Annotated in this window: 48 protein-coding genes and 1 pseudogene (1 of these 49 running past the window's edge); 24 read left to right on the forward strand and 25 right to left on the reverse strand. The window is 73.3% G+C overall.

Annotated elements, in window-relative coordinates:
* Positions 1-973: alpha-1,2-fucosyltransferase (locus tag AC6H2I_RS24335; protein WP_497503349.1), on the forward strand; the 973-nt coding region annotated here is incomplete at its 5' end.
* A 9-nt stretch (positions 974-982) separates the two neighbouring features.
* Here AC6H2I_RS24335 and AC6H2I_RS24340 read toward each other — a convergent pair.
* The gene (locus tag AC6H2I_RS24340) at positions 983-2,068 is read right to left on the reverse strand and encodes an FkbM family methyltransferase (protein ID WP_497503350.1); all 1,086 of its coding nucleotides are present in this window, start codon (positions 2,066-2,068) and stop codon (positions 983-985) included.
* A gap of 77 nt (positions 2,069-2,145) precedes the next feature.
* On the opposite strand from AC6H2I_RS24340, the gene AC6H2I_RS24345 reads away from it, so the two are divergent.
* The 5 genes from AC6H2I_RS24345 (at position 2,146) to hypF (ending at position 15,044) form a co-directional block, all read left to right on the forward strand.
* Entirely contained in the window at positions 2,146-4,122 is a 1,977-nt protein-coding gene (locus tag AC6H2I_RS24345; RefSeq protein ID WP_497503351.1) for a hypothetical protein, read from the forward strand.
* 26 nt (positions 4,123-4,148) lie between these two features.
* Positions 4,149-6,116: a tetratricopeptide repeat protein gene (locus tag AC6H2I_RS24350; RefSeq protein ID WP_497503352.1), complete on the forward strand. Its 1,968-nt coding sequence runs from the start codon at positions 4,149-4,151 to the stop codon at positions 6,114-6,116.
* Positions 6,117-6,501: 385 nt separating this feature from the next.
* Positions 6,502-10,311: an ammonium transporter gene (gene amt, locus AC6H2I_RS24355; protein ID WP_497503353.1), complete on the forward strand. Its 3,810-nt coding sequence runs from the start codon at positions 6,502-6,504 to the stop codon at positions 10,309-10,311.
* 166 nt (positions 10,312-10,477) lie between these two features.
* Positions 10,478-12,664 (forward strand): histidine kinase dimerization/phosphoacceptor domain -containing protein, encoded by a 2,187-nt coding sequence (locus AC6H2I_RS24360; protein ID WP_497503354.1) that lies wholly within the window; start codon positions 10,478-10,480, stop codon positions 12,662-12,664.
* 127 nt (positions 12,665-12,791) lie between these two features.
* The gene (gene hypF / locus AC6H2I_RS24365; RefSeq protein ID WP_497503355.1) at positions 12,792-15,044 is read left to right on the forward strand and encodes a carbamoyltransferase HypF; all 2,253 of its coding nucleotides are present in this window, start codon (positions 12,792-12,794) and stop codon (positions 15,042-15,044) included.
* Positions 15,045-15,143: 99 nt separating this feature from the next.
* Here the strand turns inward: hypF and AC6H2I_RS24370 are convergent, their stop codons facing one another.
* Positions 15,144-16,034, reverse strand: a complete 891-nt coding sequence (locus AC6H2I_RS24370) for a helix-turn-helix domain-containing protein (protein WP_497503356.1) — start codon at positions 16,032-16,034, stop codon at positions 15,144-15,146.
* A gap of 192 nt (positions 16,035-16,226) precedes the next feature.
* On the opposite strand from AC6H2I_RS24370, the gene AC6H2I_RS24375 reads away from it, so the two are divergent.
* The 4 genes from AC6H2I_RS24375 (at position 16,227) to AC6H2I_RS24390 (ending at position 22,108) form a co-directional block, all read left to right on the forward strand.
* The gene (locus AC6H2I_RS24375) at positions 16,227-17,420 is read left to right on the forward strand and encodes a cytochrome P450 (protein ID WP_497503357.1); all 1,194 of its coding nucleotides are present in this window, start codon (positions 16,227-16,229) and stop codon (positions 17,418-17,420) included.
* Positions 17,421-17,445: 25 nt separating this feature from the next.
* Positions 17,446-17,769 (forward strand): 2Fe-2S iron-sulfur cluster-binding protein, encoded by a 324-nt coding sequence (locus tag AC6H2I_RS24380; protein ID WP_497503358.1) that lies wholly within the window; start codon positions 17,446-17,448, stop codon positions 17,767-17,769.
* Positions 17,769-19,010: an NAD(P)/FAD-dependent oxidoreductase gene (locus tag AC6H2I_RS24385; RefSeq protein WP_497503359.1), complete on the forward strand. Its 1,242-nt coding sequence runs from the start codon at positions 17,769-17,771 to the stop codon at positions 19,008-19,010. The genes AC6H2I_RS24380 and AC6H2I_RS24385 overlap by 1 nt, the downstream gene beginning before the upstream one ends.
* A gap of 548 nt (positions 19,011-19,558) precedes the next feature.
* On the forward strand, positions 19,559-22,108 hold the full coding sequence (locus AC6H2I_RS24390; RefSeq protein WP_497503360.1) for a calcium-binding protein: 2,550 nt from the start codon (positions 19,559-19,561) through the stop codon (positions 22,106-22,108).
* 22 nt (positions 22,109-22,130) lie between these two features.
* Here the strand turns inward: AC6H2I_RS24390 and AC6H2I_RS24395 are convergent, their stop codons facing one another.
* The 7 genes from AC6H2I_RS24395 to AC6H2I_RS24425 all read right to left on the reverse strand — a co-directional run bounded on the left by AC6H2I_RS24395 (position 22,131) and on the right by AC6H2I_RS24425 (position 27,256).
* Positions 22,131-22,553, reverse strand: coding sequence for a GlcG/HbpS family heme-binding protein (locus AC6H2I_RS24395; RefSeq protein ID WP_497503361.1), 423 nt, complete (start codon positions 22,551-22,553; stop codon positions 22,131-22,133).
* A 67-nt stretch (positions 22,554-22,620) separates the two neighbouring features.
* Complete coding sequence (locus tag AC6H2I_RS24400) at positions 22,621-23,475, reverse strand: class III extradiol dioxygenase family protein (RefSeq protein WP_497503362.1); 855 nt, start codon at positions 23,473-23,475, stop codon at positions 22,621-22,623.
* Position 23,476: 1 nt separating this feature from the next.
* On the reverse strand, positions 23,477-23,839 hold the full coding sequence (locus tag AC6H2I_RS24405; RefSeq protein WP_497503363.1) for a protocatechuate 4,5-dioxygenase subunit alpha: 363 nt from the start codon (positions 23,837-23,839) through the stop codon (positions 23,477-23,479).
* 76 nt (positions 23,840-23,915) lie between these two features.
* Positions 23,916-24,785: an amidohydrolase family protein gene (locus AC6H2I_RS24410; protein ID WP_497503364.1), complete on the reverse strand. Its 870-nt coding sequence runs from the start codon at positions 24,783-24,785 to the stop codon at positions 23,916-23,918.
* A 20-nt stretch (positions 24,786-24,805) separates the two neighbouring features.
* The gene (locus AC6H2I_RS24415; RefSeq protein WP_497503365.1) at positions 24,806-25,861 is read right to left on the reverse strand and encodes a 4-oxalomesaconate tautomerase; all 1,056 of its coding nucleotides are present in this window, start codon (positions 25,859-25,861) and stop codon (positions 24,806-24,808) included.
* The gene (locus tag AC6H2I_RS24420; protein WP_497503366.1) at positions 25,854-26,525 is read right to left on the reverse strand and encodes a 4-carboxy-4-hydroxy-2-oxoadipate aldolase/oxaloacetate decarboxylase; all 672 of its coding nucleotides are present in this window, start codon (positions 26,523-26,525) and stop codon (positions 25,854-25,856) included. Before AC6H2I_RS24420 ends, AC6H2I_RS24415 begins: the two co-directional genes overlap by 8 nt.
* A complete protein-coding gene (locus AC6H2I_RS24425) occupies positions 26,525-27,256 on the reverse strand; it encodes a PIG-L deacetylase family protein (RefSeq protein WP_497503367.1) in 732 nt (243 codons plus the stop codon). Before AC6H2I_RS24425 ends, AC6H2I_RS24420 begins: the two co-directional genes overlap by 1 nt.
* Positions 27,257-27,458: 202 nt before the next feature.
* Between AC6H2I_RS24425 and AC6H2I_RS24430 the strand changes: the two genes are divergently transcribed.
* The 10 genes from AC6H2I_RS24430 (at position 27,459) to AC6H2I_RS24475 (ending at position 37,511) form a co-directional block, all read left to right on the forward strand.
* Complete coding sequence (locus tag AC6H2I_RS24430; protein WP_497503368.1) at positions 27,459-28,679, forward strand: LysR family transcriptional regulator; 1,221 nt, start codon at positions 27,459-27,461, stop codon at positions 28,677-28,679.
* 142 nt (positions 28,680-28,821) lie between these two features.
* Positions 28,822-30,135, forward strand: a complete 1,314-nt coding sequence (gene ligA, locus AC6H2I_RS24435) for a protocatechuate 4,5-dioxygenase subunit alpha (protein WP_497503369.1) — start codon at positions 28,822-28,824, stop codon at positions 30,133-30,135.
* The gene (locus tag AC6H2I_RS24440; protein ID WP_497503370.1) at positions 30,128-30,973 is read left to right on the forward strand and encodes a class III extradiol dioxygenase subunit beta; all 846 of its coding nucleotides are present in this window, start codon (positions 30,128-30,130) and stop codon (positions 30,971-30,973) included. Before ligA ends, AC6H2I_RS24440 begins: the two co-directional genes overlap by 8 nt.
* 12 nt (positions 30,974-30,985) lie before the next feature.
* Positions 30,986-31,939: a Gfo/Idh/MocA family oxidoreductase gene (locus tag AC6H2I_RS24445; RefSeq protein ID WP_497503371.1), complete on the forward strand. Its 954-nt coding sequence runs from the start codon at positions 30,986-30,988 to the stop codon at positions 31,937-31,939.
* Positions 31,932-32,957 (forward strand): aldo/keto reductase, encoded by a 1,026-nt coding sequence (locus tag AC6H2I_RS24450; protein ID WP_497503372.1) that lies wholly within the window; start codon positions 31,932-31,934, stop codon positions 32,955-32,957. Before AC6H2I_RS24445 ends, AC6H2I_RS24450 begins: the two co-directional genes overlap by 8 nt.
* 44 nt (positions 32,958-33,001) lie before the next feature.
* Entirely contained in the window at positions 33,002-34,024 is a 1,023-nt protein-coding gene (locus AC6H2I_RS24455) for a TRAP transporter substrate-binding protein (protein ID WP_497503373.1), read from the forward strand.
* Positions 34,025-34,052: 28 nt separating this feature from the next.
* Complete coding sequence (locus AC6H2I_RS24460) at positions 34,053-34,562, forward strand: TRAP transporter small permease (protein WP_497503374.1); 510 nt, start codon at positions 34,053-34,055, stop codon at positions 34,560-34,562.
* A complete protein-coding gene (locus tag AC6H2I_RS24465; protein WP_497503375.1) occupies positions 34,559-35,845 on the forward strand; it encodes a TRAP transporter large permease in 1,287 nt (428 codons plus the stop codon). The genes AC6H2I_RS24460 and AC6H2I_RS24465 overlap by 4 nt, the downstream gene beginning before the upstream one ends.
* 20 nt (positions 35,846-35,865) lie before the next feature.
* Complete coding sequence (locus AC6H2I_RS24470) at positions 35,866-36,279, forward strand: bacteriohemerythrin (protein WP_497503376.1); 414 nt, start codon at positions 35,866-35,868, stop codon at positions 36,277-36,279.
* The gene (locus tag AC6H2I_RS24475; RefSeq protein WP_497503377.1) at positions 36,276-37,511 is read left to right on the forward strand and encodes an MFS transporter; all 1,236 of its coding nucleotides are present in this window, start codon (positions 36,276-36,278) and stop codon (positions 37,509-37,511) included. The genes AC6H2I_RS24470 and AC6H2I_RS24475 overlap by 4 nt, the downstream gene beginning before the upstream one ends.
* Here the strand turns inward: AC6H2I_RS24475 and AC6H2I_RS24480 are convergent.
* The 7 genes and pseudogenes from AC6H2I_RS24480 to AC6H2I_RS24510 form a co-directional block, all read right to left on the reverse strand.
* Complete coding sequence (locus tag AC6H2I_RS24480; RefSeq protein WP_497503378.1) at positions 37,459-38,109, reverse strand: type II secretion system protein GspJ; 651 nt, start codon at positions 38,107-38,109, stop codon at positions 37,459-37,461. The genes AC6H2I_RS24475 and AC6H2I_RS24480 overlap by 53 nt on opposite strands.
* Positions 38,106-38,588: a prepilin-type N-terminal cleavage/methylation domain-containing protein gene (locus AC6H2I_RS24485; RefSeq protein WP_497503379.1), complete on the reverse strand. Its 483-nt coding sequence runs from the start codon at positions 38,586-38,588 to the stop codon at positions 38,106-38,108. The genes AC6H2I_RS24480 and AC6H2I_RS24485 overlap by 4 nt, the downstream gene beginning before the upstream one ends.
* On the reverse strand, positions 38,530-38,895 hold the full coding sequence (locus AC6H2I_RS24490) for a GspH/FimT family pseudopilin (RefSeq protein ID WP_497503380.1): 366 nt from the start codon (positions 38,893-38,895) through the stop codon (positions 38,530-38,532). Before AC6H2I_RS24490 ends, AC6H2I_RS24485 begins: the two co-directional genes overlap by 59 nt.
* A pseudogene (locus AC6H2I_RS24495) lies at positions 38,890-38,943 on the reverse strand (prepilin-type N-terminal cleavage/methylation domain-containing protein); the annotation flags it as partial. The gene AC6H2I_RS24490 and the pseudogene AC6H2I_RS24495, both read right to left, overlap by 6 nt.
* A 10-nt stretch (positions 38,944-38,953) precedes the next feature.
* Positions 38,954-39,385, reverse strand: coding sequence for a type II secretion system major pseudopilin GspG (gspG, locus tag AC6H2I_RS24500; RefSeq protein ID WP_497503381.1), 432 nt, complete (start codon positions 39,383-39,385; stop codon positions 38,954-38,956).
* 103 nt (positions 39,386-39,488) lie between these two features.
* On the reverse strand, positions 39,489-40,703 hold the full coding sequence (locus tag AC6H2I_RS24505) for a type II secretion system F family protein (RefSeq protein WP_497503382.1): 1,215 nt from the start codon (positions 40,701-40,703) through the stop codon (positions 39,489-39,491).
* A gap of 3 nt (positions 40,704-40,706) precedes the next feature.
* Positions 40,707-42,413: a GspE/PulE family protein gene (locus AC6H2I_RS24510; RefSeq protein WP_497503383.1), complete on the reverse strand. Its 1,707-nt coding sequence runs from the start codon at positions 42,411-42,413 to the stop codon at positions 40,707-40,709.
* Positions 42,414-43,350: 937 nt separating this feature from the next.
* Here AC6H2I_RS24510 and AC6H2I_RS24515 point away from each other — a divergent pair.
* Positions 43,351-44,751: a calcium-binding protein gene (locus tag AC6H2I_RS24515; protein WP_497503384.1), complete on the forward strand. Its 1,401-nt coding sequence runs from the start codon at positions 43,351-43,353 to the stop codon at positions 44,749-44,751.
* 158 nt (positions 44,752-44,909) lie between these two features.
* Here the strand turns inward: AC6H2I_RS24515 and AC6H2I_RS24520 are convergent, their stop codons facing one another.
* From AC6H2I_RS24520 to AC6H2I_RS24555, 8 genes are all read right to left on the reverse strand, one after another.
* Positions 44,910-45,836: an SRPBCC domain-containing protein gene (locus tag AC6H2I_RS24520; RefSeq protein ID WP_497503385.1), complete on the reverse strand. Its 927-nt coding sequence runs from the start codon at positions 45,834-45,836 to the stop codon at positions 44,910-44,912.
* Positions 45,833-46,174, reverse strand: a complete 342-nt coding sequence (locus AC6H2I_RS24525; protein ID WP_497503386.1) for an ArsR/SmtB family transcription factor — start codon at positions 46,172-46,174, stop codon at positions 45,833-45,835. Before AC6H2I_RS24525 ends, AC6H2I_RS24520 begins: the two co-directional genes overlap by 4 nt.
* A gap of 109 nt (positions 46,175-46,283) precedes the next feature.
* The gene (locus AC6H2I_RS24530; RefSeq protein WP_497503387.1) at positions 46,284-46,835 is read right to left on the reverse strand and encodes a prepilin peptidase; all 552 of its coding nucleotides are present in this window, start codon (positions 46,833-46,835) and stop codon (positions 46,284-46,286) included.
* The gene (locus AC6H2I_RS24535; RefSeq protein WP_497503388.1) at positions 46,832-47,656 is read right to left on the reverse strand and encodes a hypothetical protein; all 825 of its coding nucleotides are present in this window, start codon (positions 47,654-47,656) and stop codon (positions 46,832-46,834) included. The genes AC6H2I_RS24530 and AC6H2I_RS24535 overlap by 4 nt, the downstream gene beginning before the upstream one ends.
* Entirely contained in the window at positions 47,653-49,842 is a 2,190-nt protein-coding gene (gene gspD, locus AC6H2I_RS24540) for a type II secretion system secretin GspD (protein ID WP_497503389.1), read from the reverse strand. Before gspD ends, AC6H2I_RS24535 begins: the two co-directional genes overlap by 4 nt.
* Positions 49,843-49,895: 53 nt before the next feature.
* Complete coding sequence (locus AC6H2I_RS24545; RefSeq protein ID WP_497503390.1) at positions 49,896-50,384, reverse strand: hypothetical protein; 489 nt, start codon at positions 50,382-50,384, stop codon at positions 49,896-49,898.
* Entirely contained in the window at positions 50,381-50,941 is a 561-nt protein-coding gene (gspM, locus tag AC6H2I_RS24550) for a type II secretion system protein GspM (RefSeq protein WP_497503391.1), read from the reverse strand. The genes AC6H2I_RS24545 and gspM overlap by 4 nt, the downstream gene beginning before the upstream one ends.
* Positions 50,938-52,011, reverse strand: a complete 1,074-nt coding sequence (locus AC6H2I_RS24555) for a PilN domain-containing protein (protein ID WP_497503392.1) — start codon at positions 52,009-52,011, stop codon at positions 50,938-50,940. Before AC6H2I_RS24555 ends, gspM begins: the two co-directional genes overlap by 4 nt.
* Positions 52,012-52,265: 254 nt before the next feature.
* Here AC6H2I_RS24555 and AC6H2I_RS24560 point away from each other — a divergent pair, with 254 nt between their 5' ends.
* From AC6H2I_RS24560 to AC6H2I_RS24570, 3 genes are all read left to right on the forward strand, one after another.
* The gene (locus tag AC6H2I_RS24560) at positions 52,266-54,227 is read left to right on the forward strand and encodes a sulfatase-like hydrolase/transferase (protein WP_497503393.1); all 1,962 of its coding nucleotides are present in this window, start codon (positions 52,266-52,268) and stop codon (positions 54,225-54,227) included.
* Positions 54,228-54,357: 130 nt separating this feature from the next.
* The gene (locus tag AC6H2I_RS24565; protein WP_497503394.1) at positions 54,358-55,005 is read left to right on the forward strand and encodes a response regulator; all 648 of its coding nucleotides are present in this window, start codon (positions 54,358-54,360) and stop codon (positions 55,003-55,005) included.
* A 4-nt stretch (positions 55,006-55,009) separates the two neighbouring features.
* Complete coding sequence (locus AC6H2I_RS24570; RefSeq protein WP_497503395.1) at positions 55,010-56,977, forward strand: ATP-binding protein; 1,968 nt, start codon at positions 55,010-55,012, stop codon at positions 56,975-56,977.
* 58 nt (positions 56,978-57,035) lie between these two features.
* On the opposite strand, the gene AC6H2I_RS24575 is transcribed toward AC6H2I_RS24570, so the two are convergent.
* Positions 57,036-57,671, reverse strand: the 3' portion of a protein-coding gene (locus AC6H2I_RS24575; RefSeq protein ID WP_497503396.1) for a class I SAM-dependent methyltransferase. 66 nt of this gene lie beyond the right edge of the window; 636 of the gene's 702 nt are visible here — the last part of the coding sequence; its start codon lies beyond the right edge, outside the window; it ends in the stop codon at positions 57,036-57,038.

Below are 57,671 nucleotides of genomic sequence, written 5' to 3' on the forward strand. Positions count from 1 at the left end.
CCCCGGCTCGGCGGCGGCGCTGCTGGAGGGCGACGCGCTGGCGGCGCTGGGCCGCGAGGACGCGGCGCTCGACGCGTACGGCCGGGCGATCGCCGCGGCGCCCGGCGACGGCGCCGCGTTCTCGGGCCGTGCCCGGCTGCTGTTGCGGCGCGCCGCCGGGCCGCCGCCGCCGCCACGCCCGCCGCTCCGGCGGCCGCGCCTGCTGGCCGGCGAACTCGGCCGGATGGGACGCTTCGGCAACCAGCTCCTGCAGTACGCCTCGCTGCGGGCCCACGCGGAGCGCCACGGCCTGGACTTCGAGGCGCCGGACTGGGTCGGCCGCACCCTCTACGGGCTCGACGATCCCTACCCCGGGCCGCCGCTTCCGTTCCTGCGCCCCGACGGGGCGGCCTTCGCCGCCATGCTGACCGGGGCCGCGCCAGACCGCTGCGCCGGCCGCTCGGTGGTCGGCTATTTCTGCGGCGACACCACCCCCCTGGCCCCGCACCGCGACCGGGTGCGGGGGTGGCTGACCCCCGCCGGCGCGGCGGCGGCCCGGGTGGACGGTGCCGTCGCGGCGCTGGCGGCGCGCGGGCGCACCGTGGTGGCCCTGCACCTGCGCCGCGGCGATTACGGCGGCGACCGCTTCTGGATCGCCCCGGCCGCCTGGTACCTGGACTGGCTGGCCCGGCTGTGGCCCACCCTGGACCGTCCGGTGCTCTACGTCGCCACCGACGCCCCGCCGCTGGTGGCGCGTTTCGCCGCCTACGCGCCGCTGACGGCGGCCGAGGTGGCGGACCCGCTGCCGGGGGCGGAGTTCTTCGTCGACCACGGCGTGCTGGCGCGGGCTGACGTGGTGGCCGTGTCCAACAGCACGTTCTCGGTGACCGCGGCGATGCTCAACCCCTCGGCCGGCCCGTTCGTCCGCCCCGACCGCCGCGCCGCCCGGCTGGTGCCCTTCGATCCCTGGGGCGGCCCGGTGCTGTGGGACTGATCCGGCGGATCAGCGGTGGCGGACGTACAGGGCGTCGCCCCAGCTGTGGTGGTGCGGGCTGATCTCGGCCACCCGGGCGAAGCCGTGGCTGGCCAGCAGATCGTCGACGTCGGCGATCAGCCCGGCACCGCTGTACAGCTCGGCGTAGTTGCACTCGGCGATGACCGCGTCGATCCCGTCCAGCAGCGGCCGGGCGCCGGCGAGGACGCGCAGCTCCGCGCCCTGGGTGTCGATGGCCAGCACGTTGTACGCGTCCGGCGCGATGCCGTCGTCCGCGAGGACCGCCGGCAGGGTCCGCGTGGCGACCGCGATCGTGCCCGTGACGGTGATGTGGGGATAGACCTCGAGGTGCTCCTTGGGCGTCAGCAGGGAGCTGGACTGGCTGTTGCTCATCCGGGTGAAGGAGGCGGTGCCGGGGGTGTCGGACACGGCGGCCTCGAGGCAGGTCACGTCCGGGTTCTCGGCGAAGCGGCGGCGCAGCCGGGCGAAGGTGTCGGGATCGGCCTCGACGAACACGACACGGCGGCAGCCGGCCGCCACGTAGGTGTCGTACTCCTCGCCCTCGTGGGCCCCGACATGGACGATGCCGCGCGGCACCACGCCATGGCGCGGGAACAGCTCGGCGTAGCGGAACATCGCGCGGTCGCGGGCGAACAGGCGGCCCCAGTGGCGCGGCGCCACGGCGAGGTGGAGGCCGGGGTGGCCGTCGTCGGGCGGGGTGGGGTGGTGCGCGAGGTTGCGGTCGGCGAAGCGGAACAGGGAGTAGCCGTACCCCTGGAGCCGGGCGTAGAGGGCGGCCAGATGGCGGCCCGCCTCGCCCTGGTCGAACTGGACGTAGTCGATCCGGCGCGCCGCCAGCAGGCCGGCCGCGCCGTCCAGGGCGGCGACCGGGTCGGCGCAGCCGTCCAGCACCAGCCAGTCGATGTGGCGCACCCCCGCCCCGGCGCTCCAGCGGTCGAGCTGCGGGTCCGGGGTCACCAGCGCGCTGCCGGCGCCCTCCGGCACGGCCGCATCGCGCCCGGCGGCGACCAGGCGCGCCCGGGCCGGCAGGAACGCCTTCCTGAGCGCGCGCCCCGCCGCGGTTCCGTCGCTCATCACCCCGCTCCTTCCCGAGATTGCGCCACCGTGCGAAGTGTGCTGCCTTGGGCGGCACGAGTTGCGCGGGGCCACGCATGCTGCCGGTTCACTTCCTGACCATCGTCCTCAACGGGGAACCGTTCATCCGCCATCACCTGGAGGTGTTCCGCCGGCTGCCCTTTCCCTGGCGCTGGCACATCGTGGAAGGCGTCGCCGCATTGGTCAACGACTCCTCGTGGTGTGCCCGGCGCGGCGGCCGCGTTCCGGCCGACCGCCACCGCGACGGGCGCAGCAGCGACGGCACGACGGCGTATCTCGACCGCATCGCCGCCGAGGAGCCGGAGCGGGTCGCGCTGTACCGCAAGCCGCCGGGCGCGTTCTGGCAGGGCAAGGTGGAGATGGTCCGCGCCCCGCTGCCGGCGATGACCGAGGAGTGCCTGTTGTGGCAGGTCGACGCCGACGAGCTGTGGACCGCCGGCCAGATCGTGCGCGCCCACCGTCTGTTCCAGGAGCACCCCGGGCGCACCGCGGCGCTCTACTTCTGCCATTTCTTCGTCGGCCCCGGCCTGGTCACCGCCGGCGTCGACCAGTACGGCAACCACCGCGGCTACGAGTGGCTGCGCACCTGGCGCTACCGTCCGGGCGACGTCTGGCATTCCCACGTGCCGCCGCGCCTGCTGCGCCCGCAGCCCGCCGGCACCGCCATCGACGTCGGCGCCGCCGACCCCTTCTTCCAGGAGGAGACGGCCGCCGCCGGCCTGGTCTTCCAGCACTTCGCCTACGCCACCGCCGACCAGGTCGCGTTCAAGGAGAGCTACTACGGCTACGACGGCGCGGTGGAACGCTGGCGCGCGCTGCAGCAGGCGGGGCCGGGGCCGCACCGCCTCGGCGCCTTCTTCCCCTGGGTCGGCGACCAGGCCCTGGTCGAGCGGGCCGAGCAGGCGGGGATCGCGCCGCTGGCCCGGCCCGACGCCGCCGGAGCGTGGGGCTTCGTGCCGCCGGCCCGGCCCGCCACCATGGCGCCGGCGGCGCGGCTGCTGCGCGGCGCCGGCCCGGGGCCGCGCCGGCGGGTGCTGGCGGCCGGCGCCGCCCCGGAGATCGCGGCCGAGCTGGTGCGCCGCGTCGCCGTGGTCCGGCTGGACGGGCTGGCCGGCGTGCTGCGCACCTCCGCCCTGCTGCGGGAGCTGCGCCGCGCCCTTCCGCTGGCGCGGGTCACCGTGTTTGCGCCGGACGCGGAGGAGGCGCTGCGCGCCTGCCCGTACGTCAACCAGAGGGTGAATTTGCCGGCGCTCGACGGCCGGGCGCCCGACGACCCGCTGGTCGCCGGGCTGTGCGCGGAGGTGGCGCAACGCTTCGGCGGGGCCTTCGATCTGGCCATCGCGCCACGGCGCGGCGGCGACGGCGCAACCGCCAACCGGCTGATGCTGGCCACCGCCGCCCCGCTGCGCCTGGGCCACGCCACGGGCGACGCCGCCACTGACGCGCTGCTCACCCACCTCATGCCGGCCCCGGCCGGGGACCGCCCGGCGGGGAGCGCGGCGGCCGACCCGGCGGTGGCCACCGCCGAGGACGCGGCCGCCGCCCTCGCCCTGCTGGGTGCCCTGCACCCCGGGCCCCACGACCCGGCCACCGAGGTGTGGGCGACCGCGGAGGGCGAGGCGGCGGCGGCGGCGGCGCTGGCCGCGGGGCCGTCGGCGCGCTGGCGCTGCCTGGTCGGCGTGCCCGACGGCGGCGAGGCGGGCGAGCTGATCGACCTGTGCCGCCGCCTCGCCGCACCGGGCGACATGGCGCTGGTTCTGGCCGGCGGCGACGCCGCCCGGGCGACCGCGGCGCGGATTGCCGCCGCCGCCGGTCCGGCTGCCTGCGTCGAGCGGATCGGGGCGCTGTCGGTGGACGCGTTGTGCGCGCTGTCGCTGCGGTGCGACCTCTTCGTCGGCGCCGGGTCGCCGCCGCTGGACGTCGCCGCCGCGGCGCGCCTGCCCCTGGCCGCGATGGGGCCGGGCCACGGCAACCCGGGCGCCGCCGCGGCGGAGCGGGCGATCCGCGGCTGGCTGGCCCAGCGGGTCCGCTAGACAACCGGCGGAAAGGACGGAGCGGAATGGAACGGTTGGAGAGCATGGTCCGCGGCCCCGGCACCGCCCCGGTCCCCGCGGACGCCGGCGTCGCCGGTGCGGTCACGGTGCGCGACGCGCTGGCGGCCGCGGTGGGGCTGGAGCGGGCCGGGCGCGACGCCGAGGCCGAGCGGCTGTACCGCGCCGTGCTGGCGGCCGACGCGACGGCGACCGCGGTGTGGCAACGCCTTGGGGCGCTGGCGCTGCGCGGCGCCCGGCCGAAGGTGGCGGCGCGCTGTTTCGCACGGCTGATGCTGCTCGACCCGGGCCGGGCGTCGGCCATGCACAATCTGGGCGAGGCGCTGCGGCAGGCGAGGCGGCCGGGCCAGGCGGTGGTGGCGCTGGCCCGCGCCCTGCGGCTGCGACCCGATTACGCCCGGGCGATGGCGGCGGTCGGCACGGTCCACGAGTCCCAGGGCCGCGAGCGCCGCGCCCGGCGCTGCTACCTGCGGGCCCTCGCCCTGGATCCGGCGCTGCCGGCGGTGTGGCATGGCACGGGGCTGCATCTGGCGCGGATCAACCGCCACGAGGCGGCGATCCGCCTGCTCCGCCGGGCGGCCACGCTGGCGCCCGGCGACGCCGGGGTGGCGAGCGATCTCGGCTCGGTGCTGTGCGAGGCCGGGCACGCGGCGCAGAGCCGGCCCTGGCTGGAGCGGGCGGCGGCGTTGCTGCCGGCGGACGTCGCCGTCCTGACCCGGCTGGCCGGGCTGGCGATGCGGGAGACCGACCACGACACCGCGCGGCGCCAGTCGGCGCGGGCCCGGCGGCTCGGCCCGGACAGCGGGAACGCCGACCTCTGCGACGGCATCCTGGCCATGCTGCGCAGCGATTTCGACGCGGCGCTGCCGCTGTCGCTGCGGGCCCTGGTGCTGGCGCCCGACGGCGCCGCCGCCCTCATCAACGCCGGTCTGGTGCTGAGCACCGTGGGCCGGCGCGACCAGGCGCTGGCGTGGGGCCGGCGGCTGCTGCGCCTGGACCCGCGCAGCGCCGTCGGACGCTTCAACCTTTCGATGCTCCTCTTGGCGCAGGGCGCCTTCGCCGAGGGCTGGCCGCTCTACGAGGCCCGCTGGGAGATGCCGGGCACCCTGCGGCCGGCCAACGCCCCGTCGTGGGATGGCAGCCCGCCGGCCGGCCGCACCATCCTGCTGACCGCCGAGCAGGGCCACGGCGACACCCTCCAGTTCGTGCGGTACGCCACGCCCCTGGCGGCGCGCGGCGCGCGGGTGGAGCTGTACGTGCAGCCCGCCCTGACGCGGCTCCTGGCCGCCATGCCCGGGGTGGCCGCGGTGCACGGGTTCGGCGACCCGCTGCCGCCTTGCGACGCCGTGGCGCCCCTGCTGAGCCTGCCCGGGCTGATGGGCACCCGGCTCGACACCGTGCCGGCGGCGATTCCCTACCTGCGCGGCGCCGCGGCGGACCGCGCCGTGTGGCGGCACCGCCTGGCCGGCGAGTCGCGCCTCAAGGTCGGCCTGGTGTGGGCGGGCGAAGCCCACCGCGACGACTTCAAGGCCCATTCGGTCGACCGCCGGCGCAGCCTGCGGCTGGACGATCTGGCCCCCCTGGCCGCGGTGCCGGCGGTCGCCTTCTACAGCCTGCAGAAGGGAACCCCGGCGGAGCAGCTCCGCACCCCGCCGGCCGGCCTGCACCTGGTCGACTGGATGGACGCGGTCGGCGACTTCGCCGACACCGCCGCCCTGGTCGAGCAGCTCGACCTCGTCGTCACCGTGGACACCTCGGTGGCCCATCTCGCCGGGGCGGTGGGGCGGCCGGTGTGGGTGCTGTCCCGCTTCGACGCCTGCTGGCGCTGGCTGGACAACCGCGCCGACAGCCCGTGGTACCCGACGATGCGCCTGTTCTACCAGCGGACGCCGGGGGACTGGGCCCCGGTGGTCGCGGCGGTGGCCGACGCGCTGGCGGCGGTCGCGGCGGCGCGGTCGGCGCCGCCGCCGTGCTAAGCGGGGAGTCCGACCTCCGCCCACCCATGGGCAGGCTCGGAATCCCCGCACAATCACGGAGTCCGCAGGGTTCGCCGGGCCGCTGCCCCGTCCCACCGGCTTCCACCTTTCGACCCGGACGCGCCGTCCGGGACCACCATGCGTCCCCGGTGCTGGGGCCGGCGCCGGCGGGAGGCCCTTCCCGGCCGCCGGGACGGTGGTGCGCATTCGGTGAGCGGACTCTGTGCGCATTGCCGGAAAATTGGGCGATCGGGGGGCCGCCACCGCCGCCGCGGGGCGCCTGGGGGGCGTGGCCGCGGGATCGCGTGCATTTGGCCCGTTTGTTGCTATAAGCGGTGTCCGGGCCGGTTCCCAGCGGTGGTGACCGGCGCGCGGGAGTGCTGCGATGGAGTTGACCCTACCGGACCTGTTGTGGATCGCAACGGCGACCGGGCTCGTGCTGATCATGCAGGCCGGGTTCCTCTGCCTGGAAACCGGCCTGACGCGGTCGAAGAACTCCATCAACGTGGCGATGAAGAACGTCGTCGACTTCGTCGTCTCACTGCTGGCGTTCTGGGCGGTGGGCTACGGGGTCATGTTCGGGCTCAGCCACGCCGGGTGGATCGGCACCACCGGCTATTTCGTGGAGGCGGAGACCGCGGGCGACTCCATCTTCTTCCTGTTCCAGGCCATGTTCTGCGCCACCGCGGTCACCATCGTCTCGGGCGCGGTGGCCGAGCGCATGACCTTTTCCGGCTACATCGTCGTCTCGTTGCTGGTGGCCGGGTTGATCTACCCCCTGTTCGGCCACCTCGTGTGGAACGGGCTGGACGGACCGGCCCTGCACGGCCTGTTGGGCGCCGCCGGGTACGTCGACTGGGCGGGGTCGAGCGCGGTCCACCAGCTCGGCGGCTGGGTGGCGCTGGCGCTCCTGCTGGTGGTGGGGCCGCGGCTGGGGCGCTTCGACCCGGTGACCGGGCGGGCCCGGCCGGTCGCCATGTCGAACCTGCCGCTGGCCGCGCTGGGCGTGCTGCTGCTGTGCTTCGGCTGGATCGGCTTCAACGGCGGCACCACCCTGCGCCTCGACGACCGCATCGGCCGGATCATCGCCAACACCTGCCTGGCCGCGGCCAGCGGCGGCGTCGCGGCGATGGCGCTGGGCTGGATGATCGCCCGGCGGGCCGAGGTCACGGCGCTGCTCAACGGCCTGCTGGCCGGGCTGGTGGCGATCACCGCGAACTGCCACGCGGTGTCCTTCGGCTCGGCCCTGGTGATCGGGGCGGTGGCCGGGGTCATCGGCATCTGCGTCGAGCGCGGCCTGCTGTTCCTGCGCGTCGACGACGCGGTCGGCGCCGTGCCGGTGCATCTGGGCGCCGGCATCTGGGGCATCCTGGCGGTCGCCCTGTTCGGCCGGCCGGAGCTGCTGGGCACCGGGCTCGACTTCCGCCAGCAGCTCCTGATCCAGGCCGAGGGACTGCTGGTCTGCTTCGTCGTCGCCTTCGTCGTGCCCTATCTGGTGTTCCGGCTGATGGCCCGGGCGATGCGCCTGCGCGTGCTGCCCGAGCACGAGGAGATCGGCCTCAACGTCTCCGAGCACGGCGCCAAAACGGAGATGCACGACCTCTACGAGGTGCTGCAGGAGCAGGCGCGCACCGGCAACCTGTCGCTGCGGGTGCCCGTGGACCCCTTCACCGACGCCGGCCAGATCGCCGCCCGCTACAACCATGTGATGGACCGCCTGGAGGAGGCGGTGGCCAAGACCGAGGCCATCGTGCGGACCGCCAACGACGCCATCGTGATCTTTTCCGCCGGCGGCCGGGTGCTGTTCCACAACACCCTGGCCGAGCGCATGTTCGGCCGCAGCGCCGAGATCTTTCCCTTTCTCGGCGCCGCCGACCTGGCGTCGGGGCTGGAGGAGTGGGACGACGGCGAGCACACCCTGTTCGAGACCTCGGGACGCCACGCCGACGGCCACCGCTTTCCCATCGAGGTGACCTCGGCCACCGCCCACACCCAGTTCGGCCAGCTCCGCATCCTCACCTTCCGCGACATCGCCGAGCGCAAGCGCGCCGAGGAGGAGCTGCGCGAGAGCGAAGCGCGCTTCAAGACCGTGTTCAACGAGGCCGCCTTCGGCATGCTCATGCTGTCGGAGGGAGGGCTGGTGCTCGACGCCAACGCCACCTTCCTGCGCATGCTCGCCCATGGCCGGTCGGCGGCCGGCGCCGCGGCGCCGCACGCCCGGGTCGCCCGGGTCGTCGACATCGTGCACGACGACGATCTCACCGGGGTCGGCCGCGCCGTGGCCGAGGTGGCGTCGGGGCGCGCCCTCAAGGGCTCGGTCGAGGCGCGGCTGATCTGCGCCGACGACCACATCATATGGGCCCGCCTGTCGCTGACCCATGCCCGGCTGGCCGGCCACGTCGCCCCGGTGGCGCTGGCGGTGGCCGAGGACATCACCACGGCGCGGCGCGACGCCCGCGCGCTCAGCCTCGCCGCCTCGGTGTTCGCCAACACCAAGGAGGCGATCGCCATCTTCGACGCCCACGGCGCCATCGAGACGGTCAACGCCGCCTTCCGTCAGGTGCTCGGCTTCAGCGAGCGCGAAGCGCGCGGGCTGTCGCTGGCCCATCTCGGCAGCGCCCGCTACAGCCGGGAGGAATACGAGACGATCCTCGGCGCCGTCCGCGTCGACGGGGCGTGGCAGGGTGAACTGCTGATCCGCAGCAAGGACGAGGCGCTGCTGCCCATGTGGGTGTCGATCTCGGTGGTGCGCGACCCCACCGGCGAGGTCACCCACCGCGTCGCCCTGTTCACCGACCTCAGCGAGCGCAAGCAGCAGGAGGAGGCGATCTGGCGCCACGCCAACTTCGACGCGGTGACCGGCCTGCCCAACCGCCGCCTGTTCCTCGACCGCCTGTCCCAGGCGATCGAGCAGGCGCGGCGCACCGGCAAGCAGGTGGGGCTGCTGTTCCTCGACCTCGACCGCTTCAAGGCGGTGAACGACACCCTGGGCCACAAGGCCGGGGACGAGCTTCTGGTCCAGGTGGCGGTGGCGGTGCGGGCCTGCGTGCGCAGCTCCGACACGGTGGCCCGCCTGGGCGGCGACGAGTTCACCGTGCTGCTGACCAACCTCGCCGACGCCGACACCCTCGACCTGGTCGCCCGCAAGATCGTCGCCGCGGTGGCCAGCCCGATGACCCTGGAGGGCGGCGAGGTGCAGGTGTCGACCTCGATCGGCGCGGCCTCGTTCCCGCAGCACGCGGACGACGCCGACGACCTGCTGCGCAAGGCCGACGCCGCGCTCTACCAAGCCAAGGCCCAGGGGCGCAACCTGCACCAGGTCTTCACCGAGGAGCTCAACCAGCGCACCCGCCAGCGCCTGGACTTCGAGAGCCGCTTCGCCCGCGCCCTCCAGCACGGCGAGCTGTTCATGGTCTACCAGCCCCAGCTCGACCTGCGCAGCCGCGCCGTCTTCGGGCTGGAGGCGCTGGTGCGCTGGCGCTCCCCCGACCACGGGCTGGTCGGCCCCGACGTGTTCGTCGGGCTGGCCGAGGAGCTGGGGCTGGCGATCAAGCTGGGCAACCACGTGATCGCCCTGGTGTGCGCCGACATGGTGCGCATGAAGGCCCAGGGGCAGGGCCACCTGCGCGTGTCCATCAACGTCTCGGTCAAGCAGCTCGCCGAAGGGGCGGCGCTGGAGGAGACCCTGGTCGCGGCCTGCCGGCAGCACGGCATCGACCCCTCGGTGCTGACGGTGGAGCTGACGGAGAACAGCCTGCTGGCCTCGGAGGACGAGGCGGTTCCCCTGCTGGAGCGCCTCAACGCCCGTGGCATCGCCGTGTCGCTGGACGATTTCGGCAAGGGCTACTCGTCGCTGTCGCGCCTGAAGCGCCTGCCGGTGCAGGAGATCAAGATCGACCGGGAGTTCGTCGAGGCGCTGCCCGACGACGAGGACGACCGCGTGCTGGTGTCGGCCATGGTCGCCATGGCGCGCAGCATGGAGATCGACGTCATCGCCGAGGGGGTGGAGACCGAGGCGCAGGCCGAGTGCCTGTCGTCGCTGGGTTGCGTCAAGGCGCAGGGCTACCTGCTGGGGCGGCCGATGCCGCTCGACGACGCGCTCGCCTTCCTGTCCGGCGCGCCCTCGGCGCCCCTGCCGTCGCCGGGCAAGCGGCGTACGGCCCTGCACTATGTGGCCCCCGCGGGCGACGATTGAGCGGGCGCGGCGGGCCGGCGGGCGGCCGGGGGTAACCCGTATTTGTCACCGTCAACGCGGTGTCCGGCCCGCCACGGCCCCACATGGCGATTGAATCCGGGCCGTACGTCCGGTCATCATGCCGGCCTCGACGGAGCAGAGAGGGGCGTGTACGCTTGTGCCGGCAGTGAGCATCCCGAACCCGGGGACGGGAGCCGACGGCTCCGGCGCGTCCGACCACCGTCTCGACCTCACGGTCTGTGACCACGAGCCGATCCACATCCCCGGCTCCATCCAGCCCCACGGCCTGCTGGTGGTGGCCGACCGTGCCACCGGGCGCGTCGTGGCGGGCGCCGGCGCCCTTGAGGAGCGCCTGACCCCGTCGTGGCTGGACCGTCCGCTGGAGGAGGTGCTGGGCGTCGACGCCGCGGCCGCCGCCCGGGGCGGGGGGCGCGGCGGGCCGGGGCCGGCGGGTCCGTTTCCGGCGGGCCCCTATCCCATTGGCGGGGTCGCCGGGGTGGCGGAGCGGTTCGACGCCGTGGCCGCCGTCGTCGGCGCGCACCTGGTGGTGGAGCTGGAGCCGGCGACCCCCGCGGCCGACGCGGCCGCCGTGCTGAGCGATCTCGACGACATCGGCGGCGCGTTCGAGCGGGCCGGCGGCCTGGACGACCTGTGCGCCCGGGCCGCGGCCGTCTTCCGTCGGGTCACCGGGTTCGACCGTGTGATGATCTACCGCTTCCATGAGGACGGGGCCGGCGAGGTGGTGGCCGAGGACACCGAGCCCGGCGTGCCGTCCTTCCTCAACCACCACTTTCCCGCCACCGACATCCCGGCCCAGGCCCGCGCGCTGTACCTGCGCAACCGCGTGCGGGTCATTCCCGACGTCGCCTATACGCCGGCGCCGTTGCGGCCCGACGCCGCCGGGCTGGAGGGGCTCGACCTCAGCGACGTCGCGTTGCGCAGCGTGTCGCCGGTCCACGTGCAGTATCTGAAGAACATGGGGGTGGCGGCCTCGGCCTCGGTGTCGATCGTCACCGACGGGGTGTTGTGGGGGCTGGTCGCGTGCCATCACTGGACGCCGCGGCCCCTGCCGTACGCGGTGCGGATGGTCTGCCGCACCATGGCCGGCGGCCTGGCCCGCCAGATCCGCGCCAAGGAGGACGCCGGGCTGCACCGCGAACGGGTCCGCGTGCGCTCGGCCGAGGACGAGGTGGTCGGGCATCTGACCGTCACCGCCGACGTGCGCCGCTTCATGGAGGAGGGCGGCGACCGGCTGCGGCGCATGCTCGACGGCGACGGCTTCGCCGTGCTCCAGGGCGACGACGTGTACGTCGGCGGCCGCCATCCCGAGCGGGCGCGGATCGAGGCCGTCGCCGCCTGGGCCATCGGCCGGGCGGCCCCGGTGTTCAGCACCTCCGCGCTGTCCGACGAGTGGGCCGCGGCCGGCGACATCGCGGCGCTGGCCAGCGGGGTGCTGGCCGTCGCCGTGCCGTCCGATCCGCCGATGCTCCTGCTGTGGTTCCGCGCCGAACGGGTGGAGGTGGTCAATTGGGCGGGAAACCCGCACAAGCCGGCCGGCGTGGACGCGGCCGGGGCGTTGACGCCGCGGGCCTCCTTCCAGGCGTGGAGCGAGACGGTGCGGGGACGGTCGCGGCCGTGGACCCCGGTGCATCTCGAAGCGGCGCGCCGGCTCGCGCGCGTCCTGCTGGAGACCGTGCAGAACCAGCGCATCCGCGAACTCAACCGCCAGCTCAGCGCGACCAACAGGACCAACGAGCACCTGCTGCGGCAGAAGGAGTGCCTGATCGGCGAGGTGAACCACCGCGTGAAGAACAGCCTGCAGATGGTGTCCTCGTTCCTCAGCATGCAGGCCAGGGGCTCGGGCGACCCGGCGGTGGTGCGCGAACTGAACGAGGCGCAAAGCCGGATCGCCGCCATCGCCCTGGTCCACCGGCGCCTCTACGTCGACGAGAACGTCGAGTTCATCGATCTCGCGCGCTACATCGAGGACATCTGCGCGGACATGGGCGCGTCGCTCGGCGCGGAGTGGCAGGCGGCGCTCAGCCTCGACCTCAGCCCGGTGGTGGTCGCCACCAACCTCGCGGCCAATGTCGGGCTGATCCTGACGGAGCTGGTCATCAACGCCACCAAATACGCCTATGGTGGACGGCCGGGGCCGATCCGCATCCGCCTCGACCAGCATCACGACCGGTTCCGCCTCGCCGTGGCGGACTCCGGCACGGGCAAGTCCGACGGCGCGGAAGGCTTCGGCACGCGGATGCTGCGCACCATGGTGCGCCACATCAAGGGCACGCTGGAGGAGCAGGACGAGGCGCCGGGCCTGCGCACCGTGGTCAGCGCGCCGGTGACCTGAGCCGGGGCGACGCCGCGGCCCTCCCCCCCGAATCCCGCGCACTGGCCCGCCCATTCGCCGTAAGCTGGCGGTGGCGCGGGCCGGCGGCGGACCCAGGGACACACACCGGGACGGACACAGGGCGGACATGACGCGGCACGGTGATCAGCGGGTGCGGGTGCGGGTGCGCGGGCAGGTCCAGGGGGTCGGCTTCCGTCCGCACGTCCATGCCCTGGCGCGACGCCATGGGTTGACCGGCTGGGTGCTGAACGACACCGAGGGCGTGCTGCTGGAGGCGCAGGGTGACGACACCGCCGGCTTCCTCGCGGCGCTGGCGGCCGAGGCGCCCCCCCTGGCCCGTGTCGACTCCGTCGACGCCGGGCCCGTCCCCGCGGTGGCGGGCGAGGACGGCTTCGCCATCCGCCACAGCGTCGGCGGCGCGGCCATCGCCACCGGCGTGGCGCCCGACGCCGCGGTGTGCCCGGCCTGCCTGGCCGAGCTGTTCGACCCGGCCGACCGGCGTCACCGCTACGCCTTCCTCAACTGCACCCATTGCGGGCCGCGCTACACCATCACCCGGCGCCTGCCCTACGACCGGCCGCAGACCGCGATGGCCGGATTCCCCCTGTGCCCGGCCTGCGCGGCGGAATACGACGACCCCGGCGACCGCCGCTTCCACGCCCAGCCGACGGCCTGCCCGGCCTGCGGGCCGCGCCTGTCCCACCCGCCGGAGGCCGTGCTCGCCGCGCTCGCGGCGGGGCGGATCGTCGCCCTCAAGGGGCTCGGCGGCTTCCATCTCGCCTGCGACGCCGGCCGCGGCGACGCGGTGGAGCGGCTGCGGACCGTCAAGCAGCGCAACGGCAAGCCCTTCGCCCTGATGGTCGCCAACCCGGCATCGGCGGCCCGTCACGTCCACCTCGACCGGGGCGAGCGGGCGCTGTTGGAGGGGGTGGCCCGGCCGATCGTGCTGCTGCGCCGCCGCGACGACGGCCCGCCGCTGGCCCCGGCGATCGCCCCCGGCCTGGCGTGGCTGGGCGTCATGCTGCCCTACACGCCGCTGCACCACCTGCTGTTCCACGAGGCCGCCGGGCGTCCGGCCGGAACGGCGTGGCTGGAGGAGGCGCAGGACCTGACCCTGGTCATGACCTCGGCCAACCCCGGGGGCGAGCCGCTGGCCATCGCCAACGACGAGGCGCACCGCCGGCTGGCCGGCATCGCCGATCTGGTGGTTGACCACGACCGCGCCATCGTCGTGCGGGCCGACGATTCGGTGGTGCGGCGTGTCGCCGGCGCGCCGGCGTTCCTGCGCCGCGGCCGCGGCGTCGTGCCGGAGCCGATCCGGCTGCCCCGGGCGGTGCCGCCGCTGCTGGCGGTCGGCGCCCACCTCAAGGCGGCGGTCTGCGTCACCCGTGGTGACCAGGCGTTCCTGTCGCAGCACATCGGCGACCTCGACAGCCCGGCCACCCTGGACTTCCTGGAGGAGACGGTCGACCACCTGCTGCACATCCTGGGGGTGACGCCGGAGGCGGTCGCCCACGACGCCCACCCGGACTTCCCGTCGACCCGCTTCGCCCGGCGGTTCGCCGACGCCCGGGGCGTGGCGGCGGTGCCCGTGCTGCACCACCACGCCCACGTCGCCGCGGTGGCCGCCGAGCACGGGGTGGACGGGCCGCTGCTGGGGCTGGCGCTGGACGGGTTCGGCCTGGGCGAGGGCAACGAGGCGTGGGGGGGCGAGATGCTGCTGGTGGACGGCGCGCGCATGGAGCGGCTCGGCCATCTGGCCCGGCTGGCCCAGCCCGGCGGCGACCTGGCGGCGCGCCAGCCCTGGCGCATGGCCGCGGCGGCGCTGCACCGCATGGGCCGCGGCGACGAGATCGGGCCGCGGCTGGCGGCGTGCGGGCCGGCCGAGGGGGTGCGGCGGATGATCGAGGCCGGGATGAACGCCCCGCTCACCAGCTCCTGCGGGCGCTGGTTCGACGCCGCCTGCGGCCTGCTCGGCGTGCGCGCCACCGCGGGGTACGAGGGCGAGGCGCCGATGGCCCTGGAATCCCTGGTGCGGCGGCCGCGGGTGGCGGCGGGCGCGTGGCGGGTCGCCGACGGCGTGCTCGATCCGACGCCGCTGCTGGAGCGGTTGCTGACGGTCGCCGATGCCCGCGAGGGGGCGGAGCTGTTCCACGGCACCCTGGTGGCGGCGCTGGTCGACTGGGCCCTGCCGGTGCTGCGCGCGCGCGGTCTGCGGCAACTGGCGCTGGCCGGCGGCTGCCTGATGAACGGGGTGCTGGCCGAGGGCCTGGTGGCGGCCCTCGCCGACGCCGGTGTCGATGGCCTGTTGGCCCGCCGCGCCCCGGCCAACGACGGCGGCCTCGCGCTGGGACAGGCCTGGGTGGCGTCCCAGGGGTGACCGGGCGTCCTCGCGCGCGTGCCGTTGCCACAGCGCGGTCCGGCCACGCGCAGGCCGGTGGCGTTGCCTGTCCAGTGATTGGCGGGCTTCGGCCGGGCCTTACCGCGTGCGGGCGGCGCGGAAGGCGCCGGGGGTCTCGCCGGCGCGCTTGCGGAAGCAGCGGCAGAAGTACCCGGGGTCGGCGAAGCCGAGATCGTAGGCGATCTGTGACACCGGCGCCGCGGTGTAGACGAGGTAGCGCTGCGCCTCCAGCAGCAGGCGGTCCTGCAGCACCTCGAAGGCGCTGCGGCCGGCCAGCGCGCGGCACACGCGGTTGAGCTTGCTTTCCGAGGTTCCCAGCGCACCGGCGAAGTCGGCGACCAGCCAGCGGTCGCGGTAGTGTTCCTCCACCAGGGTCCGGAAGCGCTGGAACAGCAGGCGGTGCTGGCTGTCGCGGCGGTCGGTGCCGGCCGGCCGGGCGAGCTGGCGCCAGAGCTGCACCAGCAGGGCGCGCAGCAGGGCATCGACCATCGTGGCGCGCCCCGGCTGCGGCCAGCGCACCTCGTCGTGCAGCGCGCCCACCATCCCCTCGACCGCGGCAAAACGGTCGGGTGTGCTGGAAAAGTCCAACACCGCCGGGGACCCCAGCAGGTCGGCCAGCACCCGCGCGTCGGGGGAACCGGGCGCCGCGCGCAGCAGGTCGCCGGACACGGACACCACCATGCCGCGGGTGTCGGGGGCCATGCGGAAGCCGTGGACGATGCCGGCGGGGACGACGATGGCGGCCGGGCCGGCGACCGGGCGGCGCTCGCTTTCGAACGTCGCCTCGACGCTGCCGCCCGCCACCACCAGCACCTGGAACAGGGTGGTGTGGAGGTGCGGCTTGATCTCCCAGTCGTACAAGGAGCTGCGGCTGGCCAGCGCCTCCAGATGCACGAATTCGCGGTCCTCCACGGCGCCTTCTTCGCCGTAGAGCGCGTAGAGCGGGACCGCGCGGGCCAGTGCCGGCATCGTCGGGACTCCCTCGGCGTCGGTCAGGATTGACCGGATAGTGCAAGATTTTCACCGATCCGTCCATTCCCATGGATGGCGGGACGGCCGTAGTCTCGGGGGCAATCGGGGTGTTGCCCCGCAATCGGCTGCACCAGCGGATGCGGCGGCGGTGTCCACCCGCTGCGCGCTGCCCTGGGGGAGGACGCCACCATGACCGTTCTGGACCTCGACCGCGCCAGCGACCTGCGCTTCGACCCGTACTCGCCGGCCTTCGACGCCGACCCCTACCCGACCTATGCGGCGCTGCGCGACCACGCGCCGTGCTTCTGGAGCGCCGACGCCGGCAAATGGGTGCTGACCCGCTACGACGACGTCCTCAACGCCCTCAACGACTGGCAGACCTATTCCTCGGCCAAGGGCAACCTGATGGACGAGTTCCCCGGCCGCGCCGGCAACACGCTGGGCTCCATGGACCCGCCGCGCCACGACCAGGTGCGGGCCATCGTCCAGGCGGCCTTCGCCAAGCGGAACCTCAACCATCTGGAGGACCCGATCCGCGGGATCGCCCGCGACGCCCTGGCGGCGGTGGCCGACCGCGGCGTGTTCGACTACGCCGAGGCGTATTCGTCGCACATCACCGTGAACCTCCTGTTCACCCTGCTGGGCCTGCCCGACGCCGACAACGCGGAGATCCGCGACAAGGCGGTGTTGATGGTGCAGTCCGACCCGGCCACCCGGCAGAAGGGTCCCGAGCACCTCGCCGCCTTCGACTGGGTCAAGGACTTCGCCTCGGCGGTCATCGCCGAGCGCGCCAAGGCCCCCGCCGACGACCTGATCAGCCAGCTCATCCTGGCCGAGGTGGACGGCCGCCGGCTCGACCTCATCCAGGTGCAGATGACGGTCACCACGCTGATCATGGCCGGGGTGGAGTCCCTGTCGGGCTTCCTCAACATGCTGGCCCTCAACCTCGCCGACTTCCCGGCCGAGCGGGCCCGGCTGCAGGCCGACCGCAGCCTGCTGCCCGGCGCCATCGAGGAGTCCCTGCGCTTCAACACCACGGCCCAGCGCTTCCGCCGCCGCCTGACCCGCGACGTGGAACTGCACGGCCGGACCATGCGGGCCGGCGACTTCGTCGCCCTGTGCTACGCCTCGGCCAACCGCGACGAGCGGAAGTTCGCCAACCCCGACGTCTACGACATCGCCCGCAACCCCAAGGGCCATCTCGGCTTCGGCGGCGGCGTCCACATCTGCCTCGGCAACTCGCTGGCGCGGCTGGCCTGCCGGGTGGCGATGGAGGAGTTCCTGGACGCCGTGCCCGACTTCACGCGGGCCGAGCCGACCCTGCGCTGGGTGCCGTCCTCGACGTTCCGCAGCCCGCTGGCGCTGCCGCTGGCGCGCGTTTGACCCGACATCCCGAAGGAATCCGACCATGGCAAGGATCATTTACATCGCGCACGACGGCGCCACCACCGAACTGGACGTGGCGGACGGCTGGACGGTGATGCAGGCCGCCGTGTCGAACGGCGTCGACGGGATCGAGGCGGAGTGCGGCGGGTCCTGCTGCTGCGCGACCTGCCACTGCTACGTCGACGAGGCCTTCGCCGACACCCTGCCGGCCCCCTCGGCGCAGGAGGACGGCATGCTGGAGAACGTGGTGGCCGAGCGCCGCGCCACCAGCCGGCTCGCCTGCCAGATCAAGGTGACGCCGACGCTCGACGGCCTGGTCGTGCGCCTGCCGGAGGCGCAGAGCTGATGGCCGCCGCCGCGCCGGTGGTCATCGTCGGCGCCGGGCAGGGCGGCGTGCAGGTGGCGGAGAGCCTGCGCGCCGAGGGCTACGACGGCGCCATCGTGCTGCTGGGCGACGAACCCCATGCCCCCTACCACCGGCCGCCGCTGAGCAAGGGGCTGCTGCTGGGGGAGATGGCCCCGGAACAGCTCGTCATCCGGCAGCCGGCGGCGCTGGCGAAGAAGGCCATCGCCCTGCGCACAGGCACGCGCGTCGCCGCGATCGACCGGGCCACCCGGGCCGTCGCGCTCGACGACGGCGAGCGCCTCGGCTACCGCGCCCTGGTGCTGGCGACGGGCGCACGGCCGCGCCGGCTGGCGGTGCCCGGTGGCGGCGCCCCGGGGGTGCACGCCCTGCGCACCCTGGACGACACCCTGGCCATCGCCGACGCCTTGCGGGCCGCGGCGCGGGTGGTGGTGGTCGGCGGCGGCTTCATCGGCCTGGAGATGGCGGCGGTCGCCCGCACGATGGGCAAGACGGTCACCGTGATCGAGTTCTCCGACCGCCTGATGGGGCGGGTGGTGGGGCCGGCGGTGTCCGGCCATTTCCACGCCCTGCACACCGGTCACGGCGTCGCCGTCCACCTGGGCACCGGGGTGACGGAGATCGTCACCGACCGGGCGGGGCGGGCCTGCGGCGTGCGCTGTGCCGACGGCGCCGAGCACCCGGCCGACCTGGTGGTGCTGGGGATCGGCGTCGAGGCGGAGACCGGGCTGGCCGAAGCCGCCGGGCTGGCGGTCGAGCGCGGCGTCCTCGTCGACGCCTGCGGCCGCACCGGCGACCCCCACGTCTTCGCGATCGGCGACTGCGCCGCCCAGAGGCTGCCGGGCGGCGGCGTGCGCCGGCTGGAATCGGTGCAGAGCGCGGTGGAACTGGCGAAGGCCTGCGCCGGCGCGGTGGTCGGCCGGGACAAGCCGTTCGTTGCGCCGCCGTGGTTCTGGTCCGACCAGTTCGGGACCAAGCTGCAGATGGTCGGCCTGTCCGCCGGGCACGACCAGGTGGTGACGCGGGGCGACGGCGGCGAGGGCGGACTCGCCTGGTTCTACTTCCGCGCCGGCGCCCTGATCGCCGTCGACACGGTGGACCGCCCGGCCGACCACATGGCCGGGCGCCGTCTGCTGGCCGGTCCCAACCGGCTGACGCCCGAGCAGGCAGCCGACGCGGCGTTTCCGCTGAAAGCGGCGGTGGTCACGGCCCCGTCGGTCTGAGCGATCGCGGCCCCACACCGCGCAGCCCCGGACTCCGTTCCGGGGCTGCGCGGTGCGCGTTCTCCGGGGCCGCACGGCGCGCGGGTGCGCCACGACGGCGGGCCCCACCACCCTGGGTGCTGGGTCCGGTCGCCCGCTTCCGCGATGGCGGCGCCAGAGTCGCGCTCATCTCCCCAACGTCCCAGCCGGTGGTGACATAGTCGCACCATTCTTCCGGCAAAGCATGTCTTGTTGCGGACGCGATCAATACATTCGCATACGTAGATATGGACGATACTAAAGGAACCGAAACACAATTTTTTCGACAGGTTGGTTGTTATGCTGCGATGGGAGTATTTGTTTCGCTCGAATGCGGAAATTGTCACATTTCGTTGGAAAATGCGGGGTCGTTGCTGTGGACAACCGGGAACATCGCAACCTATTCTAACGATCACATCCGATCGATGGGGGTGCCGGTTCGGCGCCAGGGTGCTCAAGACCCATCGCCGTTGGCCAGCCCGACCCTCGGGCCTGGCGGACCATGTGGCACGGAAGGCGAGACAGAGGCGATGGACATCACGGGGACCGCAGGCGCCGACGCTCTGACCGGCAGCGCGACGGCCGACACCATGGACGGCCTGGCCGGCAACGACACCATTTCAGCCCTGGCCGGCGACGACGTGATCACCGGTGGACTCGGGGCCGATTGGCTGGACGGCGGCGACGACGCCGACACCCTGTACGGCGGCAACGACACGACGACGTCGGGCGACGGCCACAACATCATCTACGGCGGTGCCGGCGACGATTTGGCCTATGGCGCGGATGGGCGCGACACCCTGGTGGGCGGCCTGGGCAACGACACGCTCTACGGGCTGGACGCCAACGACACGATCTCGGCCGATGCCGGCGAGGACATCCTGCACGGCGGCAACGGCAACGACACCATGTACGCCGGCGACGGCAACGACGTCGGGTACGGCGACGACGGCAACGACTTCCTGTTCATGGAGGCGGGCGAAGACACGCTCTACGGCGGGGCCGGCAACGACGCGCTGAGCGGCGGCGACGGCAACGACCTGATCTACGGCGGTGACGGCAACGACACCACCATGGGGGCCAGCGGCAACGACACCCTCTATGGCGGCGACGGCAACGACTGGATCTGGGGTCAGAAGGACAACGACCTCGCCTATGGCGGGCTCGGCAGCGACACCGTGTCCGGCGACGCCGGCGAGGACACCCTCTACGGCGAGGAGGGCGACGACACGCTGTCCGGCGGGTCCGACAACGACATTCTCTATGGCGGCGACGGCAACGATTTGCTGTATGGCATGTCCGGCACGGACACGGTGGTGGGTGGCGCTGGCAATGACACCTTCCAGTATTCCACATTTGAAAACGCCACCACCGACCTGATCGCCGACTTCTCCGCCGGCGACGTGATCCGCGTCCTCTCCCGCACCTTCACGGGCACGGTGACGGCCGGCGACGGCACCAACGTGGCGGCCGATTCCATCCAGGTCGGGACGACCGTCAACGGGGTCACGCCGATCTACATCGACACCAACTCCACCGCCGGCACGGCGGAACTGACCATCAACCTCACCGGCACCTTTACCGCCGGCCACTTCACCCTGTCCGGCACCGACCTCGTCTACACCACGCCGGCGCCGGTGACGCCCCCGTCGACCGGGGGTGACAGCGGCGGCGACAGCGGACCCACGGTGGTGACCACACCGGTGCTGGGCAACGCGGTCACGGTGACCTCCCAGACCACGACGACGACGACCGTCGGTGACACCCAGGTCCAGGAACAGAAGCTGACCACCTCCACCGGCACCGTGGTGTCGATCATCGACGTGCCGGTGGTGACGACGCCGGTCACGGGGGGCTCCACGACACCCGCTCCCACCGTGGCGCTGGCGTCGAGCACGACCACCGGCCAGGCGGTGCTGCAGGCCAGCGTGCCCGCCGGCGTGGGTGTGAGGGTCGAGGGCGTGGTGACCGCCCAGGGCCGTGACGCGGCGTTGACCGGCCTGATCCAGGCCATCCAGGCGCGCACCACCAGCAACACCACCGACCAGACCGAGATGAGCGGGGTCGGCTCGACCTTCCTCAACGCGCTGCCGTCCGACGCCAACCTGCTGGTGCGCACGATCGTGCCGACGGTCGCCGCGGGCACCACCGCGGTGGGGGGCGCGCTGCGCATCACCGGCAACACCACCACCGGCACCACCGCCCAGGAGGCGCTGGTCATCGACGCTTCCAGCCTGCCCACCGACAGCGAGATCGAGTTGGACAACGTGTCCTTCGCCGCGGTGGTCGGGTCGGTGCGGGTGACCGGCGGCGCCGGCTCGCAGACCGTGGTCGGCGACAGCGGCGCCCAGTACATGGTGCTGGGCGAGGACGACGACACCCTGCGCGGCGGCGACGGCAACGACTATGTGGGCTCGCGCGAGGGCAACGACGTGCTCTACGGCGACGGCGGGGCCGACACCGTGGTCGGCGGCGTCGGGGGCGATTTCCTCTACGGCAACCTCCAGGCCGACCTGATGTACGGCAACGCCGGCACGGACCTGATCTTCGGTGGCCAGGACGGCGACACGGTGTACGGCAACCTTGACAGCGACACCGTCTACGGCCAGCGGGGCGCCGACCTGCTCTACGGCAACAAGGCGGCCGACACCCTGTTCGGCGGGCAGGCGGACGACACCCTGTTCGGCGGCCAGGGCGACGACCTGCTCTACGGCGGCATCGGCAACGACGTGCTGGCCGGTAATCTCGGCGCCGACACCCTCTACGGCGGGCTGGGCGCCGACGCCTTCCGCCTCGACGCGCCGGACGGCGGGGCGGCGGTGATCGCCGACTTCGAGGCGGGGACCGACCGCATCGAGGTGGTCGGGCCGAACTTCGGCAGCGTCGCCACCGGCACGCTCGCGGCGGAGAACTTCGCCCTGGGCACGCCCGGCGACGCCAACGACTGGTTCGTCTTCGACACCACCACCGGCACGCTGTCGTTCGACGCCGACGGCTCGGGCGCGGGGGCCGCGGTGACCATCGCCACCTTGAACGTCCGCACCCTGTCCAGCAGCGACATCACCGTGCTGGCGGGCTGACCCGGCGCGCGGCCGCGCCGGGTCAGCCGGCGATCGCCGCCAGCGCCGCGGCGGCGATCGCCATGTCCTGCTCCTCCAGGGCCCCGGCGACGCCGATGGCGCCGACCACCGCGCCGTCGTGCGTCACCGGCAGGCCGCCGCCGACCAGGGCCAGCCCGGGGTGGGCGGCCAGGGCCTGGGCGACGTGGGGCTTGTGGGCCAGCTTCTCCGTCCAGGCGGCGGTGGGCTGGCGGTAGCCGGCGGCCGTCGCCGCCTTGCGCCCGGCGATCAGCCCCGCCGGCAGGGGCGCTCCGGGCATGCGCAGGGTGACCAGCGGGTGGCCGGCCGCGTCCACCACGTGGACGTGGATGCGCAGCCCCTGGGCCTGGGCTTCGGCGACGGCCGCGTCGGCCAGCCGGCGGGCGGTGGCGAGGCCCAGCGACAGCGTGTGGACGAGGTCCTCCATCGGCGCGTTCCTCCATCGAACGGGAAAGCGCGGGACCGCCGGCCGCGGGCGGCGGTCCCGCGCAGGCTCAGGCGGCGTTCTCCAGCAGCAGCAGGCCGGCCCCGGTGTTGGAGATCGGGATGTGGTAGTTGCTGTGCAGCTTGCGCACGTGGCCCTGGAGCGCGCCGCGCATGGCCAGCCACAGGATGAACTCCGCCCCCTGGGCACCCGCCTCGCGGACCAGGTCGTGGATGGTCAGCTCCGTCAGGCTTTCGGGGTCGTCGACGATCTTCTCCAGGCACATGGTGTCGAACGGCTTGTTGATGAAGCCGGCCCGCTCGCCGTCGAGCTGGTGGGACAGGCCGCCGGTGCCGACCACCACCACCTTGAGGTCGTCGGGGAACGACGCCACGGCGCGGCCGATGGCCTGGCCCAGCTTGTAGCAGCGCTTCGGGCTGGGCAGGGGGTGCTGCACCGTGTTGATGCACACCGGGATGGTCTTGATCTGGTGCGCCGGCTCCGTCCGCGTCCGGTCCGGCCAGAACAGCGAGACCGGCACGGCGAAGCCGTGGTCGACCCGCATCTCCTGGCAGCTCGTGATGTCGAACTCCTCGGCGACCAGGTGGTCGATGAGGTGCCACGACAGCTCCGGTGCCCCCTGGAAGGGCGGCAGCGGGGCCAGGCCCCAGCCCTCGTCGGCGTTCTCGTAGGTCGGGGCGGCGCCGATCGAGAAGGTCGGCATCGTGTCCAGGAAGAAGTTCAGGCCGTGGTCGTTGTAGACCACGATGGCCACGTCCGGCTTCTCGCGGTCGAGCCAGTCGCGCACCGGGGGATAGCCGTCGAAGAACGGCTTCCAGTAGGGGTCCTCGTGCAGCCCCTTGGCGATGGCGTTGCCGATCGCCGGGATGTGCGAGGTGGTGAGGCCGCCGATGATCCGTGCCATGTCAATGCCTCCCCGCGTCGAGCAGCATCTGCTTGAAGTCGCCGACGCTCATGCCCCGCTGCTGGGCGCCGACGTCCTGCACCGTCAGGCCGAAGATCCCGGCCAGCTTCGCCAGGTAGTAGATGTTGCCGCCGGCCGCCAGCATCCGCAGGACGTTGCGGCTGCGCACCGCCTCCTTCTGCTCCTCGGTCAGGTGGTAGGCCTCCAGATAGCCCTCCTCGTCGGCGAGGAAGGCGTCACGGTTCGTCTTGTCGTTGAACGAGTAGCACATCTTGTTGAGTGCGTACCCTTTCATCGCCATCCGCCCATCGAAGATGGTCGTCCCCGGTATCGCCGCGGTGACGTCTTCACCTGGATATGACATGGCGTGTTCCTCCTCACGGGATTGTTGGCGCGCTGTCTCTAACGCTCTCCCTTGTGAGGCTTCTTCTTCGCGATCCTTATGACCAGTAGAGCCGCATGGGGTTGTCGACCAGCAGGGCCCGTTGCAGCTCCGGCGTCGGGGCGATGCGGGGGATGACGTCCACCAGGTGGCCGTCGTCGGGCATGTGGGACGTCATGTTGGGGTGGGGCCAGTCGGTGCCCCACAGCACGCGGTCGGGGAAGCGCTCGACCAGCGTGCGGGCGAACGGCACCACGTCGTCGTAGGCGGGCGGGCCCTGGACGCTGAGGCGTTCGGGGCAGCTCACCTTGCTCCAGAACTTCGGGTCCTCCATCAGGCCGATGAAGCGCCGGAAGCCGGGTGAATCCACCCCGGCGGCGATGTCCGGGCGGCCCATGTGGTCGATCACCACGGTGGTCGGCAGCTCCTTCAGGAAGGGGGTCAGCCCCTCCAGGTCGGCCGCCTCGAAATAGACCACGATGTGCCAGCCCAGCGCCTTGATGCGCTGGGCGATGCCCAGGAAGACGTCGCGCGGGGTGGCGTCGACCAGCCGCTTGACGAAGTTGAAGCGGACGCCGCGCACCCCGGCGGCATCCATGGCCGCGAGATCGGCGTCGCTGACGTCGGGGCCGACCGAAGCGACGCCGCGGGCGCGGCCGCCCGAGGCTTGCAGGGCGTCGACCAGGGCCCGGTTGTCCTTGCCGTGGCAGGTGGCCTGGACGATCACGTTGCGCTCGAAGCCCAGGAAATCGCGCAGGGCGAACAGCGTGTCCTTGGCCGCGTCGCAGGGGGTGTATTTGCGCTCCGGCGCGTAGGGGAAGGCGTCGCCCGGGCCGAAGACGTGGCAGTGGGCGTCCACCGCGCCCGGCGGCGGCGTGTAGGCCGGCTTCGACGGGCTGGGGTGGAACGGCAGGTAGTCGGCGTCCATGGGTCGGGTTCCTTGATCGGTCAGTCGGCGAACACGGTGCCGTCGAACAGCTTGCGCGCGGTGCGCAGCATCGCCGCGGTGGCGACCGAGCCGTCCTCGGCCATGGTCAGCACCACCGTGGTCTCGCCCGAGGGGTGCTCCACCGCCACGCTGCGGGTGGCTCCCCCGGGCATCGCCGCCAGGGCGGCGGCCGGCGATCCCTCCAGCGCGCAGGCGGTGGCGACGCTGACCGCGCCCAGCACGCCGATGGAGGCGTGGCAGTCGTGGGGGATGAAGGTGCGGGTGGAGATCGCGCCCCCCGCGGCCGGCGGGCTGACCAGGGTCATCTTCGGCACCGACTTGGCCGCGACGTCGCCGAGGTTCATCAGCGGCCCGGCCTTCAGGCGGATGCTCTCCAGCCGCGCCTTGAGCGCGGTGTCGGCGTCGAGCCGCTCGCGCGTCTCGGTGCCGGCGATGCCGAGGTCGGACGCCCGCAGCAACACAACGGGCATGCCGTTGTCGATGCAGGTGACCTCCACCCCGTCGATGACGTCGACCACGTTGCCGGTGGGCAGCAGCGCCCCGCAGCTCGACCCCGCGGTGTCCTTGAACTCCAGCGGGACCGGGGCGGCGGTGCCCGGCACCCCGTCGATGCGGGCGTCGCCGGCGTAGGCGACGCGCCCACCCGGCGTGCGCACCGTCGCCACCGCCACCTGGCCGGTGTTCTCCATGAAGATGCGGACCCGCGTCTCGCCGTCGCGTGCCGCCACCAGACCCCGCTCGATGGCGAAGGGGCCGATGCCGGCCAGGATGTTGCCGCAGTTCTGCGCGTCGGTGACGATGGCCCGGTCGACGAACACCTGGAGGAACAGGTAGTCGACGTCCACCCCGTCGCGGGCCGAGCGCCGCACCACCGCCACCTTGGAGGTCAGGGGGTGGGCGCCGCCCATGCCGTCGATCTGCCGCGGGTCGGGGGAGCCCATGACCCGCAGCAGGAAGGCGTCGCGCCGGGCAACGTCCTCCGGCAGGTCCTCGGCCAGGAAGTACCCGCCCTTCGACGTGCCGCCGCGCATCCACATGCAGCGGGCGTCAGACATATTTCAGGCCCTTGTCCTTCAGCCGGCCGCGCATGTCGTAGATGTCGAGGCCGAGCTCGCCGGCGGCCAGGCGCTTGCGCTTGCCCTCCTCGGCGGCCATGCGGGCGCGGGCCTTCTCCAGCACCTCCGCGGCCTCCGCGCGGCGCACCACGCACACCCCGTCGTCGTCGGCGATCACCACGTCGCCGGGGTTGACCAGTTGGCCGGCGCAGACGATGGGGATGTTGATGGAGCCCAGGGTCTCCTTGACGGTGCCGGCGGCGTAGATGGTCTTGGCCCACACCGGGAACTTCATGGCGGTGAGGTCGCGGACGTCGCGCACGCCGCCCTCGGTCACCAGCCCGGCGCCGCCGCGGGCCTGCAGCGAGGTCGCCAGCAGGTCGCCGAAATAGCCGTCCTCGCAGGGCGAGGTCGGGGCCATGACGACCACGTCGCCCGTCTTCACCTGCTCGATGGCGACATGGAACATCCAGTTGTCGCCGGGCGGGGCGGAGATGGTCACGGCCGGGCCGGCGACGCTGGCGCCGCTGTAGATCGGCCGCATGTACGAGGCCATCAGGCCCTTGCGGCCCTGCGCCTCGTGAACGGTGGCGACCCCGGCCTCGGCCAGGCCGGCGACGATGGCGGCGTCGGGCCGCTCGATGGTCTGGACGACGACGTTCATCACAGCTCATCCACGGTGCGGGGGAACACGGACTGGAAGCCCTCGGCGTATTTGGCGGCGCGGCCGCCGGCCTGGCCGCCGGAGTTGCGGCGGAAGTGGTTGGCCCGGTTCTGCGCCAGGTTGGTGTAGTAGTCCCAGAGGTGCTGCTGCCCCTCCATGCACTCGATGGCGGCGCGCTTCTGGTCCCACACCTCGGAGATGTCGAGGAAGACGTCGGGCTTCCAGCCCATCTGCTCGGTCTGGTGCGGCTCGAACAGGTAGAGCTGGGGCGCCCCCAGAACCGTCTGGCCGGGGTTGTGGCCCCAGGCCTGGGCGATCATCCGGCACTCCAGGGCGATGCGCGTCGCCCCCATGTGGTCGGTGTTGTAGGGGTCCCAGAGCGAGTGGCTCATCATGAAGTTCGGCTGGACCGCGCGGATGATGTCGACCAGCGCGAACTTGGCGTCGCGGTCGACGTCGAGCGGGTAGTCGCCGAGATCCATGAAGCGGATGTCGTGGGCGGACAGCGCCGTGGCGGCCCTCTCCGCTTCGGTCCGGCGGGCGGCCTTCACCTGCTCCAGGGTCGCGTCCTGCTTCCACAGCTTGGCGGACTCGCCGCGCTCGCCATAGGACAGGCAGACGATGGTGACCTCGTAGCCCAGCTTCTGGTGCAGGGCGATGGCCCCGCCGCACCGCCACACGAAATCGGCGGCGTGGGCGCTGATCACCAGGGCCGTTTTCTTCTCGCTCATGGACTGGAATTCCCCTCCTGACGCGTGCCGGGACCCGGCGGGACGGCCCCCGCGGCGGCCACCCGGCGGGCGTGGACGTCTACGGCGCCAGCATTCCGCATGCCGGAGCGGTTTTCTATTTCAAACTCGCGCCTCTCGTATAAGATTTTGCTATAGGTGCCGCTTGTGCGGCGCAGCAACGTCGGGAATTGAATAGGTCGACATGACCCGCCCCGTGCCCAACCTCCGCCATCTCCGCGCCTTCCAGGCGGTCGCCCAGAGCCGGAGCATCAGCGCCGCCGCGCGCCTGGTGTTCATCTCCCAGCCCGCCATCACCCAGGCCATCGCCAAGATGGAGGCGGCGCTCGGCGCGCCGCTGTTCGAGCGGCGGCCGGACGGCGTCTTCCTGACCGAGCCCGGGCGCCTGTTCCACGACCGGGTGGAGCGGATGATGCGCCACCTCCAGACCGGGGTGGCGGAGATCGTGCGGGCGGCGACGCGCCGCGGCGGGCGGCCGCAGAACCTGGAGCCGATGCTGACGGGGGTGCAGCTGCGCGCCCTGATCGCCATCGCCGACGCCCACAACTTCAGCCTGGCGGCCCGCGCCATCGGGGTTTCGCAGCCCGCGCTCCACCGCGCCGCCCGTGACCTGGAGCACCTCGCCGACGTGCCGCTGTTCGAAAAGGCGAGCGGCGGCATCGCGCTCACCCGCGCCGCCGAGGTGCTGGCGGTGCAGGCCAAGCTGGCCCTGGCGGAGCACGACAAGGGGCTGGAGGAGCTGGCCGACTGGAAGACCGCCGACAGCGGCCGGCTGGTCATCGGCGCCATGCCGCTGGCCCGCACCTTCCTGCTGCCGACCGCCATCAACGCGCTGATGCGCGAACGCCCGGAGGCGCGGGTGGAGGTGGTCGACGGCCCCTACGAGGACCTGTTGCACAGCCTGCGCCAGGGCGACCTGGACCTGCTGGTCGGCGCCCTGCGCAACCCCGTGCCGATCGAGGACGTGGTCCAGGAGGCGCTGTTCGACGATCCGCTGGCCATCGTCGGGCGGGCCGGCCATCCGCTGGCCGGCAAGGGGCGGATCGACATCGCCGACCTGGCGCGCTGCGGCTGGGTCGTCTCGCGCCGCGGCACGCCGACCCGCGACCATTTCGAGCAGCTGTTCGCCGAGGCCGGCGTGGCCCCGCCGCGCAGCCTGGTGGAGACCGGCGCCATCAATCTCATCCGCGGCCTGCTGACCGCCAGCGACCGGCTGACCCTGGTCTCGCTGCACCTGATCCGTCACGAGATGCAATGGGGGCTGCTGGCGCCGCTGCCCTTCACCCTGCCGCACACCGCCCGGCCGATCGGCCTGACGGTGCGCCGCGACTGGCGCCCCACCGCCGCCCAGGCCCGCTTCATCGCCTTGATGCAGGAGGCCGGGCGGGTCATCCATGCGACCTAGTTTCGCACCTCGTTATGCGCAAATTGAATAGCAGGGGCAGGCAATCAATATCGCTGTCATGCAGTCCGGTGGTAAACCGGGCAGGACGGGAAGCGGGGTGCGCGCATGCGCCCCGCACCACAGGGAAACGGACACCGAGCTCATGCCCGACACCTTGCACATCGCCTGCATCGGCTTCGGCGAGGCGGCCTCGGCCTTCGTCGCCGGCTGGCGCCCGGCCCTGACGGACAAGGGGCTGGCTGTCACCATCACCGCCTACGACATCAAGACCGACCACGCCGACCCCGCCATCCGCGCCGCCAAGCAGGCGGACTATGCACGCGCCGGGGTGACCGGCTGCGCCACTCCCGCGGCGGCGCTGGAGGGGGCGACGCTGGTCTTCTCGCTGGTCACCGCCGACCAGGCCGCCCGCGCCGCCGCCGCCGCCGCCCCGCTGCTGGGCGACGGCGCGCTGTTCTTCGACGGCAACTCCTGTGCGCCGGGCACCAAGCGCCGCTCCGCCGAGGCGGTGGCCGCCGGGCGCGGCCGCTACGTCGACGTGGCGGTGATGGCGCCGGTCCATCCCAAGCTGCACAGGACGCCGCTGCTGATCAGCGGCGAGCACGCCCAGGCGGCGGCGGCGGCGCTGGCCGGCCTGGGGATGGACGCCAGGATCGCCGAGGGTGCGGTGGGCACCGCCTCCTCCATCAAGATGATCCGCTCGATCATGATGAAGGGGATGGAGGCGCTGTTCGCCGAGTGCGTGCTGGCCGGCCGCAAGGCCGGCGTGGACGAGGTCGTGCTCGACAGCCTGGACGCCACCTTCCCCGGCTTCGACTTCAAGGGCAAGGCCGCCTACAACCTGGAGCGGGCGATGACCCACGGGGTGCGGCGCGCCGCGGAGATGCGCGAGGTGGCGCTGACAGTGGCCGAGCTGGGCCTGCCCAACGGCATGGCCGCGGCGACCGTGGACTGGCAGCAGCGCATCGGCGAGATGACGATCGCCGCCGCCGAGGGCGAGGGCTACCAGGCACGCGCCGACCGCGTGCTGGAGGGGCTGGGGCACGCCCCGGCGCGGCGCGACGTGCCGCCGCCGGCCTACGCCGACATCCCCGGCACCTTCGTCTTCGACGCCGAGCAGTCGCGCCAGGGCTACCACCTCAACATGTTCTGCATGTCGCTGCGCCACGCCGCCAACCGCGAGGCCTTCAAGGCCGACGAGGAGGGCTACGTCGGCCGCTTCGCCATGACCGAGGCGCAACGCCAGGCCGTGCTCGGCCGCGACTGGAACGAGATGCTGCGGCTGGGCGGCAACATCTACTACACGTCCAAGCTGGCGGCGACCGACGGCATCAATTTCCAGCAGCTCGCGGCGCGCATGACCGGCGTCAGCGAGGATGACTATCGCCAGATGATGCTGGGCGGCGGACGCCCCATCGCCGGCAACCGCAGCAAGAAGGAATGGGGCCATGGCTGAGATCGTCGCCGGGGTCGCGACCTCCCACGTGCCCGCCATCGGCGTGGCCATCGACCAGGGCAAGACCGGGGAGGCCTACTGGCAGCCGCTGTTCGCCGGTTTCGAGGAGTCCCGCCGGTGGATCGCCGAGCAGAAGCCGGACGTCGTCATCGTCGTCTACAACGACCACGCCACCGCCTTCTCGCTGGAGGTCATCCCGACCTTCGCGCTGGGCTGTGCGGCGGAGTACATGCCGGCCGACGAGGGCTGGGGGGCGCGGCCGGTGCCGGTGGTCAAGGGCCATCCCGAGCTGGCCTGGCACATCGCCCAGTCGGTCATCCTCGACGAGTTCGACCTGACCATCGTCAACAAGATGGAGGTCGACCACGGGCTGACGGTGCCGCTGTCGCTGCTGTTCGGCCAGCCCGAGGACTGGCCGTGCCCGGTCATCCCGCTGGCGGTCAACGTGGTCCAGTACCCGCCGCCCACCGGCAACCGCTGCCTGCAGCTGGGCCGCGCCATCCGCCGCGCGGTGGAGAGCTTCGACCGCGACCTCAAGGTGGTGATCTTCGGCACCGGCGGCATGTCGCACCAGCTCCAGGCCCAGCGCGCCGGGCTGATCAACCCGGAGTTCGACAACCGCTTCCTCGACCTCATCGTCGAGGACCCCGAGGCGGCGGCCGCCATCCCGCACGTGGAGTACCTGCGCGAGGCGGGGTCGGAGGGCATCGAGCTGGTGATGTGGCTGGTCATGCGCGGCGCGCTCACGGGCCGCGTCCACCAGCGCCACCGCCACTACCACGTGCCGGCCTCCAACACGGCGGTCGGGCACCTGGTCCTCGAATGCGAGCGTGAGTAGGAGACCCGCACCATGAAGATCTGTGTCGCCGGCGCCGTCGGCGCGTTCGGCATGAAGCACCTCGACGCCATCGCCAAGATCGACGGCATCGAGGTGGTGTCCGTGGTGGGCGGCGGGCCCGACGACGTGGAGGGCTTCGCCAAGGAGCGTGGCATCCCCCACGCCACCAAGGACCTGGCCGAGAGCCTGGCGCGCGACGATGTCGACGCGGTGATCCTGGCCACCCCGACGCCGGTGCACGCCGCCCAGGCGATCCAGTGCCTGGAGGCCGGCAAGCACGTGCTGGTCGAGATCCCCATGGCCGACAGCCTGGCCGACGCCCGCCGCCTGGTCGAGGTGCAGGCGCGCACCGGGCTGGTGGCCATGGCCGGCCACACCCGGCGCTTCAACCCCAGCCACCAGTGGGTGCACAACAAGATCAAGGCGGGTGAGCTGACCATCCAGCAGATGGACGTGCAGACCTACTTCTTCCGCCGCACCAACATGAACGCGCTGGGCAAGCCGCGCAGCTGGACCGACCATCTGCTGTGGCACCACGCCTGCCACACCGTCGACCTGTTCCAGTACCAGACCGGCCAGACCGCCTCCCACGCCTTCGCGCTGCAGGGGCCGATGCACCCGGAGCTGGGCATCGCCATGGACATGAGCATCGGCCTGAAGGTGCCGTCCGGCGCCGTCTGCACGCTGTCGCTGTCGTTCAACAACAAGGGGCCGCTCGGCACCTTCTTCCGCTACATCTGCGACAACGGCACCTATGTGGCGCGCTACGACGACCTGGAGGACGGCGAGGGCAAGGCCATCGACCTGTCCGGCGTGGCGGTGTCGATGAACGGCATCGAGCTGATCGACCGCGAGTTCTTCTCCGCCATCACGGACGGCCGCGAGCCCAACGCCAGCGTCGCCCGGTGCCTGCCGGCCATGGAGACCCTGGACCGGCTGGAACGCTCCCTGGACGCCAATGGCTGAGGCGGCGATGCCCGTGGCGGGGGCCATGCCGCAACGCCGCATCGGGCCCTTCGCCGTGTCGGCGATCGGCCTGGGCTGCATGAACCTGTCCCACGCCTACGGCACCCCGCCCGACCCGGCCGAGGCCGGGCGTCTGCTCAACGAGGCGCTCGACCTCGGCTACACCCTCTTGGACACCGCCGCCCTCTACGGCATGGGCGCCAACGAGCGGCTGGTGGGTGCGGCGGTGGGCCACCGCCGCGGCGAATACGTGCTGGCCAGCAAGGGCGGCATCGGCCCCAACGCGGACGGCCGGCGCGAGATCGACGGCCGGCCCGAGACGCTGCGCCGGACCTGCGAGGACGGACTGAAGCGGCTGGGCACCGACGTCATCGACCTCTACTACCTGCACCGCTGGGACAAGCGCATCCCCATCGAGGACAGCGTCGGCGCGCTGGCCGACCTGGTGGGCGAGGGGAAGATCCGCGCCATCGGCCTGTCGGAGGTGTCGGCCGCGACCCTGCGCCGGGCCCACGCCGTCCACCCCGTGGCCGCGGTGCAGACCGAATACTCGTTGTGGACGCGCAACCCCGAGATCGCCGTGCTCGACGCCTGCGCCGAGCTGGGGGTCGGGTTCGTCGCCTTCTCGCCGCTCGCCCGCGCCTATCTGACGGGGGCGCTGCGCGACGTCGCCGGGCTGGCGCCCACGGACCTGCGGCGCGGCATGCCGCGCTTCCAGCCTGACGCCTACGCCGCCAACCTCGCCCTGCTCGACGGCGTGGCGGCGGTGGCGGGCGAGGCCGGCTGCACCATGGCCCAGGTGGCGCTGGCCTGGACGCTGGCCAAGGCGCCGCACGTGGTGCCGATCCCCGGCACGACGCGGCGCGACCATCTGCGCGAGAACGCCGGTGCCGCATCGCTCGCCCTGGACGCGCCGCTGGTGGCGCGCCTGGAGGCGATCGTCAACCGCCACTCGGTCCGGGGTGCGCGCTACCCCGCGGCCGCCCAGGTCGAGATCGACACCGAAGAGTTCGCCTGACATCAACGGTCTTCAACGAAGCACAACATTCGGGAGGTTTCACCATGCTCAAGACCATCGCGGCCGCCGCCGTCCTCGGCACCCTCGCGTGCGGCGCAGCCCTGCCGGCCCAGGCGGCCGAGGTGACGCTGCGCTTCGCCCATTTCTGGCCGGCGGTGTCCGAGGCCCAGCGGGACCTGTTCCAGGCGTGGGCCGACACCGTCACCAAGGAGTCGGACGGCCGCATCGAGGTGCAGATCTACCCCTCGGCCACTCTGGCCAAGCCGCCGGCCCAGTACGAGGCCGTCAAGAACCGGGTCGCCGACATGACGACCACGGTGCAGGGCTACACCGCCAACCGCTTCCCGCTGACCCAGGTGGTCGAGCTGCCGGGCATCGTGAAGAACGCCAAGCACGGCTCGTGCGTCATCCAGTCCCTCTATGACGAGGGGCTGATCGCCGGCGAGTACGGCGACACCCGGCCGCTGTTCCTGTTCACCCACGGCCCCGGCCACCTCCACACCGCCTCCAAGCAGATCCGCGCGCCCGAGGATCTGGCCGGGCTGCGCATCCGCCGCCCGACCGCGGTGGTCGCCAGGATCCTGGAGGAGGCGAACGCCCAGCCCGTCGGCATGCCGGCACCGGAATCCTACCAGGCGCTGCAGCGCGGCACCATCGACGGCGTGTCGCTGCCGTGGGAGGGCGTCCACTCCTTCCGCCTGAACGAGCTGGCCAAGCACCACACCGAGATCGGCCTCTACACCCTGTCCTTCCTCATCACCATGAACAAGGAGGTCTACGAGGGCATGCCGGCCGACCTGAAGGCGGTCATCGACGACAACTCCGGCATGAAGTGGGCGGAGAAGGCCGGCGTGGTGTTCGACAACCTGGACGACGCCGGGCGCGCCGTGGCGGTCAAGGAAGGCCACGACATCGTCACCATCAAGGACGGTGTCGCCGACCCGGCCTGGAAGCCGATCGTCGACCGCGCCACCGAATCCTACCTCGCCGACCTGGAGAAGCAGGGCCTGCCGGCGCGCAAGGTCTACGACCGTGCCCGGGCGCTGGCCCAGAGCTGCCAGGGCTGAGGCCGCACGGCCGAGGGGGGAGGTCCCTGTGAAACCACTCGTGGACGCGGCGTTCCGCGTCGCCCAGGCGCTGTACCACATCGCGGGTGTGTTGCTGATCGCCATGATGCTCGTCATCCTCGTCGACGTGGTGAGCCGAAGCACCTTCGGATTCACCGCCGGGGCGGTCGATTTCACCTTCACCGGCGGCATTGAGATCGTCAGCTACCTCCTGCTGTTCATGGTGCTGTTCACGCTGCCCTACGCCGTCGCGCGCGGCCAGGTCATCGTCGACCTGTTCACCAACGGCCTGAGCGAGCGGGCGAAGAGCGTGCTGGCCGGGGTCTACACCCTGGGCTTCGGCCTCATGGGCATCGGCATGACCACCCGCTTCGTCGAGGCGGCGGAGCGGGTGGCGATGACCGGCGAGTCGACCCAGGACCTCCTCATCCCCCTCACCTACATCTACGGCGTGACCGCTTTCGCCACCGCCGTGCTGGCGGCACGCGGGGTGCTCGTGGCGCTGCAGCAGATCTTCCAACGCGGCGAACCATCATGAGCGCACCCCTCATCGGATTCCTGTGCATCGCCGGCATGCTGGTGCTGATCGCGCTCCGCTGCCCGGTGGCACTGGCCATGGCGACGACCGGCTTCGTCGGCTTCGCCTGGATCGTGGCCTTCAACCCGGCCATGTCGATCCTCGACAGCGGCCCCTTCGAGACGCTGTCCAACTACTCCTTCAGCCCCATCCCGATGTTCATCCTGATGGGCGTTTTCGCCTCCAAGGCGCGCATGTCGGCGGAGCTGTTCTCCGGCGCGCGCAGCCTGTTCGGCGGCTGGCGCGGCGGCATGGCGCTGGCGGCGGTCAGCTCGTGCGGGGTGTTTTCCGCCATCTCCGGTTCGTCGCTGGCGACCGCCGCCAGCATGGCCCGGGTCGCCCTGCCGGAGATGAAGCGCAACGGCTATTCCGACTCGCTCGCCACCGGCACCCTGGCGGCCGGCGGCACGCTGGGCATCATGATCCCGCCCTCGATCGCGCTCCTGCTCTACGCGCTGGTGACCGAGCAGAGCGTGGGCGACATGTTCATCGCCGGGGTCATCCCCGGCCTGCTCGGGCTGGTGCTGTACTGCGCCACCATCGCCCTGGTGGTGGCGCTGAAGCCGTCGCTGGCGCAGCCCGGCGAACCCACCAGCCTGCGCGAGAAGGTCCTCGGCCTGAAGGGGCTGGTGCCGTTCGGCGGCATCTTCCTGTTCATCATCGGCGGCATCTACGGCGGCATCTTCACGCCGACCGAGGCGGCGGCGGTCGGTGCGGCCGGCACCTTCGTCGTGGCGCTGGTGCGCGGCATGACCTTCCAGCAGTTCGGCGAGGCGGTCGAGGAGACGCTGATGCTGACGGCGATGATCTTCTTCATGATCATCGGCGCGGAGATCTTCGGCTACTTTCTCTCGGTCTCGCGCATCTCGTTCTCGCTGGTGGAGATGGTGCAGGGCTGGAACCTGCCGCCGCTGGCCGTGCTGCTGTGCATCCTCGTGCTCTACACGCTGCTGGGCTGCGTGATGGACAGCATCGCCATGCTGCTGCTGACCGTGCCGGTGGTCTATCCGCTGGCCCAGGCGGCCGGCTTCGACCCCGTGTGGTTCGGCATCGTCACCGTCATCACGGTGGAGATGGGCCTGATCACGCCGCCGGTCGGCATGAACGTGTTCGTCATCAAATCGGTGGCCCCGGAGGTGCCGATCGCCGACATCTTCCGCGGCGTCATGCCCTTCGTGATGTCGGACCTGGTCCGGCTCGCCCTGCTGATCCTGTTCCCGGGCCTCGCCCTGGCCCTGCTCTGACGCGTCGGAAGGAGCCCGCCATGAGCGCCTATCAGTGGAGTCCCGACCTCAGCGTCGGCGAGCCCGACATCGACGCCGAGCACCGGGAGCTGTTCCGCCTGCTGCACCGGCTGGAGGCGGCGGACGTGTCGGAATCGATCCTCTCCGACACCATCGACCACCTGGAACATTACGCCCGCGAGCACTTCGCCCACGAGGAGGCGCTGATGCGGCGCTGCGCCTATCCCGGCTACGACGACCACGTGCGGCGCCACAGGCTGTTCGTCGAGTGGCTGGGCGCCGTCAAGATGGCCTACGAGCGCTCGGTCGAGACCTCGTTCGAGATCGGCGCCACGGTCAACGACTTCCTCGGCCGCTGGCTGGTGGAGCATGTGGGGACCGAGGACATGCGCTACCGCGACCACATCCGGAGCCTGCGGGACGGGGCGGCGTGACCGCTGCGCCGCCGACCCGGTGGGCGGTGGTGCTGACGGCGCTGTTCGGCGGCGTCGTCGCGGCGCTGCACCTGGGCAAGGTTCCCCCGGCGGTGCCGGCGCTGCGCGCCGAGCTCGGCCTCGGCCTGGTGGAGGTCGGCTTCGTCGTCTCGACCTTCAACCTCCTGGGCATGCTGCTGGCCCTGGTGGTCGGCGTCACCGCCGACCGGGTCGGCCGGCGCCGGCTGATCGGGCTGGGCCTGGCCTGCCTGATCGCCGGCGGGGCGCTGGGCGCGTCCAGCCACGGACTGGCGGCGCTGCTGTTCAGCCGCGTCGTCGAGGGCATCGGCTTCATCGCCGCCGCGGTCGCCCTGCCCACGGTGGTGATGGCCGCCGCCGCCGAGCGCGACCGCCCCCTGGCGCTGTCCTTGTGGAGCGTCTTCATGCCCGCCGGCATGGCGCTCGCGCTGGTCATCGCGCCGCCGCTGCTGGCCCTCGCCGGCTGGCGCGGCCTGTGGTGGGCGATCGCCGCGCTGGCCGTGGCGGCGCTGGCGGTGGTCGACCGGGCGGTGGCGCGCGTGCCGCTGCCGACCCGCCCCGCCGGCAGCCCGCTGCGCGTGCTGGTGGAGACGGTGACGCGCCCGGGGCTGCTGCTGCTCGGGCTGGCCTTTGCCGCCTACGCCTTCCAATGGGTGTCGCTCATGGTCTGGCTGCCGACCTTCCTGGCCGCCGACCTCGGCGCCGCGCCGGCGGTGGCGGCGCTGCTGACGGCGCTGGTGGTGGTGGTCAACGTGCCGGGCAACCTGTCGGGCGGCTGGAACCTGCGCCGCGGGGTGGCGCCGGCCCGGCTGATCGCCGCGGGCTCCGCCGGGATGGCGCTGGCGACCGTGGGCATCTTCAGCCACGCCCTGCCGGAGGTGGCGCGCTACGGGCTGTGCCTGGTGTTCTCCTTCACCGCCGGCATGATCCCGTCCTGCCTGTTCGCCGGCGCCCCCGGCCACGCGCCGTCGCCCGGCCACATGGGGGCGGCCAACGGCATCCTCATGCAGGGCTCGGCGCTGGGCCAGTTCCCCGGGCCGCCGATCATCGCCGCCGCGGTCGCCGCGGCGGGCGGCGACTGGGGCGGCGCGCGCTGGCCGCTGCTGGCCGCCGCCGCGCTGACCGTGGCGGCCGGGGTCGGCGCGTCGCGCCTGGCGCGGCTCAGCGCAGCGGCAGGGCCACCACCAGGTCCGGCCAGGGGCTGCCGTCGGTGAAGGCGGCGTCCACCCGCACCAGGTCGGGCAAGCGGCTCGTGCGCTCCCAGCGGTCGCGCCAGCGCGGGGTCGGGTCGTCCACGGCCGGCCCGAAATAGCGGAAGGTCACGGCGGACAGCCCCTCCAACAGCACGGCCCGGCGCGTTTCCGGGCCACCGGGCGGAGGGCCGGGCGAAGGCCCGACCAGGAGATCCAGCCGCAGCGCCCCCGTGGCGGCCACGGCGGCCAGGGCGACGCGGTGCGGCCCGCCACCCACCGCCCCGGCGGGGCGCGCCGCCAGGAAGACGGCGCCGTCGGGGCCGCCGGTGAAGATCCCGCCGGCCGCCGCGGCGCCGGCCAGCCGCCCCGGCAAGGCCTGGGCCAGGGCCTGGCGGATCAGGGAATGGGCGGTGGCGGTCCGCTCCAGCCGGTCCAGCCGGCGGTCCCCGGCCTCCCACGCGCGCCGGCCCAGGTGCAGCCCGCCGGTGGTCATGGCGACCGCCGCCCCGAGCAGGGTCACGGCCAGCAGCAGCTCCAGCAGCGTGAAGCCGGCGGCGCGGTGGCGGATCGCCGGGGTGATCATCGCGGCGGGCACCGCGGCGCTCATCGCGGCGCTCACCGGGCGGGCACCGGCAGCGCGACGGCGGCCGGGTCGGCGGCGACCGCGGCGGTGCGCAGGGTGGTCAGCGCCAGCGTCCGCGGCGGCTCGCCCCAGGTCACCGACGCGGTGACGCGGAACAGCCCGATGGTGGTGCCCACCTCCACCGCGTGCACCGCCACCTCCGCCACCGCGAGCGTCCAGGCGAAGCCGTCGCCGCCGCCGTCGCCGCCGCTGCCGGAGCGGCGCAGCCCGGCGGCCAGCGCCGGGGCGGCGTCGACCGCGGCGAGCAGGGAGCGCGCCCGCTCCACCGCGAACACCCGGTCCGGTGCGGATTCCGCGGTGCGCGCCGCCAGGGCGGCGACGCGGAACACCAGCACCGCCACGGCGGCGACCAGGGTCAGCGCCACCACCGCCTCGAGCAGGGTGAAGCCGGCCCGGTCAGGGCCGCGCGACCGTTTCCACCCGCACCAGGCCGGTCGGCCAAAGCGTCCGCACACGAACCGCGCTCCTCCCATCCGACAGGATCACCGTGCCGCCGGCGGAGCTGCCGTCGGCGAAGAACCGTATCGCCCCGCCGGCCGCGTCGTCCACGGCGACGCTCAGGCCGGACGGCCAGGCGACGACGCGCCCGTCGGCACCCCGGTAGCGCCGCCCCGGCCCGTCGACGGCGACCACGACGGGGCGGTTGCCGGCGACCGCCGCGGCGCGTGCCGACCGCAGGGCGCGGGCCAGTTCCTCGGCCGCCGCCGCCGGGGTGGCGCCGCCCCGCCCCAGGCCGAGCGCACCGGCAACCCCTGCCGACACGAGCGCCAGCAGGACCAGGACGATCAGCGTCTCCGCCAGGGTGAAGCCGGCGGCGGCGCTACCAGCTGGTGACGTCGCGGTTCTCGCCGTCGCCTCCCGCGGTCTGGTCGGCGCCCAGGGTGTAGAGGTCGAAGTCGCCGTGCTGCCCGGGAATGCGGTAGACGAAGGGCTGGCCCCAGGGGTCCTTGAGGGCGTCGAGCTTCTTCAGGTAGGGGCCATTCCAGCCGTCGGCGCCCTGCGGCCGTTCGACCAGGGCGGCCAGCGCCTCCTGCTGGGTCGGGTAGCGGCCGACCTCGAGGCGGTAGAGGTCGAGGGCGCCGGCCACCGTCTCGAGCTGCACCGCCGCCGTTTTCTGCTTGGCCGAGCCGAGCTGGCGGAACAGCTGGGGGGCGGCCAGGACCGCCACCACCATGCCGAGGATCACCAGCACCAGCAGCATCTCCAGCAGCGTCACCCCGCGCTCGTCGCGTCGCCGCTTCCGCGTCGTCATGGCCGTCCCGTCGCTGCCCGCCGCTTCCATCGGGCGGCATCAGAGCGGTGCCACCGTGGCCATGCAAGGGGAATCTCCCGTCCCTGCGGCGCGCCGCGCCCGCTCATCCCGCAAGCTCGCCCAGGCTGAGGATGGGCAGCAGCACGGCGACGATGATGCCGCCGACCACCAGGGCCATCGCCACCGTGAGCAGCGGCACCAGGAGCGCCGTCAGGCCCCGCGTGCGCCGGTCGACCTCGCGGTCGGCGAGGGCCGCCAGCTCGGCCAGGGCGGGGGCGAGCCGGCCGCTCTCCTCGCCGATTCGCACGATCTGCGCGGCGAGCGGCGGGAACCGGCCGCTCGCCGCGAAGGGCGCCGCGAAGCCGCGGCCGGCCGCCACCTCGCGCTCCACCGCGGCGACCGCATCGGCCAGGGCGGCGTTGCGCAGCGCGGAGCGGGCGATCGGCAGGGCCTGGCTCATGGCGATGCCCTGGCGCAGCAGGGGGCCCAGGGTGTGGGCGAGGCGTGCCGTCTCGGCCTGAACCAGGATGCCGCCGAGGACCGGCAGGGCCAGCAGGCGGCGGTCCTGGGCCAGCCGCCCGGCGGGGTGGCGGCGGCGGCGCACCAGCCACAGCCCGCCGCCGCCGGCGGCCAGCGCCGGCAGCCACCACAGGCGGGCGGTCGCCTCGCCGACCGCCAGCAGGACCGCGGTCGGCCACGGCAGGGCGACGCCGGCGCCGTCGAACACGTCGCGGAAGCCCGGCAGCACCACCGCGACGATGACCACCAGGGAGAGCGCCACGGTCACCGTCAGCACCGCCGGGTAGGCCAGGGCGGCGCGCAGCCGGTCCCGCGCGTCCTCGGCGCGCTCCAGGTGCTCGGCGGCGGTGGTCGCCGCCGCGGCGAGGCGGCCGGCCGCCTCCCCCGCACGGACCATGCCCAGAGTGAATCCGTCGATCCGCTCGCGCTGCGCCGCCAGCGCCTCGGCCAGCGGCGCGCCGGCGCGCACCCGCTCGCGGGCGCGGCGCAGCACCCGGGCGGTGCGGCGGTCGGCGAGCGCCCCGGCCGCGGAGTCCAGCGCCTGGTCGAGGCCCAGCCCGGCGTCCAGCAGCATCGCCAGGGAGCGCAGCGCCGAGGCCACCGCGCGCGGTGCCAGGCGGGCCGCGCGGCGTGCTCCGGCCGCCTCGGCGGCGCCGTCGCCGGGGGCGGGCTCCACCGCCACGGGAAGCCACCCCTGGGCGCGCAGGTGGCGCACCAGCGCCGGCGCGTCGGCCGCCTCGGCGACGCCGTCGCGGGGCTCGCCGCCGGCGCCGACGGCGCGGTAGCGGAAGCTGGGCATGGCCTACACCTCCCGGGTCACCCGGAGGACCTCCTCCAGGGTGGTCTCCCCGGCCAGCGCCTTGGCCAGCCCGTCCTCGTGCAGCGGGCGCAGGCCGCCGGCCTCGGCCACCCGCTGCAGCTCGTGGCTGTCGGCCTGGCGCAGCACGGCGCCGCGCAGCTCCTCGTCCATCACCAGCACCTCGGCGACGGCGAGGCGGCCGCGGAAGCCGGTGCCGTCGCACGCCGGGCAGCCGCACGCGCGGTAGAGCCGGCGGTCCGGCGTGGCCGGGGCGATCCGGTCGAGGTCGAGGCGGGCGGCCAGCTCCGGCGGCACCGCCATCGGCACGCGGCAGGCCGGGCAGAGGCGGCGCACCAGGCGCTGGGCGGCGATGCCGGCGACGGTGGAGGCGATGAGGTAGTCGGGCACCCCCATGTCGCGCAGCCGGGTCACCGTGCCGGCGGCCGAGGTGGTGTGCACGGTCGACAGCACGAGGTGGCCGGTGAGCGCCGCCTGGGCGGCGATCTCCGCGGTCTCGCCGTCGCGGATCTCGCCGACCATGACGATGTCGGGGTCCTGGCGCAGGATCGCCCGCAGCACCCGGGCGAAGTCGAGGCCGATGGCGGCGCGCACCGGCACCTGGGAGATGCCGGGCAACTGGTACTCGACGGGGTCCTCGACGGTGACGATGTTCCCGGTGGCGGCGTTGAGGCGCAGCAGCGAGGCGTAGAGGGTCGTGGTCTTGCCGCTGCCGGTCGGCCCGGTCACCAGGACGATGCCGTTGGACCGCTCCAACAGGCGCAGGTAGCGGCGCAGGGCGTCGTCGCCCAGGCCGAGTCCGGCGAGGTCGAGGATGGCCGCGTCGCGGTCGAGCAGGCGCAACGCCACCTTCTCGCCGTGCAGGGTCGGCAGGGTGGAGACCCGGATGTCGACGTCGCGGCCGCGCACCGCGACCCGGATGCGCCCGTCCTGGGGCAGGCGCCGCTCGGCGATGTCGAGGCGGGCCATCACCTTGAGGCGCGACGCCACCGCCGCGGCCCAGCCCGGCGGCGGCGGGTCGAGCGGGCGCAGCAACCCGTCGACGCGGATGCGGATGCGCAGCCCCTCGGCCTGCGGCTCCAGGTGGATGTCGGAGGCGCGGGCGGCCACCGCGTCGGCGATCAGGCGGTTGACGAAGCGGATCACCGGCGCCTCGCCGGCGAGGTCCTTGAGGCGCTCGGCGTCGGCCTCCTCGGCCGGATCGTCGGCCGCACCCGCGACCGCCTGCACGGCGCCGCCGGCGCCGTAGAGCCGTTCCAGGGCCGCCTCCAGCTCGCCGGCGACGGCGACCCGCCGCTCGACCCGCCGGCCGACCGCCCATTCCACGGCCCGGGCGGTGAAGCCGTCGAACGGGTCGGCCATCGCCAGCACCACCGCGTCGCCCGCCACGGCGACCGGCAGCGCCGCCCCGGCGCGCAGGAAGTCGGCCGGCAGTGCGTCGGCGAACAGCGGGGCCGCGGGGTAGGCGGCGGGGTCGAGGAGCGGCAGGCCGGCCACCGCGGCCAACGCCTCGGCGATGTGGCGGTCGGCCACCAGCCCCAGGCTGGCCAGGGTCGGGGCCAGCCGGCCGCGGGTCGCCGCGGCGGCGCGCCGGGCGCGGTCCAGCGCCGCGCCGTCCAGCAGGCCGCGCTCCAGCAGGGCGGCGGCGAGGCGGTCGTCGGGGGCGGGAAGGCCGGCGGCGGCGGAGGTCATGGTGTCACACTAAGCAGGATCCCCCTTGGGGTGCCACATTTGATAGACCGATGCGGGACCCATCAAATGATGAATCGCGACCACGGTTGGGCGGCCTCGGGTCGTGGCGACACGGAGCAGGTGTCGCAGGTGAGGGCGTTGGCGCGGTCGAAACGGCGGGACCAAGCCGACCGAGCGCGCGGCTGGCGGAGGCGTTCAAAGCCCATCGGTGGCGGCTTTCCGCAGCCCGCCGGCTCATGACGGTGTTGGCCGGCCACGCGGTGCCGGCCAACACGGCCCTCGGTCCGCTGAACCACGCCCGCTCAAGCCCGCCGCATGGGACGCCGCCGCTCCCCACAGGGGGCGAACGTCAGCATGATTGCGTCGACAGATACGCTCATTGAGATAATGATAATTTGTTTTGCTCTTTAACGGAACAAATTATCACGATACTCTGCCCATCAAGGATGAGAAGAACCATTCTGATCGTTCGTTCGTGTGCTTGTCTTTTCCCAGGAACGCCGATCTGGAAAGGAATTCAGACCATGAGTCTCAAGATTCCAATCTTCCTTTTCGGCACAAACTTGAACGACGACATGGTCAGAAGCGTCGTCGGCGAAACCGTCCTCGCTGGTGCCGGCAACGACACCTCTGTCGGGTGCCGGTGGTGCAGACGTCCTCTTCACCTGATCCTCGGGGAACAAGCGCATTTCAGCGTCGCCGCCGCGTGCCTGACCTTTTCAGCTGAAAGAACATGGAATCGGCAAGCGAGATCGGCAAATAGGCTCGTGTAACGAGGTCATCTGGATTATATTTGTTACATATATATTGTCAGAATTGATCATTTTGAGAATTGTCGTCGCTGGTTTCTGTATGTAACGACTGTAACGTCTTCTCCTCGCCAGTCGATTGATGACTCTCCCGTTCGCAATCAACATCGAATCACTGGAGATCAGCAATGGGCCTTGGCATCCCCGGAATTGATCCGACCGTCCTCCATATCCGCTACGGCACGGCCTTCAATGACCTCATGATCGGCAACGGCAATGATGAACTGTTCTTGGCCGGTGCCGGACATGACACCCTCCTGGGAGGTGACGGCAACGACTACATGCTCGGCGAGAGTGGCAACGACGAGGTCAATGGCGAAGGCGGGAACGACACTCTGGACGGCGGCACCGGTGATGACGTGCTCTTTGGCGGCGACGGCAACGACGACCTCTATGGGGGCAGCGGCAATGACGTCCTGAATGGCGGCAACGACTACGACGTTCTGTACGGCGGTGATGACCATGACACGCTGTACGGCGGTGACGCGTTCGACATCCTGTACGGCGAGGACGGCAACGATGCCCTTCATGGCGGGGCGCACGCCGATGACCTCTATGGTGGCATCGGCGACGACACGCTGTACGGTGATGGCGGGAACGACTGGTTGTACGGCGGTGGTGGCCAGGACACCCTCTACGGCGGCGACGCCGGCGACCGGATGTTCGGCGAGGACGACGACGACCGGATGTTCGGCGACGGTGGCGCCGATCTCCTCGATGGTGGCGCGGGCAACGACAGCCTTTCGGGCGGCGACGGCAATGACAGCCTGATCGGCGCCGGCGGCAACGACCATCTCCTTGCCGACGCCGGCAATGATGTCCTCGACGGCGGCTTCGGTCGGGACACCCTCAGAGGTGGGGATGGCAATGACGTTCTCGATGGGGGCTCCGACAACGACCGCCTTTCGGGAGATGACGGTTTGGACACGCTCAGCGGTGGTTTCGGCGACGACACACTGGGCGGCGGTGAGGACAATGACCAGGTGTTCGGCGACTCCGGCAACGACCATCTGAACGGGGGCGGCGACGACGATTTTCTGGACGGCGGGTCGGGCAATGACCACCTGGTGGGTGACTGGGGTGACGACGTCCTTTCCGGCGGAAGCGGCGATGACCTGTTGCGTGGCGGCGCCGACAACGACGTTCTCGTGGGCGGCGGCGAGGAAGACACCCTGCTCGGCGGCAGCCAGAACGACACCCTGATCGGCGGCGCTGATGACGACCAGCTTCTCGGAGAGGATGGTGAGGACCACCTTTACGGCGGCAAAGGCGACGACGATCTGTGGGGCGGGGCCGGCGCCGATGTGTTCTATTTCCACTTGAAAGACACGGGACACGATGTGGTCCACGACTTCTCCGAGGACGACGTCATCGACCTGACCGTCATCGGCCTCGACGACGTCGGCGATCTGCAACTGGTCGAAGACCTCGACGGCAACACCACCATCGTGATCACCGAGACCATGAGCATCCGTCTGGAAGGAGTCCGGGTCGACGACCTCAATGCCGGTGACTTCGTGTTCCACTGACGAGCATGACCTGGGTCCGCCGGCGTGTCGCCGATGAAGCGGACCCAGGGAACCTCCAGCCAGTCGAACCAGCGCGTCGTGGCCGAGCGGCCACGGCGGCACCGGGCCGGCCGCGTTCCCCCGGCCGGCCGCATGCGCCGGTGTGGCGCCGCGGCCTGTCAGCGGGACGCGACGAAGCGGTCCAGCTTGCCCAGGGTCTGCAAGCCCAGCGCGACGGCACCGAAGCCCTTCGCCTCCTGGAACTCGGCGGCCGTGCTGAACACCATGCCCAGCGTCACCGTCGTCGCCCCGTCCTGCTCCGCGAACAAGGCCCAGGCGTCGGCATGCTTCGGGCCGTTCTCGCCCCAGTGGAGCGTGTAGTCGATCCGCTCCGCGGTCCGGACCTCGCCGTAGCGATGGTGGTTCGGGAAGACCGTGCCATCCGGCGCGATCATGTCGAAGACCCATTCACCGCCCGCCCGCAGGTCGATCCGGGTGGTCCGGCAGGAGAACCCGTCCGGTCCCCACCATTGCGGCAGCGTCTCGGGGTTCATCCACGCACCCCAGACGACGGCGCGCGGGGCCCGTATCACACGCTCCAGCACCATGGTCCGCGCCGCCACGCCGGCGAGCGTGTCCAGCCCCGCGCCAAAGCCGTCGCGGTAGCCCGCCTCCATGTCCTCGGCCAGCGAGGACAGCTGCACCGTCACGACCATCCGGCTGCGCTCGCCCAACGCCGAGACCTCCGCCGTCACCAGCGCCGCCGAATGGGTCCCGCGCCCGGACGACACCACCTCGTAGTTCACGCTGCGCAGCCCGGGCCGCAGGTCCAGCCAGCCGACCTCGCAGCGGATGTCCGGCTGCCCCTCCACCCGGCAGAGCGAGACCTCGCGGCCGCCCACCCGGCTGTCGGCCTCCAGAAACTCCACGGTGACCGCCGGCGTGGGCGCGGCCCACACCCGCCGTGCGGCCGGGGCCGTCCAGGCCTGCCACAGCGCCGGGACCGCTGCCGCCACCTCCCGTTCGAAGGTCAGGGTCGCAAAGCGATGGCTCCCGCCCTTCGGCGTCGTGCCGGCCGGGCGGGTCGAATCCGGGGTCTGTGTCATTCTTCGCGCTCCTTCATAACCGTTGCCACGAATGCGTCCAGGCGGTCGAGCCGGCCTTCCCAGATGGCCCGCTGCTCATCCAGCCATGTCCGCGCCGGCTCCAGGGCCTCCGGCACGATGGCGCAGGTGCGGACCCGCCCGTCCTTGGCGGAGGAGATCAGCCCGGCCTCCTCCAGCACGGACAGGTGCCGCATCACGGTGGGCAGACGCAGACCGGTCGGACCGGCCAGCTCCGTGACCCGCGCCGGCTCTTCGGCGAGCCGGGTCAGGATCGACCGGCGGGTCGGGTCGGCCAGGGCGTGGAACAGCAGCGAGAGGTCGGGATCAGGCTTAGCCATTCCGCTAAGTATCCCAGGCCCGGCGGCGGCGCAAGGAAAAACTTCGCTGAATTGCTAAGTGTTCTCCCTGGCGCCATGCGCGGCATGGCCGACCCCTGGAGTTCCGGGACTAGCCCATCAGCAACGGGCCGTGCAGCCACACCGTCCAGGTGCCCAGCGCCAGGCACGGGCCGAAGGGGAGCGCGCTGGTCGCGTCGAGCCGCCGCCCCGCCGCCCGCGCCACGGCCACCCCGGCCAGCCCGGCCAGCCCGGCCGTCAGCAGCACCGTCGGCAGACCCGCCGCGGTGACCCAGGCGCCGGCCGCGGCGAACAGCTTGACGTCGCCGCCACCCAGCCCGTCCACCCCGCGCAGCCGCCGGTAGCCCGCCCGCACCAGGGCCAGGCTGGCATAGCCGGCCGCCGCCCCCACCGCGTGGTCGAGGGGATCGGCGCCGGCCAGCAGGGCGGCGACCAGGCCGGCGGGGATCAGCGGCAGGGTCAGCGCGTCGGGCAGCAGGAGATGCCGCAGGTCGATCGCCACCAGGGCCAGCAGCGCCACGCCCAGCGCGCCCGTCGCCCACAGCAGGGCGCCGCCGGGCATCACCGCCCAGGCCCACAGGGCGAGCGCCGGTGCCGCCGGCAGCACGGCCCATTCCGGTCCGGGGAGTCCGCGGCCGGTCACGGGGCGTCGTCGGCGCGCCGCCACAGCAGCCGCCCCGCGGGCACGGCCGCCGGTGCGGCCACCGCCTCGCGCACGAAGCGGGTGCCGTCGGGCAGCCGGGCGTCGCTGCGGATGCGGACCAGCGGCGGGGCGGCCGGCGGCCGGCTCGGCCAGGGGCGCAGGCCGGCGTCGCCGGCCATGGCGGCCACCGCCGGCGACGCGGCGTCGGCGGCGACCCGCTCGGCCCCGGTGAAGACCGTGACGTGGGGGGCGATGGCGCCGGCCAGCTCCGCCGTCATGCCGAGCACCGCCGCCGCCTCGTCCACCTGGGCCAGCGGTCCGTCCTTGGGGTCGGGCCATCCGGCGGCGCGGTAGTCGGCGGCCTCGGCGCCGCCGGGGCGGCGCAGCCCGTCGCCGTCGCGGTAGTCGGCGAGGCGGGCGGCCATCGCCGCCGCGTCGGCGGCCGGCAGCCCGGCGTGGCGAAACAGCGCGCGCAGCAGCGGCTCCGGCGCCGCGTTGAGGTCGATCCGGCCGTACTCGTCGGTGATGCCCACCACCGCCGTGCCGTCCTCCAGGTCGAGCCGCCGCTCCCCGGCGCCGACGCCGCCCGCCGCCCGGTCGCCCCCCGCCGCCAGGTCGAACAGGGCGGCGTGGACGCCGGCGTCGGCCAGCGCCTCGGCCCGGGCGGCGGCGACATGACTGCCGGCCGCCTGCGCCGCCGTCCGCGCCTCGCCGCCGAGGGCCGCCGCCAGCGCCGCCAGCAGGGCCGCCGCCCACACCGCCAGCACCAGGGCGAAGCCGCGGTCGTCGGGCCGGCCGGTGTCCCGCCCGGCGGTCCTCACCGGATGCGGGCCTCGAGGTCGCGCAGCAGGCGCAGTCGGCCGCGCAGCTCCTCGGTGATCAGGCGGGCGTCGGCGGGGGTGCGCACCACCCGGGGCGTCAGCAGGACCAGCAGCTCGGTGCGCTCGTTGAGGTCCCGGGCCGACTTGAAGACGTTGCCGAGCAGCGGCACCTCTGACAGGATCGGGATGCCGACGGAGCCGCTGCCCTTGCGGTCGCGGATCATGCCGCCCAGGCCGATGGTCTGCCCGTCCGCCACGGCGACCACGCTGCTGACGCGGCGCTGCTGGATGGTCGGCGAGTCGATGTCGGAGGTCGTGGTCTCGACCACGTCGCTGACCTCCTGCTGGATCTCCAGGGTGATCATGCCGCTGTCGTTCACCCGCGGCGTCACCTCCAGGATCACGCCGGTGTCGTAGAGCTGCACGTTGCTGACCAGCGGCGCGTCGGGGTTGTCGATGCTCTGGGCGACGCGGGTGACCACCGGCACCTGGTCGCCGACCTGGATGCGGGCGGTGCGGTTGTTCAGCACCGCCAGGGTCGGCGACGAGATCACCTGGACGTTGGAGACGTCCTTGAGCGCCCGCACGATAACGTTGACGTTGGCGGTGTCGCCGCCGGTGAACACGGACAGGCCCGAGGTCAGCGGGGCGAAGCCGCCGCCGGCGCCGGTCGCGAACTGCAGGGCCACGTCGCCGCTGCGCAGGAACCACTCGACCCCGTAGGCGAGGTTGTCGTTCAGGGCGACCTCGACGATGGTCGCCTCGATCACCACCTGGAGCGACGCGGTGTCGAGCTCCGCCAGCATCGTCTGGATCTCGCGGTAGACCGACGGTGTCGCGCGGATGACCAGCGCGTTGCGGGCCATGTCCGGCACGAAGCTCGCCTGGCGGTCGCGGTCACGGTCCGCCGCCCCGCCATCGGCGGCGGCCGCGGGGAACCCGGCGTCCGCGGTCCCCTCCGCCGCCGCGCCGCCGGGCGGGGCGGGGGCGCCCAGCGCACCGGCGAAGGGGGCGGAGGCCCGCCCCGACGCGGCCCGGCGGCGGTCGCCGTAGATGTCGCCGAGCACGGCGGACAGCTCGTCGGCGCGCTGGTGCTGCAGGCGGTAGACGTGGCTCTGCACCTGGTCCGGGTCGGCGACGTCGAGGCGCTGCACCCACTCCGCCACCTTGGCCAGGTAGGCGCGCTGCGGCGTCACCGCCAGCACGGCGTTGAGCCGCTCCACCGGGACCAGGCGCACCGCCGCGGCGGTCGCCTCGGCGCCCTGGATCGCGAACACCTCCTGCAACTCGGTCACCATCCGCGCGGCGCGGGCGGTCTCCAGGCGGAACAGCCCGAACGACTTGCCGGCCAGCCAGTCCACGTCGAACATGGCGACCAGGTCGAGCAGGGTGCGCTGGCTGCTGCGCGGGCCGCCGAGGATCAGCAGGTTGCGCTCGGCGTCGACCCGCAGCAGGTCGGCGGCGTCGGCGAAGGGCTCGAGGATGCGCGCCATCTCGGCCGCGGGGATGTACTGCAGCGGCACCACGGCGATCTCCGCCGTCGCCTCGGTCGCCCCCGGGGCGCGGATCAGGTTGACCCGCCCGCCGCGGCGGAAGTCCTTGCCCGCCGGGACCACCTGGTAGACCTGGCCGGTCGCCGTCAGGGCCGCCCCGTTGAGGGCCAGCGCGTCCTCCAGCAGCGACAGCAGGGCGCCGCGCGGCACCGGATCGGCGGTCTGCAGGGTCACCGCCCCCTTCACGTCGGGGTGCAGGGTGTAGCTGACCTTGAGGATGTCGCCGAGGACCGCCTGGACCACCTCGCGCAGGTCGGACTGCACGAAGTTGACGGTGTAGCGCTCGTCGGTGGCCGCCGGCGCCGCCGGCGCCGCGGCGGGGGCGCGCACCAGGCGGCCGGTTCCCGGCAGGCGCACGTCGGGCGGCCGGGGCAGGGGGGCCGCCGCCGGCGGCGCCGCGGCCGGCCACACCGCGCCGGCGGGCGGTCCCGGCGTGACCGCATGGATGCCGGTGGGCTGGCCCGGCGCCGGCACCGGGGTGAGGGCGGTCGGCGCGGCGGTGGCGGCGGCCGGGGCGGGCGGCGGCGCGGGCGGCGGCGCGCTCACGGTGTCGCAGCCGGCCAGCAGGAGCCAGAGGGCGAGCCAGGGGGCGGACCGGAGGTCCGGCACGGTCGGGAGCGGAGGGCGCGGCACGGATCGGCGTCCTGTGAGGGCGGTGACGGGGGGTGGGGGGGTGCGGCGTCCACTCATGGCTTGCCTGGGCCGCCGGGCCGGACCAGCGGCAGCAGGACCTCGACGGTGCCGTTGCGCACGGTCACCGCCTGTGGCTGCACGGCGACGATCTCCCAGCCGGCGACCCGGTCGCCCGGCTGCGCCCTGACCAGCGGGCCGCGCGGCGTGGGGCTGAGCAGGACGACCTGCCGGCGGTCGGAGCGGATCACCCCGTGCAACGCGAAGGGAGGGGTGCGCGGCACCGCCGCCGCCACCGGCGGTGGCGGTGCCTGCGGCGGACGCCGGCCGGGGGTGAACAGGGGCCGCGCGGCGATGACGGCGAACGCGTCCAGCCCCGGCGCCGGCAAGGGCGGCGGCGCGGCCTGGCCGGCGAGGGGGTCCGGCGGCTCCGGCGGCGCCGGGGTCGAGGCGGTGGGGGCCGGCGCCGCGACCCAGGCCACCGACAGGGCCAGGGCCAGGGCCGCGACGGCCGCGACGGTCCCGCCGAGCAGGCGCGGCGTCATGTCCGCCTCGCGTAGCCGTGGACCTCGAGGGCCAGCGGCAGCGGCGGCCCGCCGGGGCCGCTGGCCGGCCCGCGCGGCTGGCCCAGCTCCGCGCCCTCCACGAACAGCAGCGGTCGCGCCGTCTCGACGGCGTGCAGCAGGGCGACGATGGCGCCGAGCGGGGCCTCCAGGCGCAGGCGCACGGCGATGCGGATCACGCCGTCGAGGGGCACGGGGTCGAGGATCTGCAGGCTGACCAGCGACGCCCCGTGGGCCTGGGCGGCGTCGCGCAGCCATTGCTGGAGGTCCGCCCCCGCCACCGCCGGGTTGTCCGGGTCCAGCAAGGTCGGCTCCGCCGCCTGGCGCCGCTCCAGCTCCGCCAGCCGGCGGTCCAGCGCCGGACGCACGGCGATCAGCCGGCGGTAGCGGTCGGCCCGCTCGCGCACCGCCTGCGCCGCCTCCGCCTCCGCCGCCGCGGCCTCGACCAGGGGGGCCCCGGCGACGCGCCAGACCACCGCCAGCGCCAGGGCGAGCAGCCCCAGGGCCAGGGTGCGGCGGACGAAGGGGGACGGCGTCATGGCCGCTCGGCCTCCCGGGGCACCCGCACGGAGATCTGGAACTGCTCGATCCCGCTGGCGGGATCGAGGGTCAGCGGCGCCCGGAATCGGGCCTGGGTGAACAGCGCCCGCCCCTCCAGCGCGCCGACCAGCGCCGAGGCGGTGCGCGAGGCGCCGACCAGGTCGAGCCGCCCCTCGGCGAAGCTCAGCCGGGTCAGCCAGGTGTCGTCGGGCAGGGTCTCGGTCAGCTCCCGCAGCACCGCCAGGAAGGACGGCTCCGCGGCCTTCTGCGCACGCAACCGGCGGTCGAGGGCGTCGAGACGCTCGACCCGGTCGCGCAGGGCGGCGGTCGCCTCCGCCGCGGCGCGCAGGGACGCCAGCTCGGCCCGGGCGGCGTCGGTCGCGGCGGCCTGGCGGTACAGCCCGGTTCCGGCCGCGGCGGCCAGGACGGCCAGCGCGGCGGCGGCCAGGGTCACCGCGCGGGGATGGCGGCGGCGGGGGCGGCCGCCGTGGCGGCGGCGGTCGGCCGGCAGCAGGTCGAAGCGCGGCGTGGCACCGCCACGCTCGGCCGGCGCCAGCGACCGGACCCGCAGCCCCGTGCCCTCGGCCACCGCCAGGGCGGCGTCGACCTCGCGGCGCAGCACCACGGCGAGATCGACCCGCAGGCGCTCGCCGCCCGCGGCGCGGCCGGCGACGGCGAAGTCGAAATGAATGTCGGCCGGGGCGAACGGGGTCTGGCGGTCCATCTCGAAGGCCAGCAGCCCGCGCAGGTCCGACTCCTCGACCGCCGGCACCTCGACCGTCTTGCGCAGCACAAGGTCGTCGCCCAGCCGCACGTCGACCCGGCCGCGGCGGCGGCCCAGGGCGGCCTCGCCGTGCGGGCCGCGGGTGGCGTGGGCCAGGGCCGGCCCGGCGCCGTCCCCGGCGCGCCGCAGCGTGGCGTCCTCGGCCGACAGGTCGAGCACGAAGCCGCCGCCCTTGCGGCGCAGCGGCCCGGCCACGGCCCGCGCGGCGTCGCCGAGCTCCCGCGTCCACCAGGACCAGACGGCCGCGACCGTCCGGCCCGCCCCCGTGATCGCGACCCTCTCCACCCCGATCCCGCCTCCCCGGCCTGTTGCGATCCCGCCTGCTCGGACGGCAGACTACCGTATAGCGCGGTCCGATGCGCACTTAAAACAACCTGCCTTGCCCGCCTTCGCCAGTGATGATAGCGTCCACCGAAGTCATCGGCAAGTTGTGCGGCCCGACAACGTCGGTTGGTCGCCGGCCGCCGCAGTGGTGTGACGGACCGCCCCAAAAAAAACTGGGGTCTATAAGGCTTGCAATTGACGCGCGGAGGGGTCTCGTGAAGTACCCGTTTTCCAAATCGCCACCCGCAACCGACGGCGCCCCATCCCGGCCGAACCGCCGCGACGTGCTGCAGGCCGGGGGTGCCATGGCGGCCGCCGGATTCAGCCCCACCAACAGCGACGGGCCGCTGGCGGCGCGTCCGGCGGCGGCGTCGACCCAGCCGTCGCGGCCCAACATCCTGTTCATCATGGTCGACGAGCAGCGGGCGCCGGTTCCCTATGAATCCGCGGCGCTGGCGTCGTTCCGCAACACCTACCTGACGACCCAGCGGACCCTGGCGCTGGGCGGCACGACGTTCCAGCGCCACTACGCCGGATCGATCGCCTGCGTGCCGGGGCGGGCGACCCTCTACACCGGGCACTACCCGTCGCTGCACGGGGTCACGCAGACCGACGGCGCCGCCAAGACCGCCTTCGATCCCGACATGTTCTGGCTGCACCCGAGCACGGTGCCCACCATGGGGCATTATTTCCGGGCCGGCGGCTACCGCACGTTCTGGCGCGGCAAGTGGCACGTCTCGGAAGAGGACATGCACGTGCCGGGCACCCGCACCCAGGTCGCCACCTACGACGACGACGGGAACCGGCTGCCGGCGGCGGAGAACTACTACGTCACGGCCAACCAGCTCGACCGGTTCGGCTTCGACGGCTGGGTCGGGCCGGAGCCCCACGGCTCCGACCCGCTGAACAGCGGATCCTCGGCCGCCCTTGGCAAGCGCGGCCGCGACATCGGCATCGCCGAGCAGCTCATCGAGCTGCTGGACCAGCTGGACCGCGAGCCGCCCCTGCTCTGGCCGCAGCGCCAGCCCTGGTTCATCATGGCGTCCTTCATCAACCCCCACGACATCGCGCTGTGGGGGTTCTTCGCCCGTCTCGGCGCGGCGGCCACGGGGATGTACGACTTCACGGTCGGCGACCAGGTGCCCACCGACCTGTTCGACGACAGCTTCGCGGCGTCGCGCGACGAATCCCTGGTCGGCACCAAGCCGACGGTGCAGGAGAGCTACCGCGCCTCCTACCGCACCTTCATGCAGCCGACCCTGGTCACCGACGACTATTTCCGCCTCTATTACCAGCTCCACCAGGACGTCGACCAGGAGATCGCCAAGGTCATCAACCGGCTCAACGCCTCGTCCCTGAAGGACGACACCATCATTGTCTTCACGTCGGACCACGGCGACCTGCTGGGGTCGCACGGCGGTCTCTTCCAGAAATGGTACACGATGTACGAGGAGGCCCTGCACGTCCCCCTCGTGGTTCACAACGAGAAGCTGGTGCCGCCCGGTCGCACCCTGTCCCTGCCGACCAGCCACGTCGACCTGCTGCCGACGCTGCTCGGCCTGGCCGGGCTCGACGCTGCGGCGCTGCGCGCCTCCATCGCGCCCAACTTCAGCGACGCCCGGCCGTTGGTCGGGCGCGACCTGTCGCCGCTGATCCGCGGCGAGGCGACGGAAGAGGCGCTGCGGGCGCCGGTCTACTACATGTCCGACGACGACCCCAGCAAGGGCCTGAACCAGACCAACTTCATCGGCCTCGACTACGGCTCGGTGATCGAGCCGGGCAGCGTCGAGGCGGTCGTCACGGAGATCGACGGCCGCGTCTGGAAGTACGCACGCTACTTCGAGAGCCCCCAGGACTGGAGCGATCCCGGCACGCCGGGGGACAGCGGGGTGCGCAACGTCTTCGACCGCAACCTCGTGCCGGCCGACGACGTGGCCGGGACCAAGCCGGTGCTCTACCAGCGCACCACCACCACCTGCCCGGCGCCCGACGAGTACGAGATGTACGACCTCACCGGCGACCCGATGGAGCTGACCAACCTGGCCGGCAGCGGCCACGCCATGGAGGCGACGTTGCGCGCGATCCTGGTCGACCAGTGCGCGCGCAAGCGGTTGACGCCGGTGAGCGGCACGGTGGCCGGCCAGCCCGCCTGCGGCGCCACCGGGACGTGTGGCTGAGGCCATGCCGCGGCGGCGCGCCCGCCCCCCCATCCCCCGTTCATGGGATGGCCCCCCCGCGCCCGCCGCCCCTATAGTCGTCGGGGCGGCGGCGGGCGAGGGGGACGGGCGGGTGGAGCAGGGCATTTCCGTGATCCTCGTCGAAGACGACGGGCCGACCCGGGAGTTCCTCGCGACGTCCCTGGCCGCCGGCGAGGGCATCGTCCTGCTGGCGGCGGCCGGCACGCTGGCCGAGGCGCGTGCCGCCCTCGACGGTGCCCGCCCGGCGGTGCTGGTCACCGACCTCAAGCTTCCCGACGGCCACGGCACCGAGCTGATCCGCGAGGTCCGCCAGCGCTATCCCGACACCGAGGTCATGGTGATCTCGGTGCTGGGGGACGAGCTGACGGTGATGGAGGCGGTGCGCGCCGGCGCCTCCGGCTACATCCTCAAGGACGCCCGGCCGATCGACCTGATCGCCGCGGTGCGGGACCTGATGGCCGGGCGCTCGCCGATCTCCGCCTCCATCGCCCGCCACATCATCCGCCAGGTGCACGGTGCGCCGGCCGCCGCCCCGGCGGCGGCGGAGGGCAAGCCCCTGTTGACGGCGCGCGAGATGGACATCCTCTGGGGCATCGCCAAAGGCTTCACCTACAACGACATCGCCGACCGGCTGGGGATCAGCCGCCACACCGTGCCCAGCCACATCAAGAACATCTACCGCAAGCTGGAGGTGAACTCGCGCAGCGAGGCGGTCTTCACGGCGGTCGAGCTGAAGCTGATCAAGCTGTCGGACTGAAGCGATGGCCGGACGCACCGCCGACGCCGCCACCGGGATGGGCGCCGCCCACGATGGCGCGGCGCGGCCGCGCTCCACCCCCGCCGCGTGGCACCCGGCCGTCCTGGCGGTGGCCGCGCTGCTCGCCGGCCTGCTGGTCGTCCTCCTTCCCCAGGCGGAACCGGCCGGCGTCCCGGCCATCGTCAGCGCCCGCCTGCTGCCGCTCACCGGGATGGACGCCCCCGTCCCGGCGGGCGCGGGGGCCATGGTGGAGCTGCCGCACCGCTGCGCCATGGACACCGGCGCGGAGGTGTGCGCCGCGCTCTACCGCATCGTCTTCCGGTACGACGGGCAGCCGGGCGACACCTGGTCGATCTACGTGCCGACCTTCGGGGCGCGTCTCAAGCTGTGGGTCAACGACGACTTCCTGGTCGACACCCGGCATTTCCGGACCGGCGCCGTCGTCAACCAGGCGGGGCCGCTGATCGCCTCGATCCCGTCGTCGCTGTTGCGCCCGGGTGCGAACGCGCTGGACATCCGCCTCGACGCCTGGTCGCAGCCCGGGGGCTTCCTCGACCGTGTGTACATCGGTCCGGACGTCCGCCTGCGGCCGGCCTACCTCGGCCGCGAGCTGCTGCTGGTGACGCTGCCGCGCCTCGCCGTGGCGTGGCAGGCGGCGCTGGCCCTGTCGCTGCTGGTGGTCTGGGTCGGCCGGCGCGAGGAATGGCTGCACCTCACCATGGGCGGCATCCTGACGTTCGGCGTGCTCCAGGGGCTGCCCCAGTTCCTGGTGGGGCCGGAGTGGCCGGACTGGCTGCTGCGGGCCAGCAACCTGGCGGGGCTGTGGCAGGCTGGGCTGATGCCCATCCTGATGGCGCAGCTGGTCGGGCGGCGGGCGATGCCGGTGGGGCTGGCGCTGGCGGTGCCGGCGCTGGTGGGCGCGGCCTTCGCGGTGATGACCACCGATCCTCTGACCCTGCGGCCGTGGTTCCACACGCTGTTCCGGTTCGTGGCCCTGCCCTGGGGGCTGCTGATGATCGTGCTGTCGCTGCGCATCCTGGTCGACGCCGCCCACCGCCGCGACCACGCCGCGGCGCGGCTCATCCTCGCCAGCCTGCTGGCGGCGCTGCCGATCGTCGCCCACGACGTGCTGGTGTTCACCGGGGTGCTGCCGGACCAGCGCGCCTTCCTGACCCGGTTCATCGCGCCGTTCCTGATGACCGCCATCAGCGGCACCTTGATGTGGCGCTACGCGATGGCGTTGAACGAGGTGAGCCGATTCAACACCAAGCTGCGCCGGGAGGTGGCGGCGGCGGAGGAGGCGCTGCGCGCCAGCTTTGCGCGCGAACAGGCGCAGGTCCGCGCCACCGCGCTGGAGAGCGAGCGCCTGCGCCTCACCCGCGACCTGCACGACGGGCTGGCCGGCCAGCTCGTGTCCATGGTGGCGCAGTGCGAGCTGCGCGGGGCCGAGTGCCGGGAGATCGCCATGGCGGCGCGCCGGGCGCTGGACGACCTGCGTCTGGTGGTGGCGTCGCTGGACGACGTGGGCAACGACCTGGCGATGATGCTGGCCCAGTTCCACGAGCGGATCGGCCCCCAGCTCCAGGCCCAGGGGATGGAGCTGGAGTGGCAGATGGCGCCGCTGCCCGACGTGGAGGGGCTGCGGTCGGAGCACGCCCTGGCCCTGTTCCGCATCCTGCAGGAGGCGGTCACCAACGCGGTGCGCCATTCCGGCTGCCGCACCGTGACGATCGCCATGGCGCCGGCCGCCCGGGCGGGCTATGCGGTGCGCATCGTCGTCGCCGACCACGGCCGCGGCGGCGTGGCGCCGCGGCCCGGCGGCCACGGCCTGGACAACATGCGCCGCCGCGCCGCCGTCATGGGCGCCGACCTGGTGTTCGAGACCGGCCCCGGCGGCACCCGCGTGGTGATCGAGCTGCCCGCCGTGCTGCCCGACATCACCGCGGCCACGGCCTCAGGCGGGTGGCGCTGACGCCCCGCCGCCCGGCCAGGGGCTTGCCCTCCTCGTGGGCGGCCGGGGCGTGGCCGGTTCATGCGTGGCAGATCCAGCCGCGCCAGGTGAAGGCGGCGAAGAACGGGTCGGCCGTCGCGAAGCCGGCGGCGCGCAGGATGGCCTCGTCCTGCTCGGGCGGGAGCATGGTCAGGCTCTTCCCGACCGCCGCCCGCGCGTTCTCGGCCTGCTCCGGGGCGGCGCCGGAGGCGACGGCGAAGGCGGCGTAGCGGGAGAGCCACAGCGGCCGCTCGTCGGCGCCCTGCGGGAAGCTGGCGTGGGCGGCGACGAAGGGGGCGCCGGGCGCGAGGCGCCGGTGGATCGCGGCGGCCGTGCGCCGCCGTTCCGCGGCGTCGAGGAAATGCAGGGTCAGCAGGCAGGTGGCCGCGTCGAACGGGCCGTCCGGGGCGTCGTCGATCAGGCCCTGGACCAGCTCCACCCGCGCCATCAGCGGTCCGAGGGTGCGCTCGGCCAGCCGCAGCATCTCCGCCGCGGGGTCGACCCCGACGAAGCGCCAGCCCGGATGGGCCTCGGCCAGCGCTGCCAACTCGAGCCCGCCGCCGGCGCCGAGAACCAGCACGCGGGCGTCGTCGGGCGCCCGTTCCGCCAGCAGGATCGACGTCATCCGGTGGAGGGACGCGAATCCCGGGACGAAGCGCGGCGGCCCGTCGGCGTA

It is taken from the genome of Azospirillum sp. NS33, assembly GCF_059703765.1.

Bases quoted from the DNA above. Each gene is read 5' to 3' on its own strand.
- AC6H2I_RS24470 (WP_497503376.1), top strand. From the start codon at position 35,866: ATGAGCGCCTATCAGTGGAGTCCCGACCTCAGCGTCGGCGAGCCCGAC.
- AC6H2I_RS24455 (WP_497503373.1), top strand. From the start codon at position 33,002: ATGCTCAAGACCATCGCGGCCGCCGCCGTCCTCGGCACCCTCGCGTGC.
- AC6H2I_RS24380 (WP_497503358.1), top strand. From the start codon at position 17,446: ATGGCAAGGATCATTTACATCGCGCACGACGGCGCCACCACCGAACTG.
- AC6H2I_RS24445 (WP_497503371.1), top strand. From the start codon at position 30,986: ATGAAGATCTGTGTCGCCGGCGCCGTCGGCGCGTTCGGCATGAAGCAC.
- AC6H2I_RS24450 (WP_497503372.1), top strand. From the start codon at position 31,932: ATGGCTGAGGCGGCGATGCCCGTGGCGGGGGCCATGCCGCAACGCCGC.
- AC6H2I_RS24510 (WP_497503383.1), bottom strand. From the start codon at position 42,413: ATGACCTCCGCCGCCGCCGGCCTTCCCGCCCCCGACGACCGCCTCGCC.
- AC6H2I_RS24520 (WP_497503385.1), bottom strand. From the start codon at position 45,836: ATGACACAGACCCCGGATTCGACCCGCCCGGCCGGCACGACGCCGAAG.
- AC6H2I_RS24440 (WP_497503370.1), top strand. From the start codon at position 30,128: ATGGCTGAGATCGTCGCCGGGGTCGCGACCTCCCACGTGCCCGCCATC.
- AC6H2I_RS24375 (WP_497503357.1), top strand. From the start codon at position 16,227: ATGACCGTTCTGGACCTCGACCGCGCCAGCGACCTGCGCTTCGACCCG.
- AC6H2I_RS24405 (WP_497503363.1), bottom strand. From the start codon at position 23,839: ATGTCATATCCAGGTGAAGACGTCACCGCGGCGATACCGGGGACGACC.
- AC6H2I_RS24345 (WP_497503351.1), top strand. From the start codon at position 2,146: ATGCTGCCGGTTCACTTCCTGACCATCGTCCTCAACGGGGAACCGTTC.
- AC6H2I_RS24370 (WP_497503356.1), bottom strand. From the start codon at position 16,034: ATGCCGGCACTGGCCCGCGCGGTCCCGCTCTACGCGCTCTACGGCGAA.
- AC6H2I_RS24385 (WP_497503359.1), top strand. From the start codon at position 17,769: ATGGCCGCCGCCGCGCCGGTGGTCATCGTCGGCGCCGGGCAGGGCGGC.
- AC6H2I_RS24340 (WP_497503350.1), bottom strand. From the start codon at position 2,068: ATGAGCGACGGAACCGCGGCGGGGCGCGCGCTCAGGAAGGCGTTCCTG.
- AC6H2I_RS24420 (WP_497503366.1), bottom strand. From the start codon at position 26,525: ATGAACGTCGTCGTCCAGACCATCGAGCGGCCCGACGCCGCCATCGTC.
- AC6H2I_RS24395 (WP_497503361.1), bottom strand. From the start codon at position 22,553: ATGGAGGACCTCGTCCACACGCTGTCGCTGGGCCTCGCCACCGCCCGC.
- AC6H2I_RS24525 (WP_497503386.1), bottom strand. From the start codon at position 46,174: ATGGCTAAGCCTGATCCCGACCTCTCGCTGCTGTTCCACGCCCTGGCC.
- gspM (WP_497503391.1), bottom strand. From the start codon at position 50,941: ATGACGCCGTCCCCCTTCGTCCGCCGCACCCTGGCCCTGGGGCTGCTC.
- AC6H2I_RS24390 (WP_497503360.1), top strand. From the start codon at position 19,559: ATGGACATCACGGGGACCGCAGGCGCCGACGCTCTGACCGGCAGCGCG.
- AC6H2I_RS24545 (WP_497503390.1), bottom strand. From the start codon at position 50,384: ATGACGCCGCGCCTGCTCGGCGGGACCGTCGCGGCCGTCGCGGCCCTG.
- AC6H2I_RS24425 (WP_497503367.1), bottom strand. From the start codon at position 27,256: ATGAGCGAGAAGAAAACGGCCCTGGTGATCAGCGCCCACGCCGCCGAT.
- AC6H2I_RS24515 (WP_497503384.1), top strand. From the start codon at position 43,351: ATGGGCCTTGGCATCCCCGGAATTGATCCGACCGTCCTCCATATCCGC.
- AC6H2I_RS24410 (WP_497503364.1), bottom strand. From the start codon at position 24,785: ATGGACGCCGACTACCTGCCGTTCCACCCCAGCCCGTCGAAGCCGGCC.
- AC6H2I_RS24350 (WP_497503352.1), top strand. From the start codon at position 4,149: ATGGAACGGTTGGAGAGCATGGTCCGCGGCCCCGGCACCGCCCCGGTC.
- ligA (WP_497503369.1), top strand. From the start codon at position 28,822: ATGCCCGACACCTTGCACATCGCCTGCATCGGCTTCGGCGAGGCGGCC.
- AC6H2I_RS24430 (WP_497503368.1), top strand. From the start codon at position 27,459: ATGACCCGCCCCGTGCCCAACCTCCGCCATCTCCGCGCCTTCCAGGCG.
- AC6H2I_RS24465 (WP_497503375.1), top strand. From the start codon at position 34,559: ATGAGCGCACCCCTCATCGGATTCCTGTGCATCGCCGGCATGCTGGTG.
- AC6H2I_RS24570 (WP_497503395.1), top strand. From the start codon at position 55,010: ATGGCCGGACGCACCGCCGACGCCGCCACCGGGATGGGCGCCGCCCAC.
- gspG (WP_497503381.1), bottom strand. From the start codon at position 39,385: ATGACGACGCGGAAGCGGCGACGCGACGAGCGCGGGGTGACGCTGCTG.
- amt (WP_497503353.1), top strand. From the start codon at position 6,502: ATGGAGTTGACCCTACCGGACCTGTTGTGGATCGCAACGGCGACCGGG.
- AC6H2I_RS24415 (WP_497503365.1), bottom strand. From the start codon at position 25,861: ATGTCTGACGCCCGCTGCATGTGGATGCGCGGCGGCACGTCGAAGGGC.
- AC6H2I_RS24505 (WP_497503382.1), bottom strand. From the start codon at position 40,703: ATGCCCAGCTTCCGCTACCGCGCCGTCGGCGCCGGCGGCGAGCCCCGC.
- hypF (WP_497503355.1), top strand. From the start codon at position 12,792: ATGACGCGGCACGGTGATCAGCGGGTGCGGGTGCGGGTGCGCGGGCAG.
- AC6H2I_RS24400 (WP_497503362.1), bottom strand. From the start codon at position 23,475: ATGGCACGGATCATCGGCGGCCTCACCACCTCGCACATCCCGGCGATC.